This window comes from Janthinobacterium sp. BJB401, from assembly GCF_013372745.1.
Classification (GTDB): Bacteria; Pseudomonadota; Gammaproteobacteria; order Burkholderiales; family Burkholderiaceae_D; genus Janthinobacterium; species Janthinobacterium rivuli.
Window position 1 is genome coordinate 1 of sequence record NZ_JABXFH010000032.1, and the last position, 57,671, is coordinate 57,671.

Sequence of the window (57,671 nt, forward strand, 5' to 3'; positions counted from 1 at the left end):
GGCCATGCCCCTTCTTCGCCGCGTCAAAACTCTGCAGCACGTGTTCGGCCATGCCATTGGCCAGCTCGTGCTCGCCAATGAACACTTTGCCGGCGTTTTCCGCGCGCAGCAATTCCGCCTCTTCCTCGCTGTGCGTGCGCACCACCGTCATGATGCTCGGGTTCAGCGCGCGCGCCGTCTCGATCATGGCGCGTACGTGGAAGGTGTCCGGCGTGGCGATGACGAGCATGGTGGCGTGCGTGATGTGCGCCTGGATCAGCACGGCCGGTTCTCCCGCATTGCCGGCCACGGCCGGAATGCCCTGCTTGCGCAGCTGGTCGACGATTTCGCGGTTTTCCTCGGCCACGACGAAGTGGATGCCCCGTTCCATCAGGGCGGCGGCGATGCGCCGGCCCACGCGGCCGTAGCCGACCAGGACGATCTGGCCCGACAGCTTTTCCTGCGGCACCGTCATCGGCAGCTCGGCCAGCGGATCCGTGGTGCGCTCGAACTTGCGCGCGAAATCGCTGTTGTTCATCACGCGCAGCAGCGGCTTGGCCATGCTGAAGACGAGCGGGTTGAGGGCGATGGACAGGATGGCGCCGGCCAGGATCAGGCTTTGGCCTTCCAGCGGCATCAGGCCCAGGGACAGGCCCAGCGCGGCCAGGATGAACGAGAACTCGCCGATCTGCGCCAGACTGGCCGAGACGATGATGGCCGTTTTCGGCGGATAACGCAGCGCCATCACCAGCAAAAAGGCGGCAATCGACTTGCCGAAGATAATGATGGCGCACACGGCCAGCACTTGCAGGGGCTTGTCGATGAGGATGTTCGGTTCGAACAGCATGCCGACGGAAACAAAGAACAGCACGGCAAACGCGTCGCGCAGAGGCAGCGACTCTTCCGCGGCGCGGTGGCTCAGTTCGGATTCGCGCAGCACCATGCCGGCGAAGAAGGCGCCCAGCGCGAACGACACGCCGAACAGCTTGGTCGAAGCGTAGGCGATGCCGACGGCGGCGGCGATCACGCACAGGGTGAACAGCTCGCGCGAGCCGGTGCGCGCCACTTGCCACAGGATCCATGGGAACAGCTTGCGGCCGACCACCAGCATGAAGACGATAAAGCCGGCTACTTGCCCCAAGGTCACGGCCAGGGTTTGCCACAGGCTGACGGCCTCGGCATCCGGCGCGACCTTGCCGCCCAGCACGCCGGCAAACGCCGGCAGCAGCACGAGGACCAGCACGGTGACGAGGTCTTCCACCACCAGCCAGCCGACGGCGATGCGGCCATTGAGGGAGTCGAGGATGCCCCGTTCTTCCAGCGCGCGCAGCAGCACCACGGTACTGGCCACGGACAGGGCCAGTCCAAAGATCAGTCCGCCACCGAGGGTCCAGCCCCACCAGTGCGCCAGTCCCATGCCCATCGCCGTGGCGACACCGATCTGCAGGATGGCGCCGGGCAGCGCGATCTTGCGCACGTCCCACAAGTCTTCAATGGAAAAGTGCAGGCCGACACCGAACATCATCAGCATCACCCCGATTTCCGCCAATTGTCCCGCTATTTCCGCATCCGCCACGAAACCGGGCGTGGCCGGTCCGATGATGATGCCGGCGGCCAGATAGCCGACCAGTGCCGGCAGTTTCAGGCGCGCGGCGATGAAGCCGAAGATGAGGCCGAACCCGAGGGCGGCGGCGATGGTGGTAATCAGGCTGATGTCATGGGGCATGCGTGTGGGGTTCCTTATGGGGACGTGCGGATAGAAAAAGATGTTGCTCAGCGACCAAGTATAAACGCATCAAAGCCCCTGCCGGAAAATTTCCTGCGGCTTTATTGCAAAAAACCTGTGCTATATCTTCGTCCAGGTGGCCGCGAACGCATGTCATCCACCTCGAACATCGCCTAATTCAGGAGTCAGGCGATGTTACACCCATGCGCTCAGAGCTTGCGCACGACCACGCAGCCGATGGAATAGCCGGCGCCGAACGAGCAGATGACGCCCGTGGCGCCCGCCGCCATGTCATCCTGATATTTATGGAAGGCGATGATGGAACCGGCTGACGAGGTATTGGCGTAGGTGTCGAGGATCACGGGCGCTTCGTTCTCTTGCGCGTCGCGGCCCAGGATCAGGCGCGCGATCAGCAAATTCATGTTCAGGTTGGCCTGGTGCAGCCAGTAGCGCGAGACTTGCGCCACTTCCACGCCGGCCTTGGCCAGGGTCGCCTTGATCATCTCGGCCGCCATCGGGCACACTTCCTTGAAGACCTTGCGGCCTTGCTGGCGGAACAATTTGTCCGCCTGGCCCACGCCGGATTCGTCAAAGCGGTTGAGGAAGCCGAAATTGTTGCGGATGGCATTCGAGAAGCGCGTTTTCAGTTCCGTGCCGATGATCTCGAATTGATGCTGCGACACGGCCGTGTCTTTTGCTTCGACGATGATGGCGGTGCAGGCGTCGCCGAAAATGAAATGGCTGTCGCGGTCGCGCCAGTTCAGGTGGCCGCTGGTGATTTCGGGATTCAACACCAGCACGGCGCGCGCCTGGCCGCTTTGCACGGCGGCCACGGCTTGCTGGATGCCGAAGGTGGCGGACGAGCACGCCACGTTCATATCAAAACCATAACCATCGATGCCCAGCGCATCCTGCACTTCCACGGCCATGGCCGGGTAGGCGCGCTGCATATTGCTGCAAGCGACCAGTACCATGTCGATATCGGCCGGCGTGCGGCCGGCGCGGGCCAGCGCATCGTGCGCGGCGGCGACAGCCATTTCCGCCTGCAGCGACAGTTCGTCATCGCCCCGTTCCGCAATGCGCGAGACCATGCGCGCCGGATCGAGGATGCCTTCCTTTTCCATCACGAAGCGCGACTTGATGCCGGACGCCTTTTCGATGAAGGCCACGCTCGACAGATCCAGCGCCGTCACTGTGCCCGCGGCGATCGCGTCGGCGTTGTCGGCATTGAATTTTTCCGCGTAGGCATTGAAGCAGGTGACCAGCTCTTCGTTGGAGATCGAAAATGGCGGCGTGTACAGTCCGGTACCGCTGATGACGACTTGTTTCATGGTTAAACTTTCAAATTTGGCAATCGACGTGGCGCCGATAAGTGAAGCAAATTTTACACAAACAGGCTCGACTGTAGAGAGTTTCGTGTTGCGGGGCAGGGGAAGTGTGGCGGAAGATTGATTTATGTCGCGTGGACGGCTGACCGGGGGGCATGGCGCCCCCCGTCGGTACTGCTTACTTTTTCTGTTCTTTCTTGACGTCGGCTTGCACCACCACCGGTTCGGCCTTGGCCAGTTGCACCGGCAAACCTTTCAGGTGGTTCAGCGCCTGGTGCAATTGGAAATCGTCCTTGCTGCCAAATTCCAGCGGCTTGCGGGTCTTTTCCAGGGCGATGATGCGCAATTGCTCTTCCATCTCGTCGTTGACGGGGGCCGCCTTGGTGCTTTCCTTGTCGCGGTCGTTGCTCAGGTGCTTGGTCAGGTCCGCTTCGCGGATGCGCAAGCCGTTCAGGCCGTCGCCGTCCGCATTTTCATCAACCAGCAAGTCGGGCACGATGCCCTTGGCCTGGATCGAGCGGCCGTTCGGCGTGTAGTAGCGGGCTGTCGTCAGCTTGACGGCCGTGTCGGCCGTCAATTGACGGATGGTTTGCACGGAACCCTTGCCGAAGGTTTGCGTGCCGATGATGGTGGCGCGCTTGTAATCCTGCAGGGCGCCGGCGACGATTTCCGAGGCCGAGGCCGAACCCGTGTTGACCAGCACTACGAGCGGCACTTTCTTGATGGCGGCCGGCAATTTCGCCAGCGCGTCGCCTTCCGAGCGGAAGGTATAGTATTCGGCGCGGCCGTAGAACACCTGTTTCGAGTCCGGCAGCTGGCCGTTGGTCGAGACGATGGCCGCGTCCTTCGGAAGGAAGGCGGCCGAGACGCCGATGGCGCCCTGCAGCACGCCGCCCGGATCGTTGCGCAGGTCCAGCACCATGCCCTTGATGTTCGGATCTTGTTGATATAGCGCCGTGATCTGCGCGGCCATGTCGTCGACGGTGGGTTCCTGGAATTGCGATACGCGCAGCCAGGCGTAGCCCGGCTCGACCATCTTCGCCTTCACGCTCTTTTGATGAATTTCCTCGCGCGTGATGGTGAAGGCCAGCGGCTGCGGTTCATCCTTGCGGGCAATCGTCAGCGACACCTTGGTGCCCGGTTCGCCGCGCATGCGCTTGACGTTGTCGTCCAGGCTGACGCCCTTCACGGGCTGGCCATCAAGGCGGGTGATCAGGTCGCCAGCCTTGATGCCGGCGCGGTAGGCGGGCGAATCCTCGATGGGCGAGACGATCTTGATGTAGCCGTCTTCGCTGAGGCCAATTTCAATGCCCAGGCCGACGAATTTGCCTTCGGAGCCTTCGCGCAGTTCGGCGTAGGCTTTCTTGTCGAGGTAGGCGGAATGGGGGTCGAGCGAGGCAACCATGCCGGAAATGGCGTCTTCCAGCAGCTTCTTGTCTTCGACGGGTTCCACGTAATCGGACTTGATCAGGCCAAACACATCGGCCAGCTGGCGCAACTCTTCCAGCGGCAGTGGCGGCTCGACGTTTTTTTGCGCCATGGCGGAAAATTGCAGCGACACGGCGACGCCGGCCACCACGCCCAGGCCGATCAAGCCGGTATTTTTGAGTTTGCCCATCATTGCACCTTTGCAGCTAGCGTGTCTTGCACAAGCGCCAGTCCCCGTGGAGCGGCGCTTTGTTGAAAGTATAGACCTGAATCTCTACTGGCGTGGGCCGGCCATGGAAAAAGCGTGCCTGGACCCAGTCTACGCGCGAAAACGGGGCTGCCAGCTTGCCATATGTTGCGGTTTTGTATGCGATGTATAGTTACTCTTGAGGGGAGTAAGCATTTGTAAGAGTCGAAAAAAAGCGTGTGCCGCGGCCCTATAGTGGACTCGCATTCTCGACCCGAAGTGGTTTTGCCTGCGTCCACGGACGCAGGCTTTTTTTTATCCGGAGCCTGCATGACCTCGTTGACCTTTTTCTCCGCCATGCGCCGTTTCAGCCTGGCCTTGCTGCTGGGCACCACCGCCTTGACCGCCTCGGCCGTGCCGATTGCCGACATGCGCCTGGAAGACTTGCTGCCGATGGCGCCCGATTTCAAGGCCGAATTGAAGCTCAATGCGAATCAAAGCACCTTGTGGCAACAGGTGGAAGGGAAATCGCGCCAACTGTTGCGCGAACGCAAGGCGCGCCGCGAACGCCTGCAAGCGGGCGTGACGCAGGGTTTGCAAACGCCCCGGCTGGAGCTGCGCGACTTGCTTGCCGGCCTGGATACGGAAAGCACGCAGAGCCTGGCTGAAGAAAAGCAGCTGCGCGAGTGGTGGCTGAGCGTCAACGATGCCCTCGACGAGCACCAGCGCCAGATGGTGGCCCAGTTCATCGCCGGCCAGATGGCGCGCGTGATGGACGCCGCCGCACCCCGCAGTGAATCGCACGGCGCGCCCGGTGGCGAGCATGGCGGGCGCAAGGGCGGCAAGGGAGGAATGGGCGGCGCGGGTGTGAGCATGGGTAGCGGCGGCGCCGGCATGACGTTGCCCGGCAACTAAGGGACAACCAAGGGGCAACCAAGGGGACAGTCCGGGGGCAAGGATGGTCAAATGGCATGCTCACGTGCTACATTCCTGCAGCGCCTGGCGCGGCAGGCTATCCGCCCGAAGCCATCCGCCCGGTCTTTTTGACATGCCCCATAAGGACAATCCGTGAATCGCTATCTCTTGAGCAGTCTGACCCTGACCCTGTTGGCTGCGTTTGCCCATGCCGCCGAACCCGTATCCGCCGCTGCCGCCCCGACCGTGGCTCCAAGCGCCGCACCTGCCGCCGCTGGCGTCGTTTCCGGCATCGACGTGCAGTACATCGACCCCGCCGTGCGCGTGCAGGACGATTTCTTCACCCATTTGAATGGCAAGTGGCTGGCCACGGCCGAGATTCCTGCCGACAAGTCGAGCTGGGGTTCGTTCGCCAAGTTGCGCGATGACACGACGCCACAATTGCGCGGCATCATCGTCGCTACGCAACAGGACAAAAACAAAAAAGCCGGTTCCGAAGCGCAGAAAATCAGCGACCTCTACGCCAGTTACATGGATGAAGCCAAACTCGATGCGCTGGGTACGAAGCCGCTGGCCGGCGAATTGAACCGCATTCGCTCGCTGCGCGACAAGAAGGGCGTGCCCGCCCTGATCGCCCACCTGAGCCAGGCGCGCGTGTCGACCCCGTACGCCGTGTATGTGGGCCAGGATGCCCGCGCCTCCACCAAATACGCCGTGTATGTGAGCCAAAGCGGCCTGGGCATGCCTGACCGCGATTACTACCTGGAAGCCAAGCAGGCTGGCGTGAAAGAAAAATACCAGGCGCACGTGGAAAAAATGCTGGCCATGGCCGGCGACAAGAATGCCGCCGCCCGCGCCAAGGCTGTTGTTGCGCTGGAAACGGCCCTGGCCGAAGTGCAATGGACCAAGGTTGAGAACCGCGACCCCGTGAAACGCTACAACAAGACCGACATCAACAAGCTCAACGAGCTCACTCCCGGCTACGACCTGAAGTCCAGCCTGGCTGCCTTGGGCATCGCCAACAAGGTCGATTACGTCATCGTCAACCAGCCGAGTTACCTGGCCGGCTACAACAAGGTACTGGCCGCAAGCGACCTGGACACCGTGAAAGCCTACTTCGAATGGCAGTTGCTGAACAGCTATGCCAGCTATCTGTCGAAAAACTTCGTCGACGAGAACTTTGCCTTCTATGGCACGGTACTCAGTGGCGTGACGGAAAACCAGCCGCGCTGGAAGCGTGGCGTGGGCGCCGTCGAAGGCGTGCTGGGCGAAGCCGTCGGCAAACTGTATGTCGCGCAATATTTCCCTGCGGAGCGCAAGGCGCACATGCAGGAACTGGTGAAAAACGTGCTGGCCGCCTACAAGGACAGCATCGACACCCTGGACTGGATGAGCCCGGAAACCAAGAAGGAAGCGCAAGCCAAGCTGGCCAAGTTCACGCCGAAGATCGCGTATCCGAACAAATGGCGCGATTACACGAAGCTGCAAATCGTCCAGGGTGACCTGGTGGGCAACATCATGCGCGCGGCGAATTTCGCTTCGGCGCGCCAGGTGGCCAAGCTGGGCAAGCCGATCGACCGCGAAGAGTGGGGCATGACGCCGCAAACGGTGAACGCCTATTACAGCTCGACGATGAATGAAATCGTCTTCCCGGCCTCGATTCTGCAGCCGCCGTTCTTCGACGCCAACGCGGACGACGCCGTCAACTATGGCGCCATCGGCGCCGTCATCGGCCATGAAATCAGCCATGGCTTCGACGACAAGGGCAGCCAGTCCGATGGCGACGGCAACCTGCGCGACTGGTGGACCCCGGCCGACCGCAAGAATTTCGCCGCCAAGGCCGACGCGCTGACCAAGCAATACGATGGCTACAGTCCATTGCCGGGCTACAACGTCAACGGCGCGCTGACCCTGGGTGAAAACATCGCCGACAACTCGGGCGTCGCGATCGCCTATAAAGCCTACAAGATTTCGCTGGGCGGCAAGCCGGCGCCCGTACTCGATGGCTTGACGGGCGACCAGCGCTTCTACATGGGCTTTGGCCAGGTCTGGCGCAGCAAGATGCGCGAAGCGCAGCAGATCGTGCAAATCAAGACCGATCCGCATTCGCCGGGCCAGTACCGTGCGAACGGCACCATGGTCAACCAGCCTGGTTTCTATGAAGCGTTTGGCGTGAAACCGGGCGACAAGATGTATGTTGCCCCGGAAAACCGCGTGATCATCTGGTAAACGTCATATCCATGTAAACGTTATCTTGTCACAACAAAAAAGACCACTTGCGTGGTCTTTTTTGCATTCTGGTCAAAGTTTTTTCTGTCGTTTCGGCCGGTATGCTACAGTCAAAAACCGGGCCAGAAGCCTTGGGCCTTCTGACCCTTATATTCCACACAATATAATATAGAGGACAATCGTGAATCGTTATTTGTTAAGTGCATTGACCCTGAGTTTGCTGGCCGGCGTGTCCGGCATGGCTGGCGCCGCTGATAGCGCCAAGAAAGCCGCTCCCGCCACGGCCGTCGCCGCCGCGGCGCTGACGTCCGGCATCGCCGTCGAATACGTCGATCCTGCCGTGCGCGCGCAGGACGATCTGTTCCAGCACCTGAATGGCAAATGGCTGGCGGAAACCGTGATTCCTGCCGACAAGTCGAGCTGGGGCAGCTTTGCCAAGCTGGCTGATGATACGCAAACGCAGCTGCGCGGCATCGTCGAAGGCGCCGCCGCTGACAAAGCCCGCGCGGCCGGTTCGAATGCACAGAAAATCGGTGATTTTTATAACAGCTTCATGGATGAAGCCAAGCTGGAAAGCCTGGGCTTGAGCCCATTGAACGCGGAACTGGCGAAGATCGCCGCGCTGCAGGACAAGGCGGAATTGCCAGCCGTGATTGCCCACTTCAGCAAGCTGGGCGTGACTTCGCCTTACGACTTCGGCATCCACCAGGACGCCAAGGATTCCACCAAATACGTGGCCGACATCGTGCAAAGCGGCCTGGGTTTGCCTGACCGCGATTACTACCTGGAAGCGGGCAAGGCCGATACGCGCGCCAAATACCTGGCCCACGTGGAAAAAATGCTCAGCCTGGCTGGCGACGCGAATGCCGCCGCCAATGCCAAGGCCATCCTGGCGCTGGAAACGGAACTGGCCAAGGCGCAATGGAGCAATGTGCAGAACCGCGATCCCGTCAAGACCTACAACAAGGTGGAATTGGCGAAACTGGCCAGCGTGGCGCCAGGCTACGACTGGGCCCGTTACCTGAAGGACACGGGCATTGCCGGCAAGGTCAATTATGTGATCGTCAGCCAGCCCAGCTATCTGAAAGGCTTTGCCGAGATCGCCAACAAGACGCCGCTGGACACGTGGAAAGCATACTTCCAGTGGCACTTGCTGCACGCTAACGCCGGCTATCTGCCAAAAGCGTATGTCGATGAAAACTTCGCTTTCTATGGCACCACCCTGACGGGTGTGACGGAAATGCGTCCGCGCTGGAAACGCGGCGTGGGCGCCGTCGAAGGCGCGCTGGGCGAAGCCGTGGGCCAGCTGTACGTGGAACAATATTTCCCGGCCGAACGCAAGGTGCGCATGGAAGCGCTGGTGAAAAATCTGATGACGGCCTACCAGCAAAGCATCGACAAGCTCGACTGGATGAGCCCGGTCACCAAGAAACAGGCGCAGATCAAGCTGGCCAAGTTCACCACCAAGATCGGCTACCCGAACAAATGGCGCGATTACTCGGGCCTGACGGTGGCGCCGGACGATTTGATCGGCAACATCCAGCGTTCGCACTTGCTGAACTACAACCGCGAATTGAACAAGCTGGGCCAGCCTATCGACCGCGACGAGTGGGGCATGACGCCACAGACCGTGAACGCCTATTACAACCCGGAACTGAACGAAATCGTCTTCCCGGCCGCCATCCTGCAAGCGCCGTTCTTCGACGCCAACGCGGACGACGCCGTCAACTATGGCGCCATCGGCGGCGTGATCGGCCATGAAATCAGCCACGGCTTCGACGACCAGGGCGCCCAGTACGACGGCGACGGCAACCTGCGCGACTGGTGGACCAAGGCTGACCATAAAAACTTCGCCAAGAAAACCAAGCAGTTGGTGGCGCAGTACAACAGCTTCAGCCCGGTGAAAGGCCACTTCGTCAACGGCGAACTGACCCTGGGCGAGAACATCGCCGACAATTCCGGCGTGGCAATCGCGTACAAAGCATACAAATTGTCGCTGAACGGCAAGAAAGCCCCCGTCATCGACGGTTTCACGGGCGAGCAGCGCTTCTACGCGGGCTTTGCCCAGGTATGGCGCATGAAAATGCGTGAAGCGCAGCAACTGGTCTTACTGAAAACGGATCCGCACTCGCCAGGCCAGTTCCGCGCCAACGGCACCATGCGCAACCAGCCCGGCTTCTATCAAGCCTTCGACGTGAAACCGGGCGACAAGATGTATCTGCCGCCGAAAGACCGCGTCATCATGTGGTAACAGCAGTGCTGACGCACTAGCACCGAGCCGCCCCGCTATCAAGCCGGGCGGCTTTTTTACGCCGTGTGATCTGGCACAAACTGCGGACGAAAAAAAACCGCCCATCCGGGCGGTTCCTGGTTCAGCGCGCTGGCTGAATTATTTGGCAGGCTCGGCTGCCGGAGCAGCGCCATCAGCGGCAGCGGCCGGTGCCGGCACTTCCGGTTCCTTGAACTTGCCGCCCGACGCGTTGGCGATGTAGACGACGGCGCGCGCCACTTCCACATCGTCGAGGTCCGGATTGCCGCCCTTGGCCGGCATCGCGCGCAAGCCTTCGATGGCGTGTTTCAGGACCGTATCGTAACCCTGGGCCAGACGGGCCGACCAGCCGCCCGCGTCGCCAAATTTCGGCGCACCGGCCACGCCGGCGCCATGGCAAGCCACGCAGGTCGCTGTGTACACGGCTTCGCCGCTTTGCAGCACTTTCGGACCGCTGGCATCCTTGAAGGTAAAGCCGGCATTGGCCACCGGGCTCAGGCGCTCGGCAATGGCTTCCGGCGACTGGCTGTCCGTACCGGCGCCCGTCAGTTTTTGCGCCGTGACGAACTGCACCAGCAGGATGATGCCGATGACGGTGATGAGGAAGAAGCCAGCTACGGCGGCAAGCAATTGTTTAGGCGTTTTGATCGCTGATTGTTGTTCGTTATGTGCGTCGCTCATGATGTCCTTAGTCCAGATTTGAAACTGATGGCCGTGTAAGGTAGCATTTTTACATGCTTGGATGTAAACCTTTATGAAACCCACAATTATAGGCACAAAAATTGAGCAGTGACATGCAATTGCCAGCGATACGACAGTTTCCGTAGACGTAGGTAAAGAAAAACGGTATCCTTCGCATCACTTCAGAAATTCCCCCTACGCGGCTGTAGCTCAGTGGATAGAGTATTGGCCTCCGAAGCCAAGGGTCGTGGGTTCGATCCCCGCCAGCCGCACCAAGATGTCCCTCGTCGTTTCCTCAATTATTCTTCCCCTCTGTTCGCAGTTGATGGCTTGCCCGTGCTTGTCCCTGCACATATTGTTATACTATTTTGGTTGCGTTTATTGCGTTTGACTCGTAAGCTTGAATGAAAAGCAGGGAGGAATGCCATGTCGAATGTAATCGATCGTCTGGAAAATAAAGAAGATCTGGAACTGGCGAAAGCGGCGCAGCGCTGCCTGGTCAGTGCGCTGGATCATTCGCGTGCCGTGCAGATTGCCGTTCTGGAAGAGGGAGCGCAAGACTTGGGCGATGCCCCCTTGCTGCGCTTGCCGCCGAATGTGTTGCGCCTGTTTGCCGATGTCCTGGGTACCCTGGCGCAAGGTAAGGCCGTGACGGTCATGCCGAAGGAACATGATGTGACGACGCAGGAAGCGGCGATGTATTTGAATATGTCGCGGCCTTATCTGGTGCGCCTGCTGGAAGCTGGGAAGATTCCCCATCATAAGGTGGGTACGCACCGCCGGTTGCGCTTTGAGGATGTGGTGCAATACAAGGATGAGCGCAAACGGCGTTCGCAACAGGCCTTGCAGGCCTTGGCAGATCAGGCGCAGGAGCTTGAACTGGGGTACTGATGGCCGGATACTACCGTTACACTGCCGTCCTCGATGCCTGTGTGTTGTACCCGGCACCCTTGCGCGATTTATTGCTGAGTTTGGCGGCGGACGGTATCTTCAGCGCACGCTGGACTGCGCAGATACAGGAGGAGTGGCAGCGCAACTTGCTGCTCAAGCGGCCTGATCTGGACCCTTCGGCCTTGGCGCGCACCAGCGCGCTGATGGCCGAGGCAGTGGAGGACGGCGTAATCGAGTCATACGAATATCTGATTGATGCCTTGGTCTTGCCCGATGCCGACGACCGGCACGTGTTGGCGGCAGCCATCGTGGGGCATGCAGACGCTATCGTCACATTCAATCTCAAAGACTTTCCAGACGCGATCATGCGAGGGCACAACATTGAAGTCTTGCACCCCGATGATTTTTTGGTAGCGCAGTATGAACTCGCGCCGATACGCATGCTCAGTGTCGTCAAGGAAAACCGGGCACGCTTGCGAAAACCGCCCAGATCCGCCGCCGAACTGATTGCCACCTACGAAGCGCAAGGCTTGCCGCAACTGGGCAAGTTGCTGCGTTCCGCGATTGCCTTGCTCTAGCCTCCGCTCCACCGCTCCGCCACCCTTGAAATACCTGCCTGCGTTTTCCTGAGGCTTGAACTGCTTTTTTCAGGCACCGCCCTGCCTGAAACGTCCCTGACGCCCCTGCCGTTGTCTGTTTACAACCTCCAAAGTCCTTCCAGCCGCCGATATCAAAATTGATATCGAAACAGTGGAAAAATTGATTGGAGAGATTATCGCCCAGCCCCTAAGATAAACGCCGAGCATGCGAACGACATGCAAGCGATACAAAAAATATCAATACAATATCTGGAGATTCATGATGCGCAACGCCACCGGCCCGCTCGCGGCCACTTCCCCTCGTCCATTCACCTTGAAGGCAGCCGTTGCGGCATTGGCCGGTATTGGCTTGCTGAGCACGGCTTCAGTGTGGGCGCAGGATGCGGTGGCTGCCGATGCCGGTGCCGAGCCTGCTGCGGAAGTGTCGGTCGTGACCGTCAGCGGCGTGCGCCGCTCGGCCCAGAATTCCCAGCAGATCAAGATGCGCTCGGACCAGGTCATCGATTCCATCGTGGCCGATGATATCGGCAAATTCCCCGATAACAACGTGGCCGAGACGCTGGCGCGCATTTCCGGCATCCAGATCCGCCGCGATTCGGGCGAAGCGAGCGCCGTCATGATCCGCGGCTTGCGCGATGTCACGACCCTGCTCAACGGCCGCGAACTGTTCACCACCACGGGCCGCTACGTCAACCTGGCCGACATTCCCGCCACCATGCTGCAGCGTGTGGACGTGTACAAGTCGCAGGGCGCGGACCAGGTCGAAGGCGGCGTGGCCGGCATCATCGACGTGCGCACGAATCGCCCCTTCGATTTCAAGGAGTTTACCGCCAGCGTGAATACGCGCGCCGTCTACAGCGATAAATCCAAGGCCACCGACCCGAACATCAGCGGCATGGTGGCTAACCGCTGGAAGACGGGCATCGGCGAAGTGGGCGCGCTGCTGGGCTTGTCGCAACAGCAGCACCGCTACCATGAAGAGCGCGCATTCAATACGGCGCCCGTGGATAAAAGTTTCCTGTTGCCTGGCTTGACGGGGCCGGACCAGGTGGGCTTGCTGCCGATCAAGGGCGACCGCCGCCGCACGACCGCCAATGCCGTGCTGCAATGGCGCCCGAACGCCGACGTCGAACTGTATGCGGAAGGCATGGCCACGCGCTTCCTGCTCGATGCCGAGTCCGATTACTTCGTCGGCTTGCCATGGTGGGGCACGCCCGTGTCGGCAACAAAAATTCCCGGCACCGACCAGCTGCAAACGCTCACGTCCACCAATGTCAACACCATCATGTCGACGCAGGCGAACAAGAACCAGACGAAGACGCATCAGTTTGCCGTGGGTGGCTTGTGGGATATCAACCCGGAATGGCGTTTCACGTCGGAAGTGGCCAGCACCAAAAGCACCTATGCCTGGCGCAACCCGATTCTCGACGCGATTACCGTCGTGCCGAATGCCCGCATCAATACCAACCAGAACGGCACCTTGCACGTCGACTACACGGGTGTCGATTTGCAAGACCCGTCGAACTACTATTTGAAGGGCTTTTTCGACCGCTACGGCCGGGATCAGGGCAGCTCGAACGATGTGCGCGCCGACCTGGCGTACACGCCGAGCGCCGGCGGCATCTTCAAGGAAATCAGCGTCGGCTTGCGCGGCGTGAAGCGCGAAGCCGAATCGATCAAGAGCTTCGAGGGCAATGCGGAAGCACCGGACGTGTCCGGCGCCGCGTTTCCGTTCAGCCGTCAGAGCGTCACGTCGATTCCGGGCCTCAATTGCCTGTCGGAACCGATGTCCAGCGGCGGACCCGACTATGGCTTGAAGCAGTGGTACACGCCGTGCGCCAGCTTCCTGCTCAATAACACGGGCACCATCCGCGAAGCCGTCACGGGCAGCAGTACCGCGCGCGCCATGGATCCGGGCTCCTTCTTCAAGGACACGGAAAAGACGTATTCCATCTATACCAAGGCGAAGGTCGCCTTCAAGCTGGGCGCCTACCCCGTCGATGGCACCCTGGGCGTGCGCGTCGTGCGTACCGAGCAAAGCTTGCAAGGCAACAGTTCGCAAGATGGCGTCTACACGCCCGTCATCAGCGACACGGCCAGCACCGACGTGCTGCCGAGCGTGGCCTTGAAAATCAAGCTGCGCTCGGACCTGGTCGGCCGCTTCGCTGCGGGCCGCACCATCAGCCGTCCGGGCTTTTCCCAGCTGAACCCTGGCGTGGCTCTGGTCAACTCGACGGAAACGGTGAAGGCGACGGGCGCGGGCGGCAATCCGAACTTGAAACCGGTCACGGGCGACAATGTCGATGCCGCGCTGGAATGGTATTTCGCGCCAGCCGGTTCCGTCACGGCCACCGTGTTCCACCACAAGTTCGACGGCTATATCCAGCAACGCATTTCCAGCGAAACCATCGCCGGCAAGACCTATGACGTGGACCGCCCGTACAACACGGCCGCCGGCAAGTTGCAGGGCCTGGAAATTGGCTACCAGCAGTTTTATGACGGCTTGCCGGGCCTGTTGAGCGGCCTGGGCTTGCAGGCGAACGGCACCTACATGAGCGGCACTACCGATGACGAGACGGGCAGCCATGCCATCACGGGCGTCTCGCGCTATGCCTACAACCTGGTCGTGCTGTACGAAAAAGACGCCTGGTCGGGCCGCCTGGCCTACAACTGGCGCTCGAAATTCATCGACAGCTACAACCAGGGCGGCCCTGGCCTGGACTTGAAAGTGGCGGCCACGGCCCAGCTCGACGGTTCGCTGTCGTACAAGATCAACGACCAGTTCACCGTGACCCTCGACGGGAATAACTTGCTCGACACCAAGTTCAAGGATTACTGGAACGAGCCGGGCGTGTATGCGCGCGATACGCGCCGCTATGACCGGACAGTTGGCGTATCACTGCGCTGGAAGATGTAGCTTGATCGCATCGTAAAAAATCAAGGGCGTTGCCATGGTTTCGGCCGGCAACGCCCGTGTCAGTTGGGCAGTCACGCACGATTCATCATAAAAAGAATGGACGGAAAGCATGGAGACGCAAAAATTATCTACCGTTGAAAAGGTCGGCTTCGGCGCCGGCGACATGGCGCTCAATGTCGTCATCTCGTCGATGATGTTGATCATCACCTTTTTCTATACCGATATCTATGGCTTGAAAACCACCGACCTGGCCCTGCTGTTCGTGGCCGTGAAAGTGGTGGGCGCCATCGCCGACCTCGTCATGGGGCAGATCACCGACCGCTACAGCTTCGCCTCGGGCCGCTACCGCCCATACCTGCTGTGGCTGGCCGTGCCCTTCGGCATCAGCGTGTTTTTCGTCTTCACCACGCCGGAATGGGGCTATGACGCCAAGCTGATCTGGGCATATTCCACGTATATCCTGATGACCATCATGACGGCCGGCGTGGGCATTCCCTATATCTCGCTGATCAGCGGCCTGACCAGCGACCCGCATGAGCGCCTGTCGGCCAATGGCTACCGCTTGTTCTTCGCCAAGATCGGCGCCTTCATGGTGACCATCGTCGTGCCGATCCTGTCGCAGCGCTGGGGCGGCGGCAACCCGGCCGTCGGCTACCAGGCCGCCATGGCCGTGATGGCCGTCATGGGCGTGGCCCTGTTCCTGTTCTGCTATTTCACCACCACCGAGCGCGTCGTCCACGTGGTGGAGAAGCAATCGCTGCTGGCGCAATTGAAAGTGCTGCTGCAAAACGACCAGTGGCTGGTGCTGTGCGGCGTGTGCGTCACGGGCACGGTGGGCTACGTGGTGCGCGGCTCCGTCGCCATTTATTATGCGAAATACTATCTGGGTGGCAGCACGGAAACGGTGGCCGCCTTCCTCACGACGGGCGTGGTGGCCGCCATCCTGGCCATGATCGCCTCGACCTGGATCACCAAGTTTTATTGCAAGGTCAAATTGTTCCGCTACACGCAGATCGGCGTCGCGCTGATCAGCCTGGCGATCTATTTCTTCGTCACACCGAGCGACACCGTGCTGGCCTTCGCCCTGTATTTCCTGCTGTCCTTTGTGGTCGACTTGCATGCGCCCGTGTTCTGGTCGGCCATCGCCGAGACCATCGACTATGGCCAAGTGAAAACGGGCAAGCGCGTCTCCGGCTTCGCCTTTGGCGGCATCTCCGTGTGCCAGAAGGCCGGCATGGCCGTGGCCGGCTTTTTGGTCGGCATGCTGCTGTCGTATTTCGACTACCAGCCCAACCATGAGCAAACGCAATTCGCCCTGAACGGCATCGCCCTGATGCTGTCGGTCATCCCCGGCTTCTTCCACTTGCTGATGGGCTTGCTGATGTTCAAATACCGCATCAGCGATACGTACTACAGCGGCGTGAAGTCGGAAATGCACAAGCGCGGCTACGTGGCTGCGTAAGAATAATTGAATGGAGCAAGCAATATGGCAGACGTCTTGAAACCGCTGATCGAACAGCGCGCCGACCCGCATATCTACCGTCACAGCGACGGTTACTATTACTTTACGGCCTCCGTGCCGCAGTACGACCGCATCGAACTGCGCCGCGCCGACAGCATCGCCGGCTTGGCCGGCGCGCCAACGGTCGACGTGTGGCACAAGCCGGAAACGGGGCCGTACAGCGAACTGGTGTGGGCGCCCGAGCTGCACTTCAACCAGGGTGCCTGGTATGTGTATTTCGCCGCCGCGCCGAGCCGCGAGATCAAACATAAACTGTTCCAGCACCGCATGTATGCGATCCGCAATACGCATGCGAATCCACTCGAAGGCGAGTGGGAATTCATGGGCCAGGTCGACACGGGCATCGACACTTTCTGCCTGGACGCCACCACGTTCGAGCACGACGGCGTGCTGTACTACCTGTGGGCGCAGAAAGATGTGGCCATCGAGGGCAACTCGAACCTGTACATCGCGCCGATGGCCACGCCGTGGCAGCTGGCCGGCCCGCCCGTGATGCTGAGCAAACCTGAATTCGACTGGGAAATCCGCGGCTTCTGGGTCAACGAGGGGCCATCCGTGCTGAAGCGCAACGGCAAGATATTCATCAGCTATTCGGCCAGCGCCACCGATGAAAACTACGCGATGGGCTTGCTGTGGGCCGACGAGTCCGCCGACTTGCTCGATCCGGCGGCGTGGACCAAGTCGTCCGAGCCCGTGTTTGCCACCTGCTACGAGCACGGCATCTACGGCCCCGGCCACAACAGCTTTACCACGGCCGGCGACGGCGATGGCGTATTGCTGGTGTACCATGCCCGCACCTACACGGAAATCGTTGGCGACCCTTTGTGGAACCCGGACCGCCATACCTTTGTCAAACCGCTGCGCTGGGATGCGCAAGGCATGCCCGTGTTTGGCCGTTCATCGACCCTGTAAACCCTGGATCCGACGCCATGACCCCAGTTGATTCTGTTTCAGTGACGCAAGCGCCGTTCGGCATCCTGCCCGATGGCCAGCCCGTCAGCGTATTTACCCTGACGAACCGCCAGGGCATGCAAGTCAAAGTGCTCGACTTTGGCGCCATCATCAGCGAAATCCACGTGCCTGACCGCGATGGCAGCTTTGCCGACGTGGTGCTGGGTTTTGATCGCATCGAGCCGTATCTGGCCAACGGCGCTTTCCTGGGCGCCGTCATCGGCCGCTACGGCAACCGCATCGCCGAGGGACGTTTTAGCCTCGACGGCAAGGATTACCAGTTGGCCGTCAATAATGCGCCGAATCACTTGCATGGTGGCAACCAAGGCTTTCACCAGGTCATGTGGCAGGCCGAGCCGTTCACCAGGGACGATGCCGTCGGCGTGACGTTTACGCGCAGCAGCCCGCACGGCGAAGACGGGTATCCGGGCAAGCTCGACGTCACCGTCGTGTACGAACTGGACAACGACAATGCGCTGAGCCTGCGTTACCACGCCGTGACGGACCAGGCCACGCCGATCAACCTGACCAACCACAGCTATTTCAATCTGGCGGGGCAGGGCACTATCCTCGGCCATGAGGTGACGATCAACGCGGACCGCTACCTGCCCGTGGACGCGGGGTCGATACCCACGGGCGAACTGGCGGACGTGTCCGGCACACCGTTCGACTTGCGCCAGAGCACCATTATCGGCGACAGCATAGCCCTGCCGCATGAGCAGCTGCGCATCGGCCGCGGCTACGACCATAACTTTGTGCTCAATAAACAGGCAGATCACGGGCTGAACCTGGCCGCCACCGTGCGCGACCCGCAATCGGGCAGGGTGATGCAGGTGTACACGCAGGAGCCCGGTGTCCAGTTTTATTCGGGCAATTTCCTCGACGGCAGCCAGCCCGGCAAGCTGTGCGCCAACAGTTATCGCAGCGCGCTATGTCTGGAAACCCAGCATTTTCCGGATTCGCCGAACCAGCCGCACTTCCCCAGCACCATTTTGCGCCCGGGTCAGGTGTATCAGACGCAAACCGTGTACCGCTTTTCCGCCGGGTAAGCACCCCAGTCAAAACAGCCCACGCCCTGCCGCCACGCGCTCGCAGGGCGTTTTCATTACGGCATTGTCATATCGTTTTCGATATCGGAACGCATTAAAAATTGATTGGAAAGGCATGGCAGGATTCTTTAGTATTCCAACATCGCTGCCCGGGCCGACGACATTAGATCCGGCATAGCACAACCAGGAGAATGGCATGTCTGAGACAAAAAAGAAGGTAGCCCTGCGCTCGGCCGAGTGGTTCGGCTCGCAGGACAAGAATGGCTTCATGTACCGCAGCTGGATGAAAAACCAGGGCATACCTGACCACGAATTTCATGGCAAGCCCATCATCGGCATCTGCAATACCTGGTCCGAACTGACCCCCTGCAACGCGCATTTCCGCCAACTGGCCGAGCACGTCAAGCGCGGCATCCTGGAAGCGGGCGGTTTCCCCGTGGAATTCCCCGTCTTCTCGAACGGCGAATCGAATTTGCGCCCGACAGCCATGCTGACGCGCAACCTGGCCTCGATGGACGTGGAAGAATCGATCCGCGGCAACCCGATGGACGCCGTCGTGCTGCTGGTCGGCTGCGACAAGACCACGCCAGCGCTGCTGATGGGCGCTGCCAGCGTCGATATCCCGACCATCGTCGTCAGCGGCGGTCCCATGCTGAACGGCAAGCTGAACGGCAAGGACATCGGTTCCGGCACCGCCGTGTGGCAGTTGCACGAGCAGATGAAGGCCGGATCGATCACCTTGCACCAGTTCATGTCGGCCGAATCGGGCATGTCGCGCTCGGCCGGTACCTGCAACACCATGGGTACGGCCTCGACGATGGCCAGCATGGCCGAAGCGCTGGGCACCTCGCTGCCGCACAACGCGGCTATTCCCGCCGTCGATTCGCGCCGCTACGTGCTGGCGCACATGTCGGGCATCCGCATCGTCGAAATGGTGCACGAAGACCTGCGCCTGTCGAAAGTGCTGACGCGCGAGGCATTTGAAAACGCCATCAAGGTCAACGCCGCCATCGGCGGTTCAACCAATGCCGTGATCCACCTGAAAGCGATTGCCGGCCGCATCGGCGTGCCTTTGGAGCTGGAAGACTGGACCAAGGTAGGCCGCGGCACGCCGACCATCGTCGACTTGCTGCCGTCGGGCCGTTTCCTGATGGAAGAGTTTTACTATGCGGGCGGCTTGCCGGCCGTGATACGCCGCCTGGGCGAGGGCGATTTGTTGCCGCACAAGAATGCGCTGACCGTCAACGGCAAGTCGCTGTGGGACAACTGCGTCGAAGCGCCGATCTACAACGACGAGGTGGTGCGCACGCTGGACAACCCATTGCTGGCCGATGGCGGCATTTGCGTGCTGCGCGGCAACCTGGCGCCACGCGGCGCCGTGCTGAAACCGTCGGCCGCTTCGCCGCATTTGATGCAGCACCGCGGCAAGGCCGTCGTGTTCGAAGACTTTGAACATTACAAGGCCCGCATCGTTGATCCTGATCTCGATGTGGACGCGAACTCCGTGCTGGTCATGAAGAACTGCGGCCCGAAAGGCTATCCCGGCATGGCCGAAGTGGGCAACATGGGCTTGCCGCCAAAACTGCTGGCGCAAGGCATCACCGACATGGTGCGCATCTCGGATGCGCGCATGAGCGGCACCGCCTACGGCACCGTCGTGCTGCATGTGGCGCCGGAAGCGATGGCCGGCGGTCCGCTGGGTATCGTGCGCGACGGCGACATGATCGCTCTCGATTGCCACAACGGCAGCCTGAACATCGACATCAGCGACGCGGAAATCGCCGAGCGCCTGGCGAAGCGCGAACTGGGCAGCGCGCCCGGGCCGAAGAGCGGCTACCAGCAGCTGTACATCGAACACGTGTTGCAGGCCGACGAAGGCTGCGATTTCGACTTCCTGGTCGGCAATCGCGGTTCCGCCGTGCCGCGCCACTCACATTAAGCGGAGAATCCCATGCTGTTGCTGCAATTTACGAATGAACATGGCGGGCGCTTGGTCGGCCTGCTGCAAGACGACGTCATCCGCGTCATCGAAGGCTACAACACGACGTATGCGCTGGCGCAAGACGCCATCCGGAAAAAGGTCAGTCTGGCGGACCTGGTGAACGCTACCGTCGGCAACGCCACGCATTCCTATGCCGACGTGGCCGCTGCCGGCCGCGTGCTGCCGCCGCTCGACCACGCCGACGAAGCGCACTGCTACGTGACGGGCACGGGCCTGACCCACCTGGGCAGCGCCGGCGCGCGCGATGCCATGCACAAGAAGATCGGCGGCGACGCGGAATCCTTGAGCGACTCGATGAAAATGTTCCGCCTGGGCGTGGAAGGCGGCAAGCCGGCTGACGGCACGGCCGGCGCCCAGCCAGAATGGTTCTATAAAGGCGACGGCTCCATCGTGCGCGCCGGCGGCCAGCCGCTGCGCATGCCGGACTTTGCTCTCGATGGCGGCGAAGAGCCGGAAATCGCCGGCCTGTACGTGATCGGCGACGACGGCCAGCCCTACCGGGTCGGCTACGCCATCGGCAATGAATTTTCGGACCACATCACGGAGCGCCAGAACTATCTGTACCTGGCCCACTCGAAACTGCGCGCCTGCAGCGTGGGACCGGCCCTGCTGGTGGGCGAATTGCCTGCGCATATCGCCGGTACTTCGCGCGTGCTGGACGCGGCTGGCTATGTGCGCTGGGAAAAGGCATTTGTCAGCGGCGAAGAGAATATGTCGCACACGATCGCCAACCTGGAACACCATCACTTCAAGTATCCGCTGTTCAAGCGCCCTGGCGACGTGCACGTGCACTTCTTCGGCACGGCCACGTTAAGCTTTGCCGATGGCGTGAGCGTGGCGCCGGGTGAAACCTTTGAAATCGAAGCGCCGGCCTTTGGCCCTGCCTTGCGCAACCGCCTCGACGTCTTCCCAACCGAATTTGCGAAAGTGAGCACATTATGAGTTTCAATATCACCGGTGATGCATTGATCGGCGGCGTCGCCGTCAAGGGCAATGGCGGCTTCTTCGAAGCGTGGGACCCGGCCGCGCGCGCGCACATCGCGCCCGCCTTCCACATGGTTGACGTAGCGCAAATCGACGAGGCATGCCGTCTGGCGCAAGCCGCGTTCGACCCGTTCCGCGCCACCACGGATGCGCAGCGCGCCGATTTTCTCGACACCATCGCCGCGCAAATCGGCGAGCTGGGCGACGACCTGATCGTGCGCGCCATGACGGAAAGCGGTTTGCCGCGCGCCCGCCTGGAAGGCGAACGTGGCCGCACGGTGGGTCAATTGAAACTGTTCGCCGGCTTGTTGCGCGAAGGATCGTGGACCGATGCGCGCATCGACAGCCCGCTGCCTGACCGTACGCCGCCGCGTCCTGACTTGCGCTTGCGCATGATCGGCCTGGGCCCCGTCGCCGTGTTTGCGGCCAGCAATTTCCCGCTGGCCTTCTCGGTGGCTGGCGGCGATACGGCTTCGGCCCTGGCGGCCGGCTGCCCTGTCGTCCTGAAAGCCCACTCGGCCCATCCGGGCACGTCGGAGCTGGTGGCGCGCGCCATCGTGAAAGCGATTGCCCTGTGCAAGCTGCCGGCTGGCGTGTTCGCCTTGCTGACGGGCACGGGCAATGGCATCGGCCAGGCGTTGGTTGCCCATCCCGCCATCCAGGCGGTCGGTTTTACGGGTTCGCGTTCGGGCGGCATCGCCCTGATGAAGGTGGCGGCGGAACGTCCACAGCCAATTCCCGTGTATGCGGAAATGAGCAGCATCAACCCCGTGTTCGTGCTGCCGCAAGCGCTGGCCGCCCGTGGCGCGGCGATCGCCAGCGGCTTTGCCGCCTCGCTGACCATGGGCGTGGGCCAGTTCTGCACCAATCCCGGCCTCGTGCTGGGCCTGGAAGGCGCTGACTTTACGGCGTTTGCCGCCGCTGCCGCCGAAGCGCTGGCGCCGGCGCCGGCCGCCACCATGTTGACGGCCGGTATCGCCAGCAGCTATGCCAAGGGCGTCGCCGCCCTGGCGCAGCACGCCGATGTGACGCCGCTGGTGCAAAATACGGGCGATGAAGGCAAGGGCGCCGCCGCCCTGTTCGTCACCTCGGGCGAGGCTTTCCTGGCCAAGCACGATCTGCGCGATGAAGTCTTCGGCCCGGCCTCGCTGCTGGTCGCTTGCCGCGACATCGAGCAATTGCTGGCGATCACGGAAAGCCTGGAAGGCCAGCTGACGGCCACGCTGCAGATGGATGCCGGCGACGTGGCAGATGCGCGCCGCTTGCTGCCCGTGCTGGAGCGCCGCGTGGGCCGCATCCTGGCCAACGGTTTCCCGACGGGCGTGGAAGTGTCGACGGCCATGGTGCACGGCGGCCCGTTCCCGGCCACGTCGGACGGCCGCAGCACCTCGGTCGGCACGGCGGCCATCAACCGTTTCCTGCGTCCTGTGTCCTACCAGAACCTGCCGCAAGACTTGCTGCCAGAGTCGCTGCGCGACGATAATCCGCTGGGGATCTGGCGCCGTCACGATGGCGTGCTCGGTAAAGTTTAATTGTAATTTAATCAAAAAATAAAAATAAACAGGTGGAGACAAGATGAAGCAATTGGCGAAATATGGCAGCTTGCAGGGCAAGCGCGTGTTCATCACGGGTGGCGGCAGCGGCATCGGCGAATCTTTGGTGGCGGAGTTTGCCGCCCAGGGCGCGCTGGTGGCGTTTGTCGATATCGCCGTAGAAGCGAGCGAGGCCCTGTGCCGCCGCCTGGCCGAAGCGGGCCTGGCGGCGCCATTGTTCCGCCATTGCGACATCAGGGATATTCCATCGCTGCAAGCCGTCATGGTCGAACTGGCCGACAAGCTGGGCGACTTCGATATTCTCGTCAATAATGCCGCCAACGACCAGCGCCACCAGGCGCAGGACGTCACCCTGGAATACTGGAATGAGCGCATTGCGATCAATCAACGTCCCATGTTCTTCACCTGCCAGGCCGTTTTCGAGGGCATGAAGCGCAAGGGTGGCGGTTCCATCATCAACGTCAGCTCGATTTCCTGGCACATGAAGTCGGGCGGCTACCCTGTGTATGCCACCACCAAGGCGGCCGTCGTGGGCCTCACGCGGGGCCTGGCGCGCGATTATGGCGCCCACAATATCCGCGTCAACACCGTCACACCGGGCTGGGTCATGACGCAGCGCCAGATCGACCTGTGGGTCGACGACGCGGCCGAAGTGGAAATCAAGAAAAGCCAATGCTTGCCAAGCAAGCTGATGCCACAGGACATCGCCGCCATGGTGCTGTTCCTTGCCTCGGACGATGGTGCTATGTGTTCCTCCCAGGAATTCATTGTGGATGCCGGCTGGATCTAAGCCTTAGCGCATCGTTCAATCCGCGCCGGGACTGACCGGCACCTCCGATCTAGAAATACCCTCTTGCCGCCCCAACCCCGCGGCAGGAGAGGCCTCGCCATTACATCGCCGGGTTGATCCCGGCCCTTGCTTTTCACTAAAAAACAGGAGACAGCATGAAATTCATCCATACCAGCATCGTGGCCCTCAGCCTGGCCATGGCCGGCAGCGCCTTTGCCGCGCCCGTCAGTGTCACCATCGACGTGGCCAAGCCCGGTGCCGTGATCAACAAGAACGTGTACGGCCAGTTCGCCGAGCATCTGGGTACCGGTATCTATGAAGGCATGTGGGTGGGGCCGGAGTCTTCCATTCCGAACACCAAGGGCTGGCGCAATGACGTGCTGGGCGCGCTGAAACAGTTGCACGTGCCCCTGGTGCGCTGGCCGGGCGGCTGTTTTGCCGATGAATACCACTGGAAGGACGGCATCGGCGCGCGCGCCCAGCGTCCGACCAAGGTCAATACCAACTGGGGCGGCGTGGAAGAATCGAACGCCGTCGGCACGCACGAATTCTTCGACCTGGCCGAGCTGCTGGGCGCGCAGACCTACATCAACGGCAATCTGGGCTCCGGCACGCCGCAGGAAATGTCCGAATGGCTCGAATACATGACCTCGGACAGCAAATCGACCTTGGCCGAACTGCGCCGCAAGAATGGCCGCGCCCAGCCGTATAAAGTCGATTACTTTGGCATCGGCAATGAAGCCTGGGGTTGCGGCGGCAATATGCGCCCGCAGTACTATGCCGACCTGTACAAGCACTATCACACCTTCATGAAAACGCCGGAAAGCGCGCGCCCGAAATTCATCGCCAGCGGCGGCAATGACGACGACATCAGCTGGTCCAGCACCCTGAGCCGCGAAATCAAGCCGAACATGATGGACGCCATCAGTTTCCACTACTACACGGTGCCGACCGGCGTGTGGGAAAAGAAGGGCGCCGCCACGGGTTTTGGCGAAAATGAATGGATCTCGACACTGAGCCGCACCTTGCGCATCGATAGCTTGATCAAGAACAATATCGCCGCCATCGACAAGAACGACCCCTCGAAAAAGACGGGCTTGTACGTCGATGAATGGGGCACCTGGTACGACGTCGAGCCGGGCACCAACACGGGCTTTTTGTTCCAGCAAAACAGCTTGCGCGATGCGCTCGTCGCCGCCCTGAACTTCAATATTTTCCACGCCCACGCGGACCGCGTGCGCATGACGAATATCGCGCAAATGGTCAACGTGCTGCAGGCGATGATCATCACGGACAAGGACAAATATTTCCTCACGCCCACGTATCACGCGTTTGAAATGTATGTGCCCTTCCAGGACGCCACCTCGCTGCCGGTCGCCATCCAGGGTAATGGAAAATACAGCCTGGGCAAGGTCAGCATTCCTGAAGTGAGCGCCTCGGCCGCGCGCGCCAAGGATGGCAAGGTGTATCTGTCGCTGGTCAACACGAACCCGCACAAGGCCGTCGACGTGAGCGTGGCGCTGGCCGGCAAGCAGGTGGCCAGCGTGACGGGCCGCGTGTTGACCGCAGGCAAGATGGATGCTGTCAACAGCTTTGCGCAACCGCAAGCCGTGCAGCCGGTGGCGTTCAATGCCAAGGCGCAAGGCGGCAAGCTGACCGTGTCGGTGCCTGCCAAGGCTGTCGTGGTGGTGGCCGTCGAATAAACCTGCCGATTTTGATGTATCCAGCCGGCCCGCATGACGGGCCGGCTGGTCATGTGGAGAACACGATGCGATTTTCGATAACGATGGCCTTGGTGGCCATGCTTGCCTTCAGCTCCGTCCAGGCGGCCCAGGTCAGCGTGCACGACCCCGTGATGGCCAAGGAAGGCGACACGTATTATTTGTACAGCACGGGTCCCGGCATCACCTTTTACAGTTCGAAAAACATGCTCGACTGGCAGCCGGAAGGGCGCGTCTTCGCGGGCCAGCCGACCTGGGCAAAAACAGCTGCCCCCAGCTTTGACGACCATATCTGGGCGCCCGACGTGCAATTTCACGACGGAAAATATTATCTGTATTACTCGGTGTCCGGCTTCGGCAAGAACACCTCCGGCATCGGCGTGACCGTCAACACGACCTTGAATCCCCGCGCGCCCGACTACCGCTGGGTCGACCAGGGCATGCTGCTGCAATCGGTGCCCGAGCGCGACGAGTGGAACGCCATCGACTCGAACATCATCACCGATGCCCAGGGTACGCCATGGATGTCGTTCGGCTCGTTCTGGAATGGCATCAAGCTGGTGAAACTCAATGCGGACTGGAAAACTATTGCGGAACCGCAAGAATGGCACTCGCTGGCCCGCCGCGTACCGCTGCCGCCAAGGGCGGGCAAATTCAAGCCCGCGCCCGAGGAAATCGAGGCGCCGTTCATCTTCCAGCGCGGCAACGATTACTTCCTCTTCGTTTCCTGGGGCTTGTGCTGCCAGAAGGAAAAAAGCACCTATCACCTGGCCGTGGGACGGTCCAAGAGCGTGACGGGTCCGTATCTGGACAAGGATGGCCGCGACATGGCGCAGGGCGGCGGCACGGTGCTGCTGAAAGGCGACAAGGACTGGCAAGGCCTCGGCCACAACAGCGCCTATACGTTTGACGGCAAGGATTACCTGGTGCTGCACGCCTACGAAACGGCGGACAATTATTTGCAGAAGCTCAAGATCCTGCCGATGACGTGGGACAAGGATGGCTGGCCGCAGGTCGATGCGCGCGACTTGAACCGCTATCAAAGCCGCCAATTGCCGGCCGCAAAACCCTAAGGGCGCGCCATGCACAAGACCTTGTTGACGCTGGCGCTGGCCGCCAGCGGCCTTGCCACGCCTGTCCTGCAGGCAGCCGAGCTGTTTCCCCTCTCGTCCGTGCGCTTGAAAGCGGGGCCATTCCTCGACGCGCAAACGACGGACTTGCACTATCTGCTGGCCTTCGAACCGGACAAATTGCTGGCGCCGTTTCGCCGCGAGGCGGGCTTGCCGCAAATCCAGTCCAGCTATGGCAACTGGGAATCGACGGGGCTCGATGGCCACATGGGCGGGCATTATGTGTCCGCGCTGGCGCTGATGGTGGCGTCCACGGGCGACGCGCAGGCGCGCGAACGCCTGAACTATGTAGTGGCGGAACTGAAGAAATGCCAGGACGCCAATGGCAATGGTTATCTGGGCGGCATCCCCGATGGCAATGCGGCCTGGCAAGCTATCGCCAAGGGAGAGTTGCAGGCGGACACCTTCTCCGTCAACGGTAAATGGGTGCCGTGGTACAACCTGCACAAGGTGTTTGCGGGCTTGCGCGACGCCTATCGCTACGCTGGCAATCTTGAAGCGAAAGCCATGCTGATCGCCTTGTCGGACTGGGCCGTGAAACTGTCGGGGTCCTTGAGCGACGCACAGATGCAAGCGATGCTGCGCGCCGAGCACGGCGGCATGAACGAAGTGCTGGCCGACGTCTACGCGATGACGGGTGAGCAGCGCTACATGGACCTGGCCGTGCGCTTCTCGCACCAGGCGGTATTGCAGCCGCTGGTGGAGCAACAGGACAAGCTGACGGGCTTGCATGCGAATACGCAAATTCCAAAGGTGATCGGTTTCGAGCGCATCGGCGCGCTGACGGGCCGGCGCGACTGGCAGCAGGCGGCGCAATTCTTTTGGCAAACCGTGCACGACAAGCGCACGGTGGCCATCGGTGGCAATAGTGTCAAGGAGCATTTCCACGACGAGCACGATTTTTCGTCGATGGTGGAAGAGGTCGAAGGGCCGGAAACCTGCAATACCTACAATATGCTCAAGCTCACCGAGCAACTGTTCAAGCGTGACGAGCAAGTGCGCTACGCGGATTACTACGAGCGCGCCCTGTACAACCATATCCTGTCGTCGCAGCGCCCGGGCACGGGCGGCTTCGTGTATTTCACGCCCATGCGCCCGAACCACTACCGCGTATATTCGCAAGTGGACAAGGGCATGTGGTGCTGCGTGGGTTCCGGCATCGAAAGCCAGGCCAAGTATGGCGAGTTCATCTACGCGCATGATGGCGACGCCCTGTACGTGAACCTGTTCATGGCGTCCACCCTGGACTGGGCAGAGCGGGGCGTCAAGATTGTGCAATCGACCCAGTTTCCCGACCAGGACACGACGCGCATCAAAGTGCAGGGAAATAAAACCTTCAGCATGAAGATACGCTATCCCCAGTGGGTAGCCAAGGGCAAGCTGCGCGTCAAACTCAATGGCAAGGCCCTGCGCGTGAACGGCGCACCGGGCGACTATGTGACGATTACGCGGGCCTGGAAGAACGGCGACACCGTCGATGTCACGCTACCCATGACGACGCGCCTGGAACAGATGCCGGACCAGTCGAATTACTATGCCGTGCTGCATGGCCCCATCGTGCTGGCGGCCAGGACGCAGCCGTTCGCCAATGAAGCCTTGAACTATTTTGCCGACGACTCGCGCATGGGCCATATCGCGCAGGGGCAAGTGTGTCCGCTGGAATCGTCACCGCTGTTCGTCAGCGACACAAAAGAGTTCATGCACAAGATCAAACCCGTGAAGGGCCAGCCGTTGACATTCACGGCGCCCGGGCTGATTCAGGGCAAGGATGCGGCGAAGATCAAACTGATCCCGTTCTTCCGCCTGCATGACTCTCGCTACATGCTGTACTGGCCCGTGTCCACGCCGGCCAGGCTGGCGCAGCTGCAGGAAACCACACGGCAAGCCGAAGCGCAGCGGCTGGCGCTCGATGCGCAAACCATCGACCAAGTGGCGCCGGGACAACAGCAGCCGGAATCCGATCATTTCTTCCAGGCCGAAGGTGGAGAAAACGGTGTCAACAAGGGCAGGCATTGGCGCCACGCCACAGGCTGGTTCAGCTATGAACTGAGCGACCCGCAAGCCGAAGCGAAGATATTGCGCCTGACCCTGTCCACCCTGGATGCGGGCCGCGTCTTCGACGTCTTGCTCAACGGGGTCAAGGTTGAAGCAGTCGCCGTGGCGGCCGATGCGCCGCAAGAGCTGCATACGGTCGATATTGCCGTGCCTGCGGCGCTGGTAGCGGCCGCCAAGGGCAAATTGACCGTGAAATTTGTCGCCGGCAAGGATTCCGTGGCGGGCGGCCTGTACGGCTTGCGCCTGCTGCGCTGAGGGAAGAGGCGACTTTGCTTGTTCTACTGATACGCAAATCGGTATCGCAAGCGAAAAAGAATTGATTGGATGGCTATGTTGCTTTCTCCTACCATGGGTTCATAAAAAACCGCCCATCCGGCATCCGGCTGTGATGGTATTCCAAAAAAACTGGAGACAAGAATGAAATTGACACGCCGCACACTCCTCGCCAGCGCCATGCTGCTCGCACTGTCCGCTACTTCTTCCGCTTTTGCCGCCAAGCCCCTCGTCATGGGCTTTTCGCAGGTGGGCGCCGAAAGCGAATGGCGCACCGCCAATACCGTCTCCATCAAGGATGCGGCCAAGAAAGATGGCGTCACCTTGAAATTTGCCGATGCGCAGCAAAAGCAGGAAAACCAGGTCAAGGCGTTGCGCTCGTTCATCGCGCAAAAGGTCGACGTGATCGCCTTCTCGCCGGTCGTTGAGTCCGGCTGGGATACCGTCTTGCGCGAAGCCAAGGCTGCCAAGATTCCCGTCATCCTGACGGACCGCGCCGTCAACGTGGCCGACAAATCGCTGTACGTGACCTTTATCGGTTCCGATTTCGTGGAAGAGGGCCGCCGCGCCGGCCAATGGCTGCTCGAGCACGCCAAGAAAACCCCGGACGCGCAACTGAACATCGTCGAGCTGCAAGGCACAGTCGGTTCGGCGCCAGCCATCGACCGCAAGGAAGGTTTCCAGGAAGTCATCGGCAAGAACCCGAAGCTGAAGATCATCCGTTCGCAAACGGGCGACTTTACACGCGCCAAGGGCAAGGAAGTGATGGAAGCGTTCCTGAAGGCCGAGGGCAAGAAGATCAACGTGTTGTACGCGCACAATGACGACATGGCCATCGGCGCCATCCAGGCCATCGAAGAAGCGGGCATGAAACCGGGCAAGGACATCATCATCATCTCGATCGATGGCGTCAAAGGCGCGTTCGAAGCCATGATCGCCGGCAAGCTGAACGTCACCGTGGAATGCAGCCCGCTGCTGGGCCCGCAACTGATGTCGATTGCCCGCGACGTCGTGGCCGGTAAACCCGTGCCAGCGCGCATCACGACGGTGGAAGGCGTGTTCCCTGCCGAGGTGGCCGCCAAGGAATTCCCGAACCGTAAGTACTAAGCTTGCCGCATGATGAATACGCAAGCGCAACACAATGCCGCGCCAGCTCCCTTGCTGGAGTTGCGCGGCATCAGCAAATCCTTTCCTGGCGTCAAAGCTCTCAGCGACGTTGCCCTGCGCCTGTATCCGGGCGAAGTGCACACCCTGATGGGACAAAATGGCGCCGGGAAATCGACGCTGATCAAGGTGCTGACGGGTGTCTACACGCCCGACAGCGGCCAGATTCTGCTCGATGGCAAGGCCATCGCCCCCGCATCCACGTCGGATGCGCAGTTGCTCGGCATCAGCACCGTGTACCAGGAAGTCAATCTGTGCCCGAACCTGTCGGTGGCGGAAAACATTTTTATCGGCCGCTATCCGCGCCGCTTCGGGGCGATCGATTGGCGTTCCATGCAGCAGCAGGCGCGTGCCTTGCTGCAGCAGTTGCAGATCGATATCGATGTCACGGCGCAACTGTCCAGCTTTCCGCTGGCCATCCAGCAAATGGTGGCCATTTCGCGCGCGCTGAACATTTCGGCCCGCGTGCTGATCCTCGACGAACCCACGTCCAGCCTGGACGAGGCGGAAGTCAATCTGCTGTTTTCCGTGCTGCGCCGCCTGCGCGAGCAGGGCATGGCGATTCTGTTTGTGACCCACTTCCTTGACCAGACCTACGCCATTTCCGACCGCATCACCGTCATGCGCAATGGCGAGCGCGAGGGAGAGTATGCGTGCAGCGAACTGTCGCGCCTGGCGCTGGTCAATAAAATGATCGGCGTGGCGGCCGACACGCAGGAACAAACGCTGGATCTGGCGCAAGAAGCGGGCGCCGCCAGCTTTGGCCCGACTGTGCTCGAAGCGCAGGGACTGGGCCGCAAGGGCGCCTTGCTGCCCATGGATTTCCACATCCGCCAGGGTGAATTGCTGGGCCTGGCCGGTTTACTCGGTTCGGGCCGCACGGAACTGGCGCGTTTGCTGTTCGGCGCCGACAAGGCCGACTCTGGCAGCATCGTCATGCAAGGCAAGGCACGCCAGTTCAACGTGCCACGCGACGCGATTGCCCAGGACATCGGCTTTTGCTCGGAAGACCGCAAGCACGAGGGCGCGATCCTGTCGCTGTCCGTGCGCGAAAACATTATTTTGGCCTTGCAGGCCCGCACGGGCTTGCTGCGCGCCATCCCGTTCAAACGCCAGCAGGCGCTGGCCGACGAGTACGTCAAAGCGCTCGGCATCAAGACGGCCAGCATCGAAACGCCGATCGGCAGCCTGTCGGGCGGCAATCAACAAAAGGCCCTGCTGGCGCGCTGGCTGGTGACCTCGCCGGCCATGCTGATTCTCGATGAACCGACGCGCGGCATCGACGTGCGCGCCAAGCAGGAAATCATGAGCTATGTGAGCAAACTCTGCCGCAAGGGCATGGCGATATTGTTCATCTCGTCGGAGTTGCCGGAAGTGCTGCGCTGCAGCGACCGTATCCTCGTCATGCGCGACCGCAAGGCCTGCGGCGACTATGCGCGCGGCGAGCTGGACGACAGCTCCGTGCTGCAAGTGATCGCCGGAGACGCCACATGAGTTTATCCACGCCATCGAGCGCGCCACTGGCGCGTGCGGCTTCCCTTACGAATGCTTCCATGTTGCAGAGCGTCTTGCATCACCCTTTGAGCCGGCCCCTGGCCGCGCTGTTCTTGCTGCTGCTGGTCGATTTCTTTGCCATCCCCGGCTTTTTTCACTTGGAAATCCGCGACGGCCATTTGTACGGCAGCGTGATCGACATCGTCAACCGCGCCGCGCCCCTGATGCTGGCGGCCTTGGGCATGACCCTGGTGATCGCCACGCGCGGCATCGATATTTCCGTGGGCGCCGTCGTGGCCCTGTCCGGCACCGTGGCCGCCATGCTGATTGGCGGCACCATGGTGATGGACAACGGCGTGCCGACCTACGTCAGCAATATCCCCATGGGCTGGGCCCTGGCCGCGGCCTTGGGCGCGGCTTTGCTGTGCGGCGCCTGGAATGGCGTGCTGGTGGCGGGCCTGGGTTTGCAGCCCATCGTCGCGACCCTGATCCTGATGGTGGCCGGGCGTGGCCTGGCGCAATTGCTGACGGATGGCCAGATCGTCACCGTCTATTATCAGCCGTACTTTTTCATCGGCAGCGGCTACCTGTTCGGCTTGCCATTTTCCCTGTTTCTCGTCGCTGCCGTGTTCATCATCACGGCCGTGCTGATGCGCAAGACGGCCCTGGGCCTGTTCATCCAGGCCGTCGGCATCAACCCCGTCGCCGCGCGCCTGGCCGGCATCAAGACTGCCACCCTGATCTTTTTCGTCTACGTCTTTTGCGCCGCCTGCGCGGGCCTGTCGGGCCTGATGATCAGCTCGAACATCAAGAGCGCCGACGCGAACAATGCGGGCCTGATGCTGGAATTGGACGCCATCCTGGCAGTCACCCTGGGCGGTACGTCCTTGGCCGGCGGCAAGTTCAGCCTCGTGGGCAGCATGATCGGCGCCCTCATCATCCAGACCCTGACCTACACGATCTATTCGCTGGGCGTGCCGCCGGAAGTCAACATGGTCGTCAAGTCGGTCGTCGTCTTCCTCGTCTGCCTGTCGCAATCGTCGGAATTCAAGCAATTGCTGCATCGGAGAAAAGCATGAAGGGTTTGCTGCACACCCCGTATTTCACCTCGCTCGTCACGGTCTTGCTGCTGGTGGTGATGCTGGGCCTGGGCGGCGCCGCCTATCCGGGCCTGCTGTCGACGCAAGTGATCTTTAACCTGTTGATCGATAACGCCTTTTTGCTGGTGATCGCCGTCGGCATGACCTTCGTGATCGTTTCCGGCGGCATCGATTTATCGGTCGGTTCCGTGCTGGCCCTGTCGACCATGATCGCCGCCTGGCTGCTCAACGTGGCGCACTGGCCGCCGCTGCTGGTGATCGTCACCGTGCTGGCGCTGGGCACCGTCTTTGGCGCCAGCATGGGTGCGCTGATCCATTATTTCAAATTGCAGCCCTTCATCGTCACCCTGGCCGGCATGTTTCTGGCGCGCGGACTGTGCTATTTGATCAGCATCAATTCCATCACCATCGATGACCCGTTGTTCGTGGCCATGTCGCAGACGCAATTGGGCTTCCTGGGCGGTTTCGTTTCACCGGGCGTGCTGATCGCCGTGATCACGTTGCTGCTGGCCATCTGGCTGGCGCATGCCACGCCGTTCGGCCGCGCCGTGTATGCGATTGGCGGCAATGAACAGTCGGCCCTGATGATGGGGCTGCCCGTGGGCCGCACCAAGGTGTTCATTTACGCCTTCAGCGGTTTTTGCGCCGCGCTGGGCGGCGTGCTGTTTTCGTTTTACATGCTGTCCGGCTATGGCTTGCATGCGCAGGGCACGGAACTGGACGCGATTGCCGCCGTCGTCATCGGCGGCACCCTGCTCAGCGGCGGCTACGGCTATGTGGCGGGCGCGCTGTCGGGCGTGCTGGTGCTGGGCACCATCCAGACCCTGATCGCCTTCGACGGCACGCTCAGCTCGTGGTGGACCAAGATCGTCATCGGCGGCTTGCTGTTCGTCTTTTGCGTCGTGCAAAGACTGATGGCCATGGGCCAGAAGAATACCAATCGGAGTTAATACCATGTTTCAAAAGAATAAACTTGCCGCAGCCATCGGCATGGCGGCGGCGCTCGCCTGTATTGCAGTCAACGCGCCGGCGGCCAACCCCATCGTGAAAAACATCTACACGGGCGACCCGGCCGCGCTGGTCGACAATGGCAGGGTGTATCTGTACGTGGGCCACGATGAAGCGAGCGCCACGGATACGGATTACCGCATGCACGAGTGGCGTGTGTATTCCTCATGCGACATGGCGAACTGGACGGATCACGGCTCGCCCGTGCGCTTTTCCACCTTCGCGTGGGCCGGCAAGGATGCGTGGGCCGGCGACATCGTCAAGCGCGGCAGTAAATATTATTTCTATTCGACCGTCGACCATAAAACCATTGCCGGCAAAGCCATCGGCGTGGCCGTCTCCGACAGCCCGACGGGCCCGTTCGTCGACGCGCGCGGCAGCGCCCTGATCACGAACGACATGACGAAGCAGACGGCCATTCCCTGGGACGATATCGATCCGGCCGTCTTCATCGACACGGATGGCCAGGCCTACATTTATTGGGGCAATACGGTCTTGAAATACGCCAAGCTGAAAGCCAATATGACGGAGCTGGACGGCCCGATTCTGACCTTCGGCATGGATGCGTTCACGGAAGCGGCCTATATGCACAAGCATGCGGGTACGTATTATTTGTCGTACTCGCGCAATTTCCCGGAAGAGACGGCGTATTCGACGGGACCGACGCCCACCGGTCCCTGGCATTTCCGCGGCACCATCATGGACAAGAACGCCGTCGTGAAAACCATCCACCAGGCCATCATCGAATTCAACGGCAAGTCCTACATCTTCTATCACAACGACAAGTTACCCGGCGGCGGAGAATACCGGCGTTCCGTGGCCGTGGAAGAGCTGAAATACAAGCCGGACGGCACTATCGCATTCATCGATCAAACGGCTGGCCCGGCACCCAACCCCAGCGCCGCCTGCAAGGCAGGTTAGTACCGGGGTCAGACCCGCCGGGTCTGACCCCAGCCTTTGCTCTTGGGTTTTTGAATTGTAAAAAAGGAGACACACCGATATCAACAATATCGATATCCATCAGTATCTGATATCGATCATGATATGATTTATTCATGGATACCCTCAACCCCAACTGGTTCTTGCGAGCCCGCCTGAAGACGCGGCAATTGCTGCTGTTGATCGCCCTTGACGAGCAGCGCAACATCCACCGCGCGGCGGAAGAATTGCACATGACGCAGCCGGCCGCGTCCAAGCAAATCAAGGACCTGGAAGAGATGCTGGACGTGCGCCTGTTCGACAGGCTGCCGCGCGGCATGGAGCCGACGATCTACGGCGAGACGATGATACGCCACGCGCGCATGGCCCTGACGAGCTTGTCCCTGGCGCATGACGACATCGTCGCGCTCAAATCAGGCCTGACGGGCCAGGTGGAAGTGGGCGTCATCATGACGCCGGCCATGGCCTTGCTGCCGCGAGCCATTGCCCGCATCAAGCAGCAGGCACCCTTGATGCGCATCGGCGTGCATCTGGAGCACAGCAATACCTTGATGGACATGCTGCAGCACGGCACGCTCGACTTCATGATCGGGCGCATCCTGGAAAAGGAAAGCAGCGCGGGCCTGATCTACGAGGAATTGACGGAAGAGCCGGCCAGCGCCGTGGCGCGCAATGGCCATCCGCTGCTGTCGCGCAAGAATCTGCAATTGAAGGACCTGGCGGGCCAGCCGTGGATATTGCCGCCGCAAGGCAGCATCCTGCGCCACCGTTTCGACATGATGTTCCGCCGCGCCAGCCTGGAGCCGCCCGTCGACGTGGTCGACACCACCGCCTTGCTGCTGATCACATCCTTGCTGCAGCAGACGGATTCCCTGCACGTGATGCCGACGGAAGTGGCGCATTACTACGAATCGTTGAACGTGCTGAGCATCTTGCCCATCGAGCTGCCGTGCAAGATGGATGCGTTCGGCATCATCCGCCAGCAGGATCATTTGCTGTCGCCGGGGGCGGATATGTTGCTCAAGGCCGTCCGGGCGACGGCGGCGGATATGTATTGAGTGCTGTGTTGGTGGTGTCGGATTACGCGTTCCGCTAATCCGACCTACACATGGCACGGTGACAGGTAGGTCGGATTAGCCCGCAGGGCGTAATCCGACAATATCCGTGCAACATGCTCAATCGGGCACCTCAAAGAAAAACAGCTGCACCAATCGCCCATTCTCCGGCGTGTCGCCAAACACATTGCTGATCGAGTGAAAGTAGTGGCCCTTGTACACGATCAACCGGTTGTGACGCATCGGTACTTCCAGCAGCGCTTGCCAACTGTCGCGCTGTTCTTGCAAGTCGTTGAATTTCTGCACTTTGCTGTTCGGCAGCCAGCGTTTCTGGAAATCCTTGAAGCTGGCGTAGCCGCCCGCTTTCACGTCCGCCTCGGGTAGTCTCCGGTACCAGCCGCTGGGCTGGTGGCGCCAGAAGGTGGTGCCGCCCTGGCACTGCTCGGGCGGGTTCAGATACAGCACGCCCGCATAGAAATTGAAATTGTTGCCCGTCTCATTGTCCACGTGGATATCCGTGCGCGCCATCGCGTCCGCATAGCTGAGGCGATACGAGCCGTTGTCGGGAGAGATAAAACGGATGGGGCGGCCCAGCGCCGTGGCGATGCGCTCCATGATGGCCTGGCTGGGCTGGCCCGCCGTCTGGCTGCCCGGATAATTCTGTCCCGCATAGCGCTGCTGCTCGAACGGCAAGTTGAGCGCCTGCGCGCGCCAGGCGGTGGGGTCGGGCAGGAAATCGTCGAGGATGTGCAAGTCCGTTTCGCGCAAAAAATCCTGTAGCACTGGCGCGACGTTGATCGGCGTCAGCGTTTCTACTTGTTCCGCTTGCGGACTGGCAAAGCCGATGCGGCACGTGTGCGCCAGCGCCGGATGCAGCGCCAGGGCTAGCGCGTAGCGGGCCAAGGCCAGTTCCTGCTGTCCCGTGCGGTAATACAGCTCGGCCAGTCCTTGCAGGGTTTGCCAGCGCTGCGGACGCAGGGCGTGCGCCCGTTCCAGTTCGGCGATGGTCTCCATCAGCCGCTGTTTCCCCAGCAGCAATTCGGCATGAAGAATCGCGAAATCATGTTCGTGCGGCGCCAGCCGCGCCGCCGTGGCGTAGCTGGCCAGCGCCGCCTCGCTGTCCGTACCGCGCAGCACATTGCCGAGGTTGTAGTGGAACAGGGCATTGTCGGGCTGCTGCTTGAGCGACAGTTTGATGAGGCCCAGGCCGATGGCGCCCTGGCCCAGTTCCAGCATCGCCAGGCCCTGGAAATGCTGCGCTTCGGCCAGGGCCGGGTTCAGTTTATACGCGGCCTGGTAGGCGTTGATCGCCTCGATCAGCTTGCCTTGCTGCTGCAGCCCTTGCCCGTTTGCCAGATGTTGTTCCGCCAGTGTCTGTTCGCCCATGTCACTATCCCGATGCAATGTGGCGAACAGTGTAACCGAGCCCGTTCTACCGTGCCTGGCTGACGGGAATTTCTTCCCCGTTCAGCTTGATCGCCACCTTGACGATCTGCGCCTTGACCTGGTTGCTGGCCATGTCCGCTTCCTGGGCATAGGCATACACGATGATGGCGAAATCCTTGTAGCCGCTGCGCGCCGCCTCGATCTTGCGCGCCGCCTCCTGGTCCACTTTCAGCAAGGAATAACCGTCGCCATTCGTGAACGCCAGCTTGTAGTCGCCGTTGTCGTACATGTAGTAATACGTGCCCGCGTCGGCGAACTTGGCGGGGAAGGCGGCCTTGTCCATCGCGTACGGCGACAGCGCGCCCTGGCCATTGATCTGGTAGCGCAGGTAGCGCTTCGTCTTGGCCTCATTGACCTTGGCGTCGATCTGCGGTTTCAGGGCGTCGAGCAGTTCCTGCTTGCGGAAGGCGTCGTTGCTGCCCGCATATTCGCGCGAGATGCGTTGCGCCACGGCCGCATAGTCGGGCGGCACGCCGGACAGGGCGAGGTAGCTGTACATCAACTGGTGGCCGCTGGTGATGTCAACATAGCTGGACGCTGGCGTGGCAGCGTCCGCTTGCGGCAGGCTGGCGGCAGCCGCTTTGACTTGCGCCTTGGCGGCCATATCGGCCACGCTGGTGGCGGGCGCCGAGGCGGCCGGCGTTGCAGTGTCGGAGGGCTTGCCGCAGGCGGACAGCAGGGCGGCGATGGCGAGCAGGGCAGGGAGGGTACGGTTCATGATATTTCCTTCAATGAATATGTAAGAGGTGAATTAGCCGATGGTTTTACGTTTGTATTCGCCGACGCCGTAAGCGGCCAGGACGATGGCAGACGCCAGCACCAGGTAAAAACCGATGCCAAAAGAGAGTCCTTGCCACACTTGTCCCAGCATTTCGCTGGCCATCTGCTCGGCCATGCGGGCCGCGCGGCTGCCCATGATGCCGCCCATGGCGTTGCCCGCGTCGCTGACGGCGCCCTTGATCTTGATGAACAGCAAGCTGCTGTGGATGACGATGAACAACAGGGGCGCGCACTTGCCCAGCGCCGCTTTCGGGTGCTTGCTAACCATGGTGGCGCAGCAGGCGCCGATGGCCAGCAGGAAGAAAAATTGTGCGGACGTAAAACCGCCGCCGCCATCGCGGGCAAAGCTTTCCAGGCTGTCGGCGGACAAGCCCAGCAACTGCCAGTAGGTGCGCGAGACGGAGGCGAACAAACGGATGCCGATGGTGTTGAAGACAAAGGCGCCGGCGATCAGGACGCCGAGGCTGGCCAGCACCTTGATGCCCAGGGCGGAGACGGCCTGGCCCCACAGCTGCTGGCTTTTTTCGCGCGCCAATTTCGCCGCGCCGGCCATTTCTTCCTGCGCCAGTTGCTGCGTCGCCACGGCGCTGACGGTGGCGAGGCTGCCGGCGTCATCGAAGCGCACGTCGACGACGGCGTTGATGGCGGGCGCCACGTCCGAGCGCCAGTGCGTGGCCACGTCGAACGCATGTTGAATGCCGGCCACGCTGACGGAACCCTGTCCGCTTGGCTGGTAGGCGAGGATGCGGCCACGCTGGCCGGTGGTGAATGTTGCTGGGCTGGATGTTTGCATGAGATTTCCCTGGTCACTGTCATGCTCTATTGCATGTACCCACGGATAACGGGGGCAGTTCAGGGAAATCTAAAATTATTTTGAATTATTTTTTTGGCGGCTGCATCATGTCCTTGGCGGCGCCCTGGTAATCCTTCATCAAGCCCATGAAGGCATCCTGCAAATGCCGGGCCGCATCCTGCGGCGGCGCGCCCGTGCGCCGGGCCAGGTCGAATTTATACGCATGGGCGGGGCTGTAGCCGGCCTGCGATGCCGCGTCCAGCAGCACGCCGGCCCGTTTCAACGAAGCGGGATCGCCCTTGACCATCAGCAATTCCGCCAGATAGGTCTGGGCAATCGGAAAGTCCTTGGCGGCCGCCTTTTCCAGCCACTGCATGCCGGCCTTCGGCTGTTTTATTCCAGCATCGCCACCGCCGATGCCATAGCCGAGGGCAGTCAGCGCCACCAGATCGCCGCCGCGCGCGCGCTTTTCCAGCTGCTGGCGGGGAAACGGGCGGGCCGCGATCTGCATGCGGATTTCATAGTTGATGTCTTGCAGCACATTGCCTGGCCACACCTTGGCGCCCGGTGCGGCCGGCTTTTCCACCGTTGGCGCAGGCGCGCGCATGCCGCCCTGGCCTTGCGTACTGGCCAGCACACCCGGCGTTGCCTGGCTGACACCCTTGCCGCTGCCCATGTTCAGCACCAGGCGCGCCGACGTTTCGCCGAACGACACGCGGGGCTTTTGCACGTCGTGCGTCATGGCGGCAACCCTGGCCGCCACTTGCGAAAACACGTCGCTCATGGGCAAGCCCGGTGCGTCCAGCGCGTCGAGCAGGGCGCTCGTGTAGGGGCTGTTGCGCGAATCGGGCGACCAGAAATCGCGCGCCAGGGCGCCGGGACCGGCCGAATAGGCGATCACCACGCCGCGTGGCGCTTGCGTGTCGGCAAAGCCGTGGCTGGCCGCATTGCCGCCGGGGACCACCACGGCGCCGCCGCGCGTATATTCCTGGCGGCAAGCGTCGAGGATCAGCACGGCGCCGCGCGCGCCCGTGCGCTGCAAGTCGCCCGCCAGGCTGGAAACGGACACGCCCTGGGCGGCGATGGCGGCCGCACTGAGCGCATTCATGTTGGCGCCCAGCGGCAGCACATAATTGGCTTCGCCCGACTGCGCGCCGTGGCCCGCGTAAAACACGAGGGCGATATCGGCACCGCGCGCCTGCGTGGAAAACTCGGCCGACGCCTTTTGCAGCTGTTGCGCATTGATGTCCGTGCGCAACAGCACTTCAAAGCCCAGGCGGCGCAGGCGCTCGGCCATGGCGCGCGCATCGTTCACGGGATTCAATAGAGGTTGCGGATAGGCCGCGTTGCCGATCACCAGGGCGATGCGCTTGCCGGGACCGCTGGCGGCGTTGCCCACGGCCGCTTGCACGACGTTACCGCAGAGTAAAAAGATGAGGCTCAAGAACAGGGGAATCAGGCGATGCATCGGCGTCTCGGGAATTGTCGTGAAAGTAACTAAAGTTAGCGATTTTTACTGTGATATGAGAAAATTGCTCAAATGCATTTTACCTTACTGACAAGTTTCTCTTGTCTGGCCAGCGCACGCTGCACGTCGCCGCCGGCCAGTGGCGCGTGCCGCCCAACACACGATCGGACCGGCTTTGCAATCGGAACAATTTGAACGGATTCATGCTTTCTGGACCCGCCGCCAGCAGCTGACACAAGGCGAACTGGGCGAGTTTTACCAGCGCGTCATCGCCGCGCTGACGCCGTGCCGTCCGCGCGAGGCGGCGTCGCTGGGCGACTCGCTGGCCGACTTGCGCCACCAGTTCTTCATCGAAAAAGTCCTGCACGGCTACAGCGACGCGGCGCCCCACCACGTCGGTGCCCTGTTTTTGTACTTCAAGCGCTTCATCATCGACCAGTTGCGCAAGCAGCGCGATGACGAAGATGCCGATGCCCAAGAAGGCTGCGAGCTGCGCGCGCCCGACGCGTATGCGGAACCGCTGCGCGACTATCAGCTGACGCCACAGCAGGTGCGCGACGCGGCCGACAGTTTTATTACGACCTTGCCGCACGACTTGATCTTGCTGCTGCGCCATTGTGGCTGCGGCGGCATGCCCGTCAAGGAGTTGGCCGAACAGATCGCTTCCGCGCATTACCACGGCGGCAAGTTGGGCCTGGTGCACAGGCAGAAGGGCGAGGCCAATAGCGCGGGGCGCCAGATCGTCGAGCCGGCCCACCGCGCCACCTTGCTGGGCAGCTGGGTCTTGAACCTGCTCAAGCTGCGCGTGGGCGACGCCCTGGCTGCGCGCGATATGCAGGCGGCGCAAATAGTTTTGGATATCTTGTGCGTGGCCGCGTTATCCCTGCACATGGACCCCGCGTCCACCCAACCGAACACTGATGAAAGGCCATCGGCATGACTGCATTGACGCCCTCGCTGGCCATCGTTGCCGCGCGCCTGCCGTCGCCCCCGTCTTCCATCGAATTGCTGGATGAGGACGTGGCTGGCGATACCCCCGACTGGCGCGGCATTGCCGTGCCGGAACACCTCATGGAACGCTTTGCGCGCCGCAGCGATGCGGCGCCGCTGGCCGGGCGGCCCATCGCCGGTGGGCAGATTCATTTGCTGGCGCGCCGTCCCGGCTTTGGCGCCGTGCTGCTCGACGCCTGGGACAGCTCGCGGCAGCGCTGGCGCGGCTGGCTCGTCACGCCCGACGCATCGTATGCGGACGCCTGCGGCCTCGTGGTCGAGGAGCGCGACGCGCCCGCCGACCCGCGCGCCGGCCTGGTGCTGTGCGACATGCCCGTGACCCTGGCCGTGACGGACCTGGGCGCCTGCCTGGGCGTGTTCAGCCAGGAGCGCCTGCAGGCGGCGCGCTGGCTGGAGCGGCATGGCCGCGCGAATGCCGCCACGGCGGCGCCCGGCGTGATCGCCCGCGTGGCCCTGCCCGGCGACGATTACGCCTTGACGGGCACGCCGCTGTCGAGCGAGCTGGGCAAGGATGGCCGCGTGGCGTACCGGCAATTGCTGCGTCAGGGCTTGCAGCAATTGCAGATCGCTCCGGCCGATGCCGCCGCGCCAGCAGCGAAGGTGCCGATGCAGGCGGCCAATGCGAACCGCTGGCTGAAGCTCGTCACGGCCGTGGCCGCCAGCGTGATGGTGGTGCAATCGGCGTGGCTGTTCCTGCCGAAAGAGGGCGCCGTCGTCGGCAATGCGGAGTTCCGCAACGGCGGCAGCGGCGTCGAGACGGGCGTGCGCACGCGCGTGCTGTTCCGCGCCGAGGCTACCGAGGCGGAAATCCGCATCTGGCTGCAGCGCGAGCAGCTGGAAATCGTCGCCGGGCCGGACACCCTGGGCGCCTTCACCGTGCTGTCGCGCAACCGCCAGAAAGTCTTGCCGCCACCGGGACCGGGCAATCCGCTGGCCGTCATCAATCCCTGACCCCGAAATAAGAGAAAGTTATAGAGCATGACAACGTATAAGAATTTTGCATCCGCGCACTGGCGCAAATTGATCGCCGGCGTGGCTGCCGGCGTCCTGTTGACGGGCTGCGCCATGACGCCGAACGGCCGTGGCGGCGTGTTGATGGGCCTCGATACGGCCGAGCTGTTCGGCACGCCGATTTCCACCTTCCGCCTGCGCGACGGCACGGAAGGGACCTTGCGCAAGGATCCGCAGGGCAAGTACTCGATCAAGCTGTCGCAGGCGTTTCGCGTCGTGCCGCTGGCTAACGCCATCACGGCGCGCGTGGCGAGGGTGGAAAACGTGGGCGAGCGCACGGTGGTGATCGTGGAAACGCAGGAGCGCGGCTGCGCCTACCGCTATGAAGTGCTGGCTTTCCAGGGCACGGACGTGCTGCAGTGGACGGTCGGCAATTGCAAGGACCGCCCCCGCGTGGACGTGGCGGCCGATGGAAAATCGCTGAATATCGACTTCCCCAACTACAACCGCCTGTCGCGCATGATCTACACGGACAACCGCCTGCTCAACGCCAGCGTGGCCGTGCCACCCGGCGTCGATACGCGCGCCCAGCCGTTTGCCGACGATGCCTTGCGCGGCACGGGGCCTGCCATCGCCACTATGCCGGCTGGCAACGACAGCGGCCGCGTGATTCCGGCGCCGCCGGCGGCCGCTCCGGCGCCTGCCGCCGCGCCGAAAACGGGCAGCCGCGCCAGCGCCAGGGCGCGCCGCCAGGAACCGGCAGCCAGGGCGGCAACGCCCGCCGCCATCAGCCTGCCCGCGCCGCGTGCCGCAGCGGCTGCCCCGGCGGCGCCGATGATCTTCCAGGCCGAAGAGATCAAGCCCGTCGTCATCGATTTGAGGAAATAAGATGGCCGCGAGTTTGCGCAGTCTGCAGATCCGGCAGACCTTGATCCTGATCGTCCTGACGATCATGTATTTGTGCTTCGAGCTGGGCTTCAATGCCCGTTTGCTCGACGTGGTGGGCGGCGACGTCAAGCCGCAGGACGTGGAAGGCGTGGAATTCTATGGCCGCAGCCTGTCGGGCATCGCCGCCGCGCTGGTGGTGCTGCAGCTGATGTGGCGCCGCCGCCTGAAGAACAATGGCAGCGGCCCCAGCTGGAAAAAGATCCTCTTTTGCTGCGTCGCCACGGCGGCGGTCGTGTTCGGCATTTTGAAGACCACGGTCACGGTGCTGGTTGAAACGCGCGATGCGCAATTTCGCCGCCTGGCCTTCAACACGACATTGATGCAGCGCTCGCTGGTGGGCGGCAGCCTGCAATTGCAGGGCCTGGTCGATGACGCTACTCTGTTTGCCAAGCCCGAGGGCAAGGCTTTCCTCGCGCTGTTTCCCTTCCTGGCCGTCTCGGTGGGCCACCTTGATGAGCGCATGGAGCCGGCCAAGGAACAGTTGATCAATTTTAATGTCCGCAAGATCGCCGGCGGCGCGGCTGGTTACTATGACAAGTATCAAAAGGCGATTGGCGAAGTGCACGACAAGTGGAAATTGTATTCGGGCATGATTCCCGACGACGATGCAGGCTTGCGCCAGCAGCAGGAAACGGCGTGGAACGATTACCGGCAAAGCCTGTCGCGCCACGGCTGGCAGCCGCATTCCGTGCCGGCGCGACGCAAGGCGGCCGTCGTCAACAATGTGCGCAAAAAGGTGCCCGTATCGGCCAACTGGCATCCGGCCGACCAATTGAGCTTCCGCGCCGCCGTCAAGCGCCGCTATGCGTCGGAAGCGGCCAGCAAGGGCTTGCATATCAAGGGCGACCGCATTCCGCCTGGCTTGTCCTTCGCCGCCTTCGTCGCGCGCCCCGGCATCCAGGCCGTGCTGCGCGACGGGCCGGACGGCGGCGATGGCAGCGAAGCGAGCAAGGGCTTGCGTTTGCCCAAGGGCGCCGTGGTGCAGGACGCGTATGCGAGTCCGGCCGAGTTCAGCCGTCTGTTCGACCAGTTCGCCGCGCGCCAGACGGCGGAAAAGCTGGTGGAGTACCGCGCCAGCCGCAACGACTTCGAGGTGGGCGGCAAGTATTTTGAAGAGGGCAAGGAAGCGGCGCGCGCGGCCATCGTGCCGCCCGTCGCCCTGTTCTTCTCGCTCTTGGGCGCCATCGGCCACTTTTCGAAACTGCTGTACCTGATCGCCACGGTGGGCTTGCTGGTGCTGGCGGCGCGCCGCGGTGAGCAGGCGGGCGCCGATGGCCAGCTGAGCCGCCGTTCCGCCTGGATCGCCACGGGCGTGCTGGCCGGCGCCTTCCTGGGAACCTGGGGTATCTTTACCCTCTCGGACAATAATGTCACGAAGAGCGAGCTGTTCCGCCAGATGCTGGACTGGAACCGTCAGGCCGCCGACGACAGCACGCGCTGGCAAATCGCCGGCAAGGGCTTGCTGGCCAATATCACGCACGTCGTGGCGGTGGGGCAGGGCTACAGCTACCCCGTCAACGAAGCGATCCGCATCCACGTTTTGCAGGGAATTCACTATGGCTATCATCCGGGACAAAAATAAGGCGGCCGCACTGGCCTTGCTGCTTTCCATGGCCAGCACGGCTGTCCAGGCCGACTGCCTGGGCATGAAGGTGCACGCCCACCGCGGCGCCGGCAATGCGCCGGAAAACTCGCTGAGCGCGCTGCGCAACACGTATTTTGGCACCTGGGACGGCGTCGAGACGGATTTGCAGCTGCTCGGCGACGGCAGCTGGGTGGTGCACCACGACTTGCTGACGGGCAGAGTCGTCGACACGGGATCGCCCCGCACCGTGAAACAACTGACGGCCGACGACTGGCGCGCCGCCAGCATGAAGAACCGCGGCGTGGCCACGCCGGAAACGCCGCCCTTCGTCAGCGACGTCGCCGATCTGGCCACGGCTTTCCCGAGTAAAACCCTGAACGCGGAAATCAAGGATGTCGTGTCCTCGTGCGCACCGATCGCCACCCTGGTGGGGCAGTTGCGCGCGAACATCAAGCACGGCAACTGGTTCCTGACGTCGGGCGTGCCGAACAACCTCGCGTGCGCGCGCCGCGCCGATCCGCAGGGTTACCTGGGCCTGCTCGTGTTTGACGCGCGCAATGCGCAGGCGGCTGGCGCCAACCGGGTCAGCCGCTATATCGCAAAAAATGCCCGTCCGCCCAAGCTGGACAAGCCGTGGCTGCAGCGCGTGCAGCAGCAGATCGGCATGCCCACGGGCGTGCACGTCGACGCCCGCAGCCTGGATGCCAATCCGAATTTGCTGATGGACGCCGCCAGCCTGAACATGCCCGTTTTCGTGTATGCCGTCGATGGCGACTCGGCCCTGGCCGCCTCGCTGTTGCGCGCGCAGCAGCGCAGCCACCGCCTGCCCAGCGGCGTCATCCTTGACGGCAATCCCGAGACGTTTTGCGCGATGATGAAGTAAGCGCTTTCACCGAGAGACCACGCCATGACCATGCCACCATCGACCCCCGCCAACCTTGCCGGCAGCGCCATTGGCGCCATGTTCTTTTCCCTGTTTGGCGGCCTGTGGGTGGCCGCCTGGTGCGTGCAGACGTATGGCGCGCATCCCTTGAGGTTGCTGCCGGTTGCCGCAATCACCGTCTTGCTGTTCATGCTGGCGTGGCGCCAGTTTCGCCGCCACCGGGCCGCGCATGCGGCGGCGGAACAATCGCCACAGGCCAAACGCGTGGGCCGGCTGTTCAATATCGTGAACGCCGGGCAATGGATCGCCATCTTCATCGTCGGCAACGTCCTGAAAAACCTGGGGCTGCAGGCGTGGTTCATTCCTGCCGTCATCTTGATCGTGGGCCTGCATTTCTTTCCGCTGGCCTGGCTGTTCAAGGCGCGCCGCCACCTGGCCATCGGCATGGCGCTGTGCGTGTGGGCCATCGGCTATCCGCTGACCTTGCGCCATGGCCCCATCCATCCCGTCGGCTGCCTCGGTGCCGGCCTGATCCTGTGGGTGGCGGCCCTGTCCGCCGTGCGCGCCGGTTTTGCCGTGCAGCAGAGCGCCTTGCAGCCCCAGAAATAGCTTACCGACGGTCCGCGCAGGGCCGCTTTTTGCCCATTTTTTGCGCACCGCAGCATCGATAATGTTTGCATCGGGCGTGCGACTGGCTTATAAATGTAATCGATTACATTTATATGAAAAGCACCATGCCAGCAGCCGTCCCATCCCCTTTGCCGACAGAAACCGTCTCCATCAGCGCCGTCGCCGCGCATGCGGGCGTGTCGGTGGCCACCGTCTCGCGCGTGATGAACGAGCAGGCGGGAGTGCGGGCGCCCACGCGCGACAAGGTGCTGGCGTCTGTCGCCGCGCTCGGCTACCGCATGAACCATCTGGCGCGCAGCCTGCGCACGGCCGAGAGCCGCATGCTGCTCACCATGGTGCCCGACGTGGGCAACCCGTTCTATGCGCAGATCGTGCGCGGCATCGATACGGTGGCGCGCGAACATGGCTACTTCGTGCTGCTGTGCGACACGGGCGCCGACGCGGGCCGTGAGCGCTCCTATTTCGACCTGCTGCGCATGCATCGCGCCGATGGCGCCATCTGCCTCGATCCGGACACGGTGCAACATGCCTTGTCGCATGAATCCGTCAGCCTGCCGTGGGTGGCGTGCTGCGAATTCGACCCCGCCGTGGCCGTGCCCTATGTCGGCATCGACAACCACCGCGCCGCCTCCGACGCCGTTGCGCATCTGCTGTCGCGCGGCCATACGCGCATCGGACTGATCAACTCCGACGAGCGCTATCTGTATGCGCGGCAACGCCAGCAAGGCTATCTGGACACCCTGGCGGCGGCCGGCCTGCCCGTGCAGCCGCAGTGGGTGCACACGGTGCAAAGCCTCGATTACGAAGCGGGCACGGCCGCCACGTTGCGGATGATGGCGCAGCCCGACGCTCCGACGGCCATCTTTGCCGTCTCCGACACCCTGGCCATCGGCGTCTTGAGCGCGCTGCGCCAGCTGAACAAGCGCGTGCCCGAGGACGTGGCCGTGATCGGCTTCGATGATATCGCCATCGCCGCGCAGATCGATCCGGGCCTCACCACGATTGCGCAACCGATGCGCGAGCTGGGCGAGACGGCGGCGCGCCTGCTGCTGCAACGGCTGGCGGACCCGGCGGCCCAGGTGCCCGGTGTGCTGCTGCAACACCAATTAATTCTGCGAGGGAGTGCATAGTGAGCGTTGCCGTCGGTTTCGAGGGGGTGTGCAAGGATTTCGGCCCCGTGCGCGTCTTGCATGGCGTCAGCTTTACCCTGTCGCCGGGGCGCGTGTATGGCTTGCTGGGCGAAAATGGCGCCGGCAAGTCGACCTTGATGAAAATCCTCGCCGGCTATGAAGGCGTGAGCGAAGGCCAGTTGCTGATCGATGGCCAGCCCCAGCGCTTTGCCAGTTCGCGCGCGGCGGAATCGGCCGGCATCGTGCTGATCCACCAGGAATTCAACCTGGCCGAGCACCTGACGGTGGCGCAAAACATGTTCCTTGGCCACGAAAAGACGCGCGGCTGGCTGCTCGACGAGAGCGCCATGAAGGAAGAAGCGTCGCGCTACCTGAAACAGGTGGGCCTGGACGTGTCGCCCGACACGAAAATCCGCGACCTGATCGTGGCTGAAAAGCAACTTGTGGAAATCGCCAAGGCCCTGTCGCGCCGCGCCCGCTTTTTGATCATGGACGAGCCGACCGCCACCCTGACGTCGTCGGAAACCCAGCGTTTGTTTGCCGTGATGGCGCAGTTGAAAGCGGACGGCGTCACCATTCTCTACATTTCCCACAAGCTCGATGAAGTCGAGCGCAACACGGACGAGGTCATCGTCATGCGCGACGGGCGTTTCGTCACGCGCGAACCGACGGCCAGCCTCACGCGCCAGCAGATGGCGAACCTGATGGTGGGGCGCGAATTGTCGGACATGTTTCCGGTCAAGGTGGCGCTGGCGCCGGACGCACCCGTACTCCTGAAAGTCGATGGCTTGTGCGTGCCGGGCTGGTCCAGGGACCTGTCGTTCGAGGTGCGCGCTGGCGAAGTGCTGGGCTTTGCGGGCCTGGTGGGCGCGGGGCGCACGGAATCGTTCGAGGCGCTGCTGGGCTTGCGTCCGCGCAGCGCGGGTGTGATCCAGCTCAATGGCCAGCCCGTGGATATTCGTACCCCCAAGCAAGCCATGCAGCACGGCATGACCTATCTGAGCGAAGACCGCAAGGGCAAGGGCTTGCACGTGAACCTGGGCTTGCGTGAAAACCTCACGATGATGACGATGGAGCGCTATGCGCGGCCCTGGCTGGATGTTGATGGAGAGAAACAGGCGCTGGCCAAGGCCGTCGCGGATTTCAATATCCGCACAGGCGACCTCGACAGCCGCGCGCGCATGCTGTCCGGCGGCAACCAGCAAAAGCTGGCGCTGGCGAAATACCTGCATTCGGACCCGCGCGTCGTCGTGCTCGACGAGCCGAGCCGTGGCGTGGACGTGGGCGCCAAGCGCGACATATATTTCCTGATACACCGCCTGGCCGCCGAAGGGCGCGCCGTGATCGTGATTTCATCCGAACTGATCGAATTGATTGGCCTGTGCCACCGGGTCGCCGTGATGCGCGCCGGCACCTTGCAAGCCACCCTGTCTGCTGACCACCTGACTGAAGAGGAGTTGATTGCCCATGCAACCGGCACGCACTGATACGAGCGTATCCCCCCTGGCCCAATTTGGCGCGCGCATCAAGGGCTTTGGCCCCGTGCTGGGCCTTTTATCTCTGTGCATCGCGGGCACCTTGCTCAATGGCGACTTCGCCACCTTGGATAACCTGATGAACGTGCTCACGCGCACGGCTTTTATTGGCATCATCGCCGTTGGCATGACCTTCGTGATCATCTCCGGCGGTATCGACTTGTCCGTTGGCTCGATGGCGGCCCTGATCGCCGGCTGCATGATTTATTTCATGAATGCGCTGGCGCAAGGCGCGGGCGGCGATCTGGCGCCGATCACCATGCTGGTGCTGGGCATCGCCATGGCGCTGGTATTGGGTGCCGGATTCGGCCTGATGCATGGCTTGTTGATCAGCAAGGGCAATATCGAGCCGTTCATCGTGACCCTGGGCACCTTGGGCATCTTCCGCGCCGTCTTGACCTACCTGGCTGATGGCGGTGCCCTGACGCTGGACGCCACCCTGTCCGAGCTGTACAGCCCCGTCTACTACACGAGCGTGCTGGGCGCGCCGATCCCGATCTGGATCTTTTTATTCGTCGCTGCGGCCGGCGCCATCATCCTCAACCGCACGACCTTTGGCCGCCACGTGCAGGCGATTGGTTCCAACGAGCAAGTGGCGCGCTATGCGGCCATCAATGTCGACAAGGTGAAAATTGCCACCTACATGCTGCTGGGCGTCTGCGTGGGCATCGCCACGGTGCTGTACGTGCCGCGCCTGGGCTCGGCCACGCCGACCACGGGCTTGCTGTGGGAACTCGAAGCCATCGCCGCCGTCGTCGTTGGCGGCACGGCGCTGAAGGGGGGAGAGGGGCGCATCGTCGGCACTGTGATCGGCGCCATCCTCTTGTCCGTGATCAGCAATATCCTGAATTTGACCAGCATCATCAGTGTCTACCTGAATGCCGCAGTGCAAGGCGTGGTGATCATCGCCGTCGCCTTCCTGCAGCGAGGCCGCAAATAAAAACACAGCGGCGTTCTGAAAGGGCAGCCAACGGGCGCCCACAACCTTGGAGGAGAGCAGCATGAAGAGCTTTAGACGGGTAGCAGGGGTAGCAGGGATGGCAGTGCTGGTGATGCAGGCGTGGGCGCTGCCGAGTGCACAGGCGGCGGAGAAGCTGGTGGTGGGCGTGGCGATTCCCACGGCCACGCACAGCTTTACCTCGGGCATCGTCTGGTGGGCGAACCAGGCCAAGGCGGAACTGGAAAAAGCCCATCCGGGCCTGAAAATCATCGTCAAGACGGCCGCCACGGCGCCCGAGCAGGCGAACCAGTTGCAGGACATGTTGACGGTGAACAAGATCAACACCCTGGTGATCTTCCCCATCGAATCGGCCTCGCTGACGCAGCCCGTCGCGCAAGTGAAAAACAAGGGCGTCTACGTGACCGTGGTCGACCGTGGCTTGACGAACACGCAGTCGCAGGATGCCTACATCGCCGGCGACAACACGGCCTTCGGCAAGCTGCCGGCCGAGTATCTGGCGAAAAGCCTGAATGGCAAGGGCAATATCGTCGTACTGCGCGGCATGCCGACCACCCTCGACAACGAGCGCTACGACGCGTTTTCCGCCGTGATGAAGGGCCATCCCGAGATCAAGGTGCTCGACGCCAAATATGGCAACTGGAACCGCGACGATGCCTTCAAGGTCATGCAGGATTACCTGACCCGCTTCAAGCACATCGACGCCGTCTGGGCCGCCGATGACGACATGGCCATCGGCGTACAAAAAGCCATCGCGCAAGCCAAGCGCACGGACATCAAGCAAGTGTTCGGCGGCGCGGGCGCGAAGGGCGCCGTGAAAAAGATCATGGATGGCTCCGACCCGCTGATCGTGGCCGACGTATCGTACTCGCCGAAATTCATGTACGACGCCATCAAACTGACGACGGAAGCGCGCCTGAAAGGTGATAAATTGCCGGCCAACACGATCATCCCTTCGGTGCTGATCACGCGCGAGAACGCCAAGCAGTTTTACTTTCCGAACTCGCCTTTTTAACGACACCCCAAAACCAGGGCTGGGGTCGTACCCTCAGGGTACGACCCCGGGTTTCGGTTTGGGTTAACAGGACATTGATATGAAAACCATCCAGGGCCCGGCTATTTTCCTGGCCCAGTTTCTCGGCGACGAGCCGCCGTTCGACTCGCTCGAGCACCTGGCGCAATGGGCGGCCGGCCTGGGTTACAAGGGCTTGCAGCTGCCGACGGCGCCGCGTCTGTTCGACCTGGAGCAGGCGGCCGGCAGCCAGCAGTATTGCGACGACGTGACAGCCCTGCTGGCGCGCCACGGCTTGCAGGTGACGGAATTGTCGACGCATTTGCAGGGCCAGCTGATCGCCGTGCATCCGGCCTACGACGCGCTGTTCGACGGCTTTGCGCCCGAACACGTGCGTGGCGACAGCGCGGCCCGCACGGCCTGGGCCACGCAGCAACTGCTGTGGGCGGCCACCGCTTCGCAGCGCCTGGGCCTGACGGCGCACGTGACGTTTTCCGGCGCGCTGGCCTGGCCGTATCTGTATCCATGGCCGCAGCGCCCGGCCGGCCTGGTGGAAACGGCATTTGCCGAACTGGCCAAACGCTGGCTGCCCATCCTCGACGCGTTCGACGCGGCCGGTGTGGACGTCTGCTATGAGTTGCATCCTGGCGAGGATTTGCATGACGGCGTGACCTTCGAGCGCTTCCTGGCCGCCGTCAACGACCACCCGCGCGCGTCCATCTTGTACGACCCCAGCCACTTCGTGCTGCAGCAGCTCGACTATCTGGCCTTCATCGACATTTATCATGCGCGCATCAAGGCCTTTCATGTGAAAGATGCGGAATTCCGGCCGAACGGGCGCCAGGGCGTGTATGGCGGCTATGGCGACTGGCAGGACCGCGCCGGGCGCTTCCGCTCGCTGGGCGATGGGCAGATCGATTTCAAGGCGATTTTCTCGAAGATGGCGCAGTACGACTTTCCCGGCTGGGCCGTGCTGGAATGGGAATGCTGTTTGAAACATCCCGAGGACGGGGCGGCCGAAGGGGCGCGCTTCATCCGCGAGCACATCATCCATGTGGCCGAACACGCATTTGACGATTTCGCGGGCAGTGCCGTTGACCAGGATCAAATCCATCACTTGCTTGGCTTGAAATAAGGAGACGACATGCAGCGACGCTTACGGCTGGGCATGGTAGGGGGCGGGCAGGGCGCATTCATCGGCGCCGTGCACCGCATCGCGGCGCGCATCGACGACCAGTACGAGCTGGTGGCGGGCGCCCTGTCGTCCGATCCGCAGCGCGCGCGCGACAGCGGCGCCGCGCTGCACCTGGCGCCCGAGCGCAGCTATTGCGATTATCGCGCCATGGCGCAGGCGGAGGCCGCGCGCGCTGACGGCATCGAAGCCGTGGCCATCGTCACGCCGAACCATTTACATGCGCCCGTCGCCACGGCGTTCCTGGAAGCGGGCATCCACGTGATCTGCGACAAGCCGCTGGGAATTTCCCTGGCGGAAGGGCAAAAGCTGGCGGCGCTGGCCCAGCAGAAAAACCTGCTTTTCGCACTCACGCATACCTACAGCGGCTACCCGCTGCTGCGCCACGCCCGGGCCATGGTCGAGGCGGGCGAGATCGGCGAGCTGCGCCTCGTACAAGTGGAATATTCGCAGGATTGGCTGGCCGATGCGATCGCGGCGGGCGGCATGAACGAGGGCAACTGGCATAACGACCCGCACAAGGCCGGTCCCGGCGGCACCCTGCTCGACGTGGGACTGCACGCCTACCACCTGGCGCAATTCGTCAGCGGCTTGACGCCACAATCCGTGCTGGCGGAACTGTCGACCTTTGTTCCGAATCGCACCCTGGACGACCACGTGCAGGTGATGCTGCGCTACGCCAATGGGGCGAAAGGCACCCTGTGGGCCAGCCAGGTGGCCACCGGTTGCGAAAACACGGTGCGCCTGCGCCTGTTCGGCAGCAAGGCGCAGCTCGATTTTGACCAGGAACAACCAAATGAGCTGTGGTGTACGCCGCAGGGTGGCAACCGCCAGCTGCTGCGTCCGGGCCGGGTCGACAGCGCCGCTGCGCGCCACGCCACGCGCGTGCCGGCCGGCCATCCGGAGGGGTATCTGGAAGCGTTCGCGCAGCTGTACCTGGACGCGGCCCTGGCCATCCGCGCCTTGCAATCGGGCTTGCCCATGCCCAAGGAAGCCAGCTGGCTGCCCACCGTCACCGACGGCGTGGCCGGTCTGGCCTTTGCGGAAGCCGTGCTGCGCAGTCATGCCAATGGCGCGAGCTGGACGACCCTGGCAAGCTGACTGTTACACTGGAGCCATGCGCTCCTTTACCATCACCATCCTTCCGCAAGGCTGGCAATTCCCGGCCGACGCGGGCACGACCATCTTAGCCGCCGCTGAGCTGGCCGGTATCCGCCTGCTCAGTTCCTGCCGCAATGGCACTTGCCGCACCTGCCTCTGCCACATGCCTGCAGGCCAGGTGCGCTACATGGTGGACTGGCCCGGCATCAGCCCCGATGAACGGCTCGACGGCTACATCCTGCCCTGCGTGGCCGTGGCCGAAAGCGACCTCACCATGCAGGCGCGCGCCGTGCGCACGGGCGCCTGAATCAGGAGGACTTGCCGCCCTTGAGGCGCTGCAGCAGCGCGTCCACGCTGTCGCTGACTGGCAAGCCGTGGCGGCGCAGCAACTGCACGTGTAGCACGAGGTTTTCCAGCACCAGCTTGGCCGCCACGGCCAGCAGGGCCAGGTTGCGGTCTTCCGGGCTGAAACTTTCCATCGCGTCGGCCATCTCGCACAGGTGGTTGGCGATCAGCCCGCGCAATTCCTGCTCGTCGAAGGGCAAGTCGGCAAAATCGATGGGATCGGCCACTTCCACCTCCTGCATCAGCACCGCTAGTTCTTCCGGGGTAATCGTCATGCCTGGCCTCCTTGTGTGCTTGCCGCTATTTTAATTGTATTGGCCGCAAAGCGGACTAGAATGAGTCGAGGCCGACGACGTCGAAGGGCAGCATGGCGCATCTGCATTTTACGCAACAACTGGCACGCTACCTCGACGTCCCCACGCTCGAGGTGGCCGCGCCACGCCTGCGCGCGGCCTTGGATAGCGCGTTTGCGCAGCAGCCGCGCCTGCGCGGTTATGTGCTCGACGAGCAGGGGGCTTTGCGTCCCAATGTGGTGATTTTCATCGACGGCGCCCGCTGCCGCGAGCGGCGCGTGCTCGACGATGCCTTGCGGCCCGACAGCCAGGTGTATATCTTGCAAGCACTTTCCGGAGGTTAAGTATGGCTCAACGCGCGTATCTCGGCACCCGCAAGGGCTTGTTCCAGTTCGATGTCGATGCGGCCGGCGCCTGGCAGCTGGCGCTGGTGCAGTTTGCCGGCGATCCCGTTTCCATGCTGCTGCACGATGGCCGCGACGGCGCCTTATATGTCGCCCTGAACCTGGGGCACTTCGGCGCCAAGCTGCACCGCCTCGACGCGGGCGCCAGCGCGTGGCAGGAAGTCGCTGTGCCCGCCTACCCCGCCAAGCCGGAAGACAGCACCGATACCGTGGACTGGACTCTGCGGCAGATCTGGTCGCTGGCCGCCGGCGGCGCGGACCAGCCCGGCGTGCTGTGGGCGGGCACCCTGCCTGGCGGCCTGTTCCGTTCAATCGACCGCGGCGACAGCTGGCAGCTGGTGGAATCCTTGTGGAACGTGCCGCAGCGGGCGCAGTGGTTTGGCGGCGGCTACGACGTGCCCGGCATCCACAGCATCTGCGTCGACCCGCGCGACAGCAGCAAGGTGCTGGTCGGCGTGTCCTGCGGCGGCGTGTGGCAAACGCGCGATGGCGGCGCCAGCTGGGCCTTGAGCGCGACGGGCATGCGCGCCGATTACATGCCACCCGAGCTCGATGAAAACGAAGCCGTGCAAGACCCGCACCGCATCGTGCGCAGCGCCGGCACGCCGGACGCGCTGTGGTGCCAGCACCATAACGGCATCTGGCGTTCGGACGATGCCGGCTGGCACTGGCAGGAAGTCACCACGGCGCCGCTGTCGCATTTCGGCTTTGCCGTGGCCGTCCATCCGCGCGATGGCGACACGGCCTGGTTCGTGCCGGCGCAGGCGGACGTGCTGCGCATTCCCATCGATGGCGCGCTGGCCGTCACGCGCACGCGCGATGGCGGAAAAACCTTCGAGGTGTTGCGCGCGGGCTTGCCGCAGCAGCATTGCTACGACCTCATCTACCGCCACGGGCTGGCGCTGGCCGACGACGGCCGAAGTTTATTGATGGCCTCAACGACAGGGGGCGCCTGGTATTCGGGCGACGAGGGCGAGCATTGGCAGACCATCTCTGCTCACTTGCCGCCCGTTTATGCCGTCTGTTTTGCCACGCCGTAGTAGCACAGGAAGATATCGACGGCCAGTTCCGTCACTTCGCGCCGGCGTGCCGGGCCCAGCAGAGGCTCGCCCAGGGTGATCTGCGGCCAGAAGGCAAAGGTTTTTAAAGGCGACATCAAGAGGTGCGCCACTTCCACCGTCTCGCCCGCCTTGATGCGCCCGTCTTGCTGCGCCGCGCGGATCCAGATATTCAGGCCCGTTTCCTTTTCATTCAGGCGCGCCACCATGGCTTGCGCCCGCTCGGGCGAGTGGATGGTTTCGCCAAAGATCACGCGCGCCAGGTCGATGAAGGCCGCGTCGCATAACAACACCATTTTCTGCTCGACCAGGGCCAGCACTTGCGGGCGCAGCGGCTGGTCGGCAACATAGGGCACGGCGGGCTGGGCCACGCTGCTTTCCCACATGCGCTGCAGGATTTCCGCGAACAACTCGTCCTTGCTGGGGAAATGGTTGTACACGGTGCGCTTGGAAACGGCGGCCGTGGCAGCGATCCTGTCCATGCTGGTCGCATCAAAACCGTGGTCGCGGAACTCGGCGATGGCGGCATCGACGATGGCGACGCGCTTGCGGTCGGTGAGGCGTTGCGGTGCTGCCATGGCTGAAAATCTCCTTTGAAAACAATATTTTACACCTCCTGGTTTACTTTGCCAGAAATAGGAACTACACTGTGTAGTGTAATTTAATCCTTGTACATTCCTTGCCGGGCCACATATGCACTTGCACCGAGCCGCACGTCGTCTCTTCTTTCTGGGAGTCCTGATCATCATGAGTTCTTGCACCCTGCGCGCTGCGCCTGCCGCGCCCGCTGAATCCCCACAACGCCACGAAGGCAAGTTCCGCAATCCCGTGGAAATGTACAAACTGGGCACGGCAGCGACGCTCAAGCTGCTGTGGACTTTTGTCTTTGATAAACCGGACAGCACGGTGCCGGCCGCTACCGTGCCCGTGCAAGTCTTGACTCGGGCGCAGCTGCTGGCCGCACCCGATAACAGCCTGTTTCGCCTCGGCCACTCGACCCTGCTGTTGAAACTGAACAATGAATTCTTCCTCACCGACCCCGTGTTTTCCGAGCGCGCCTCGCCGGTGCAGTGGGCAGGACCGAAGCGTTTCCATCAGCCGCCCATCAGCATCGCCGACTTGCCGCCGATCAAAGCCGTGATCCTGTCGCATAACCATTACGACCACCTCGACTATGCTGCCGTGCTGCAGCTGGCCGCCAAGACGGAACACTTTGTCGCGCCGCTGGGCGTGGGCGATACCCTGGTCGAATGGGGCGTGCCGAAGGACAAGGTGCAGCAATTCGACTGGTGGCAAGGCACGACGATTGCCGGCGTGAAACTCGTCGCCACGCCATCGCAGCATTTCTCGGGACGCGGCTTGTTTGACAGCAATCAAACCCTGTGGGCGTCGTGGGTCATCGACGCACCGGACGTGCGCGTGTTTTTCAGCGGCGACTCCGGCTATTTCGATGGCTTCAAGCAGATCGGCGACAAGTACGGCCCGTTCGACGTGACCATGATCGAGACGGGTGCCTACGACAAGCTGTGGCCGGACGTGCACATGCAGCCGGAACAGACCTTGCAAGCCCACCTGGACTTGCGCGGCAAATGGCTGATGCCCGTACACAATGGCACCTTTGACCTGGGCCTGCACGCCTGGCATGAACCGTTTGACCGCATCACGGGGCTGGCGGCCAAGCAGGGCGTGAACCTGGCCACGCCGCAGATGGGCGAGGTGGTCGACCTGGCGCAGCCGAAAAAAGGTGAAAAATGGTGGCTGGCGATGCTGGAAGAAGAGATGGTGCGGTAATTTACGCCGTCACGTCGATCAGGCGTCCCAGTGTCTGGCCATAGCCGTTCAGCTGGGGCGTGCTTTTCGGCGCGGCGGGGATGGCTTGTTGCGGCACTGCCACCTTGATCGCCTGGTCCAGCTGCGGCGCCTTGATGGCGGTGGGGGCATCGGCCTGGGCTTGCTGGCTGCTGCGTTGCGTCTGGCTCAGCGATTCCTGTTCCCGCGCCAGCAACTGGCGGCTTTGCGCCAGCTGTTCACTGTCGCGCTGTACCTGGTTCTGGCCTTGCTCGACCCGGCGTTGCGCCGTGGCCAGCGAGGCTTGCAAGTTGTTGACAGACGTTAGCGTGACCACATTGTTCACCTTTGAAAGTATGTCCAGGCGTGTACAGAAAAGAGGGGAGTCCAGGAAGATGTGCTGCACCAGACGCAACATGTC

49 protein-coding genes and 1 tRNA gene are annotated in these 57,671 nt (G+C 62.2%); 39 read left to right on the forward strand and 11 right to left on the reverse strand.

All coding sequences use genetic code 11. The features are described 5' to 3' along the window. The 3 genes from ybaL to HWE17_RS19240 form a co-directional block, all read right to left on the reverse strand. A partial coding sequence (gene ybaL, locus HWE17_RS19230) for a YbaL family putative K(+) efflux transporter (protein WP_176389837.1) occupies positions 1–1,705 on the reverse strand: 1,705 nt, incomplete at its 3' end. Positions 1,706–1,914: 209 nt separating this feature from the next. Beyond that, positions 1,915–3,036 (reverse strand): beta-ketoacyl-ACP synthase III, encoded by a 1,122-nt coding sequence (locus tag HWE17_RS19235; protein WP_176389838.1) that lies wholly within the window; start codon positions 3,034–3,036, stop codon positions 1,915–1,917. A gap of 175 nt (positions 3,037–3,211) precedes the next feature. Next, positions 3,212–4,654 (reverse strand): S41 family peptidase, encoded by a 1,443-nt coding sequence (locus HWE17_RS19240; protein WP_176389839.1) that lies wholly within the window; start codon positions 4,652–4,654, stop codon positions 3,212–3,214. A 324-nt stretch (positions 4,655–4,978) separates the two neighbouring features. On the opposite strand from HWE17_RS19240, the gene HWE17_RS19245 reads away from it, so the two are divergent. From HWE17_RS19245 to HWE17_RS19255, 3 genes are all read left to right on the forward strand, one after another. Next, on the forward strand, positions 4,979–5,563 hold the full coding sequence (locus HWE17_RS19245) for a hypothetical protein (RefSeq protein WP_176389840.1): 585 nt from the start codon (positions 4,979–4,981) through the stop codon (positions 5,561–5,563). A gap of 153 nt (positions 5,564–5,716) precedes the next feature. Further along, complete coding sequence (locus HWE17_RS19250) at positions 5,717–7,792, forward strand: M13-type metalloendopeptidase (RefSeq protein WP_176389841.1); 2,076 nt, start codon at positions 5,717–5,719, stop codon at positions 7,790–7,792. 181 nt (positions 7,793–7,973) lie between these two features. Then, positions 7,974–10,043: a M13 family metallopeptidase gene (locus HWE17_RS19255; protein ID WP_369681752.1), complete on the forward strand. Its 2,070-nt coding sequence runs from the start codon at positions 7,974–7,976 to the stop codon at positions 10,041–10,043. A gap of 138 nt (positions 10,044–10,181) precedes the next feature. Here the strand turns inward: HWE17_RS19255 and HWE17_RS19260 are convergent, their stop codons facing one another. Continuing rightward, a complete protein-coding gene (locus HWE17_RS19260; protein ID WP_035823637.1) occupies positions 10,182–10,742 on the reverse strand; it encodes a cytochrome c5 family protein in 561 nt (186 codons plus the stop codon). Between the two features lie 199 nt (positions 10,743–10,941). Between HWE17_RS19260 and HWE17_RS19265 the strand changes: the two genes are divergently transcribed. The 20 genes from HWE17_RS19265 (at position 10,942) to HWE17_RS19360 (ending at position 35,942) form a co-directional block, all read left to right on the forward strand. Continuing rightward, a tRNA-Arg gene (locus HWE17_RS19265) sits at positions 10,942–11,017 on the forward strand. A gap of 151 nt (positions 11,018–11,168) precedes the next feature. Beyond that, positions 11,169–11,633 (forward strand): helix-turn-helix domain-containing protein, encoded by a 465-nt coding sequence (locus tag HWE17_RS19270; protein ID WP_035823639.1) that lies wholly within the window; start codon positions 11,169–11,171, stop codon positions 11,631–11,633. After that, complete coding sequence (locus tag HWE17_RS19275; protein WP_176389842.1) at positions 11,633–12,211, forward strand: putative toxin-antitoxin system toxin component, PIN family; 579 nt, start codon at positions 11,633–11,635, stop codon at positions 12,209–12,211. Before HWE17_RS19270 ends, HWE17_RS19275 begins: the two co-directional genes overlap by 1 nt. A gap of 280 nt (positions 12,212–12,491) precedes the next feature. Then, positions 12,492–15,149, forward strand: a complete 2,658-nt coding sequence (locus HWE17_RS19280; RefSeq protein WP_176389843.1) for a TonB-dependent receptor — start codon at positions 12,492–12,494, stop codon at positions 15,147–15,149. Positions 15,150–15,258: 109 nt separating this feature from the next. Then, on the forward strand, positions 15,259–16,611 hold the full coding sequence (locus tag HWE17_RS19285) for an MFS transporter (RefSeq protein WP_099401175.1): 1,353 nt from the start codon (positions 15,259–15,261) through the stop codon (positions 16,609–16,611). 24 nt (positions 16,612–16,635) lie between these two features. Next, entirely contained in the window at positions 16,636–17,583 is a 948-nt protein-coding gene (locus HWE17_RS19290) for a family 43 glycosylhydrolase (protein ID WP_176389844.1), read from the forward strand. A gap of 17 nt (positions 17,584–17,600) precedes the next feature. After that, positions 17,601–18,671: an aldose epimerase family protein gene (locus tag HWE17_RS19295; protein ID WP_176389845.1), complete on the forward strand. Its 1,071-nt coding sequence runs from the start codon at positions 17,601–17,603 to the stop codon at positions 18,669–18,671. A gap of 196 nt (positions 18,672–18,867) precedes the next feature. Next, on the forward strand, positions 18,868–20,610 hold the full coding sequence (locus HWE17_RS19300) for an IlvD/Edd family dehydratase (protein WP_035823649.1): 1,743 nt from the start codon (positions 18,868–18,870) through the stop codon (positions 20,608–20,610). A gap of 12 nt (positions 20,611–20,622) precedes the next feature. Continuing rightward, complete coding sequence (gene araD1 / locus HWE17_RS19305; RefSeq protein ID WP_176389846.1) at positions 20,623–21,615, forward strand: AraD1 family protein; 993 nt, start codon at positions 20,623–20,625, stop codon at positions 21,613–21,615. Beyond that, positions 21,612–23,189: an aldehyde dehydrogenase (NADP(+)) gene (locus tag HWE17_RS19310; RefSeq protein WP_176389847.1), complete on the forward strand. Its 1,578-nt coding sequence runs from the start codon at positions 21,612–21,614 to the stop codon at positions 23,187–23,189. The genes araD1 and HWE17_RS19310 overlap by 4 nt, the downstream gene beginning before the upstream one ends. Before the next feature lie 43 nt (positions 23,190–23,232). Continuing rightward, a complete protein-coding gene (locus tag HWE17_RS19315) occupies positions 23,233–24,000 on the forward strand; it encodes an SDR family NAD(P)-dependent oxidoreductase (protein WP_176389848.1) in 768 nt (255 codons plus the stop codon). 155 nt (positions 24,001–24,155) lie between these two features. Further along, positions 24,156–25,703 carry an alpha-N-arabinofuranosidase gene (locus HWE17_RS19320; RefSeq protein ID WP_176389849.1) on the forward strand — a complete coding sequence of 516 codons (1,548 nt, stop codon included), beginning with the start codon at positions 24,156–24,158 and terminating at the stop codon, positions 25,701–25,703. A gap of 65 nt (positions 25,704–25,768) precedes the next feature. Further along, positions 25,769–26,794: an arabinan endo-1,5-alpha-L-arabinosidase gene (locus tag HWE17_RS19325; RefSeq protein WP_176389850.1), complete on the forward strand. Its 1,026-nt coding sequence runs from the start codon at positions 25,769–25,771 to the stop codon at positions 26,792–26,794. 9 nt (positions 26,795–26,803) lie between these two features. Continuing rightward, entirely contained in the window at positions 26,804–29,161 is a 2,358-nt protein-coding gene (locus HWE17_RS19330) for a glycoside hydrolase family 127 protein (RefSeq protein ID WP_176389851.1), read from the forward strand. Between the two features lie 162 nt (positions 29,162–29,323). After that, a complete protein-coding gene (locus HWE17_RS19335; protein WP_035823666.1) occupies positions 29,324–30,286 on the forward strand; it encodes an ABC transporter substrate-binding protein in 963 nt (320 codons plus the stop codon). Between the two features lie 9 nt (positions 30,287–30,295). Continuing rightward, on the forward strand, positions 30,296–31,837 hold the full coding sequence (locus tag HWE17_RS19340) for a sugar ABC transporter ATP-binding protein (protein WP_176389852.1): 1,542 nt from the start codon (positions 30,296–30,298) through the stop codon (positions 31,835–31,837). Between the two features lie 59 nt (positions 31,838–31,896). Continuing rightward, positions 31,897–32,916, forward strand: a complete 1,020-nt coding sequence (locus tag HWE17_RS19345) for an ABC transporter permease (protein WP_255206316.1) — start codon at positions 31,897–31,899, stop codon at positions 32,914–32,916. Next, positions 32,913–33,887, forward strand: a complete 975-nt coding sequence (yjfF, locus tag HWE17_RS19350) for a galactofuranose ABC transporter, permease protein YjfF (protein WP_176389853.1) — start codon at positions 32,913–32,915, stop codon at positions 33,885–33,887. Before HWE17_RS19345 ends, yjfF begins: the two co-directional genes overlap by 4 nt. Before the next feature lie 4 nt (positions 33,888–33,891). Further along, positions 33,892–34,866 (forward strand): glycoside hydrolase family 43 protein, encoded by a 975-nt coding sequence (locus HWE17_RS19355; RefSeq protein ID WP_176389854.1) that lies wholly within the window; start codon positions 33,892–33,894, stop codon positions 34,864–34,866. Positions 34,867–35,000: 134 nt separating this feature from the next. Further along, on the forward strand, positions 35,001–35,942 hold the full coding sequence (locus HWE17_RS19360) for a LysR family transcriptional regulator (protein WP_035823672.1): 942 nt from the start codon (positions 35,001–35,003) through the stop codon (positions 35,940–35,942). Positions 35,943–36,059: 117 nt separating this feature from the next. Here the strand turns inward: HWE17_RS19360 and HWE17_RS19365 are convergent, their stop codons facing one another. From HWE17_RS19365 to HWE17_RS19380, 4 genes are all read right to left on the reverse strand, one after another. Continuing rightward, complete coding sequence (locus HWE17_RS19365; RefSeq protein WP_176389855.1) at positions 36,060–37,325, reverse strand: DUF6445 family protein; 1,266 nt, start codon at positions 37,323–37,325, stop codon at positions 36,060–36,062. A gap of 46 nt (positions 37,326–37,371) precedes the next feature. Beyond that, positions 37,372–38,103: a hypothetical protein gene (locus tag HWE17_RS19370; RefSeq protein WP_176389856.1), complete on the reverse strand. Its 732-nt coding sequence runs from the start codon at positions 38,101–38,103 to the stop codon at positions 37,372–37,374. Positions 38,104–38,136: 33 nt separating this feature from the next. Beyond that, positions 38,137–38,958 carry a hypothetical protein gene (locus HWE17_RS19375; RefSeq protein ID WP_035823679.1) on the reverse strand — a complete coding sequence of 274 codons (822 nt, stop codon included), beginning with the start codon at positions 38,956–38,958 and terminating at the stop codon, positions 38,137–38,139. 85 nt (positions 38,959–39,043) lie between these two features. Continuing rightward, positions 39,044–40,426 (reverse strand): caspase family protein, encoded by a 1,383-nt coding sequence (locus HWE17_RS19380; protein ID WP_176389857.1) that lies wholly within the window; start codon positions 40,424–40,426, stop codon positions 39,044–39,046. A gap of 175 nt (positions 40,427–40,601) precedes the next feature. On the opposite strand from HWE17_RS19380, the gene HWE17_RS19385 reads away from it, so the two are divergent. From HWE17_RS19385 to HWE17_RS19445, 13 genes are all read left to right on the forward strand, one after another. Further along, positions 40,602–41,366, forward strand: a complete 765-nt coding sequence (locus HWE17_RS19385; RefSeq protein ID WP_176389858.1) for a hypothetical protein — start codon at positions 40,602–40,604, stop codon at positions 41,364–41,366. Beyond that, a complete protein-coding gene (locus HWE17_RS19390) occupies positions 41,363–42,388 on the forward strand; it encodes a hypothetical protein (RefSeq protein ID WP_176389859.1) in 1,026 nt (341 codons plus the stop codon). The genes HWE17_RS19385 and HWE17_RS19390 overlap by 4 nt, the downstream gene beginning before the upstream one ends. Positions 42,389–42,415: 27 nt before the next feature. Further along, entirely contained in the window at positions 42,416–43,276 is an 861-nt protein-coding gene (locus tag HWE17_RS19395; protein WP_176389860.1) for a hypothetical protein, read from the forward strand. Position 43,277: 1 nt separating this feature from the next. Beyond that, a complete protein-coding gene (locus tag HWE17_RS19400) occupies positions 43,278–44,918 on the forward strand; it encodes a hypothetical protein (protein ID WP_255206314.1) in 1,641 nt (546 codons plus the stop codon). Then, positions 44,893–45,804, forward strand: coding sequence for a glycerophosphodiester phosphodiesterase (locus HWE17_RS19405; RefSeq protein ID WP_176389861.1), 912 nt, complete (start codon positions 44,893–44,895; stop codon positions 45,802–45,804). Before HWE17_RS19400 ends, HWE17_RS19405 begins: the two co-directional genes overlap by 26 nt. Before the next feature lie 24 nt (positions 45,805–45,828). Further along, entirely contained in the window at positions 45,829–46,413 is a 585-nt protein-coding gene (locus HWE17_RS19410) for a hypothetical protein (protein WP_099401196.1), read from the forward strand. A gap of 125 nt (positions 46,414–46,538) precedes the next feature. Continuing rightward, on the forward strand, positions 46,539–47,564 hold the full coding sequence (locus tag HWE17_RS19415; protein WP_255206315.1) for a LacI family DNA-binding transcriptional regulator: 1,026 nt from the start codon (positions 46,539–46,541) through the stop codon (positions 47,562–47,564). Continuing rightward, complete coding sequence (locus tag HWE17_RS19420; protein WP_176389863.1) at positions 47,564–49,051, forward strand: sugar ABC transporter ATP-binding protein; 1,488 nt, start codon at positions 47,564–47,566, stop codon at positions 49,049–49,051. The genes HWE17_RS19415 and HWE17_RS19420 overlap by 1 nt, the downstream gene beginning before the upstream one ends. Beyond that, entirely contained in the window at positions 49,032–50,039 is a 1,008-nt protein-coding gene (locus HWE17_RS19425; RefSeq protein ID WP_176389864.1) for an ABC transporter permease, read from the forward strand. The genes HWE17_RS19420 and HWE17_RS19425 overlap by 20 nt, the downstream gene beginning before the upstream one ends. A gap of 97 nt (positions 50,040–50,136) precedes the next feature. Then, the gene (locus HWE17_RS19430; RefSeq protein WP_225243231.1) at positions 50,137–51,072 is read left to right on the forward strand and encodes a substrate-binding domain-containing protein; all 936 of its coding nucleotides are present in this window, start codon (positions 50,137–50,139) and stop codon (positions 51,070–51,072) included. A 79-nt stretch (positions 51,073–51,151) separates the two neighbouring features. Then, complete coding sequence (locus HWE17_RS19435) at positions 51,152–52,204, forward strand: sugar phosphate isomerase/epimerase (RefSeq protein ID WP_176389865.1); 1,053 nt, start codon at positions 51,152–51,154, stop codon at positions 52,202–52,204. Positions 52,205–52,213: 9 nt separating this feature from the next. Continuing rightward, positions 52,214–53,362 carry a Gfo/Idh/MocA family protein gene (locus tag HWE17_RS19440; RefSeq protein WP_176389866.1) on the forward strand — a complete coding sequence of 383 codons (1,149 nt, stop codon included), beginning with the start codon at positions 52,214–52,216 and terminating at the stop codon, positions 53,360–53,362. 16 nt (positions 53,363–53,378) lie between these two features. After that, positions 53,379–53,669: a 2Fe-2S iron-sulfur cluster-binding protein gene (locus HWE17_RS19445; RefSeq protein WP_176389867.1), complete on the forward strand. Its 291-nt coding sequence runs from the start codon at positions 53,379–53,381 to the stop codon at positions 53,667–53,669. A 1-nt stretch (position 53,670) separates the two neighbouring features. On the opposite strand, the gene HWE17_RS19450 is transcribed toward HWE17_RS19445, so the two are convergent. Further along, positions 53,671–53,982: a hypothetical protein gene (locus tag HWE17_RS19450; RefSeq protein WP_035823702.1), complete on the reverse strand. Its 312-nt coding sequence runs from the start codon at positions 53,980–53,982 to the stop codon at positions 53,671–53,673. Positions 53,983–54,074: 92 nt separating this feature from the next. On the opposite strand from HWE17_RS19450, the gene HWE17_RS19455 reads away from it, so the two are divergent. Both HWE17_RS19455 and HWE17_RS19460 read left to right on the forward strand, forming a co-directional pair. After that, complete coding sequence (locus tag HWE17_RS19455) at positions 54,075–54,344, forward strand: MoaD/ThiS family protein (RefSeq protein WP_176389868.1); 270 nt, start codon at positions 54,075–54,077, stop codon at positions 54,342–54,344. 2 nt (positions 54,345–54,346) lie between these two features. Further along, positions 54,347–55,444 (forward strand): exo-alpha-sialidase, encoded by a 1,098-nt coding sequence (locus HWE17_RS19460; RefSeq protein WP_176389869.1) that lies wholly within the window; start codon positions 54,347–54,349, stop codon positions 55,442–55,444. On the opposite strand, the gene HWE17_RS19465 is transcribed toward HWE17_RS19460, so the two are convergent. Further along, entirely contained in the window at positions 55,417–56,040 is a 624-nt protein-coding gene (locus HWE17_RS19465) for a TetR/AcrR family transcriptional regulator (protein ID WP_099401203.1), read from the reverse strand. The genes HWE17_RS19460 and HWE17_RS19465 overlap by 28 nt on opposite strands. 169 nt (positions 56,041–56,209) lie before the next feature. Here HWE17_RS19465 and HWE17_RS19470 point away from each other — a divergent pair, with 169 nt between their 5' ends. Continuing rightward, positions 56,210–57,253, forward strand: coding sequence for an MBL fold metallo-hydrolase (locus HWE17_RS19470; protein WP_099401204.1), 1,044 nt, complete (start codon positions 56,210–56,212; stop codon positions 57,251–57,253). 1 nt (position 57,254) lies between these two features. Here the strand turns inward: HWE17_RS19470 and HWE17_RS19475 are convergent, their stop codons facing one another. Continuing rightward, on the reverse strand, positions 57,255–57,587 hold the full coding sequence (locus tag HWE17_RS19475) for a hypothetical protein (RefSeq protein WP_035828508.1): 333 nt from the start codon (positions 57,585–57,587) through the stop codon (positions 57,255–57,257). Positions 57,588–57,671: the final 84 nt, after the last annotated feature.

Bases quoted from the DNA above. Each gene is read 5' to 3' on its own strand.
- HWE17_RS19270 (WP_035823639.1), top strand. From the start codon at position 11,169: ATGTCGAATGTAATCGATCGTCTGGAAAATAAAGAAGATCTGGAACTG.
- yjfF (WP_176389853.1), top strand. From the start codon at position 32,913: ATGAAGGGTTTGCTGCACACCCCGTATTTCACCTCGCTCGTCACGGTC.
- HWE17_RS19320 (WP_176389849.1), top strand. From the start codon at position 24,156: ATGAAATTCATCCATACCAGCATCGTGGCCCTCAGCCTGGCCATGGCC.
- HWE17_RS19285 (WP_099401175.1), top strand. From the start codon at position 15,259: ATGGAGACGCAAAAATTATCTACCGTTGAAAAGGTCGGCTTCGGCGCC.
- HWE17_RS19425 (WP_176389864.1), top strand. From the start codon at position 49,032: ATGCAACCGGCACGCACTGATACGAGCGTATCCCCCCTGGCCCAATTT.
- HWE17_RS19275 (WP_176389842.1), top strand. From the start codon at position 11,633: ATGGCCGGATACTACCGTTACACTGCCGTCCTCGATGCCTGTGTGTTG.
- HWE17_RS19235 (WP_176389838.1), bottom strand. From the start codon at position 3,036: ATGAAACAAGTCGTCATCAGCGGTACCGGACTGTACACGCCGCCATTT.
- HWE17_RS19415 (WP_255206315.1), top strand. From the start codon at position 46,539: ATGCCAGCAGCCGTCCCATCCCCTTTGCCGACAGAAACCGTCTCCATC.
- HWE17_RS19435 (WP_176389865.1), top strand. From the start codon at position 51,152: ATGAAAACCATCCAGGGCCCGGCTATTTTCCTGGCCCAGTTTCTCGGC.
- HWE17_RS19330 (WP_176389851.1), top strand. From the start codon at position 26,804: ATGCACAAGACCTTGTTGACGCTGGCGCTGGCCGCCAGCGGCCTTGCC.
- HWE17_RS19390 (WP_176389859.1), top strand. From the start codon at position 41,363: ATGACTGCATTGACGCCCTCGCTGGCCATCGTTGCCGCGCGCCTGCCG.
- HWE17_RS19370 (WP_176389856.1), bottom strand. From the start codon at position 38,103: ATGAACCGTACCCTCCCTGCCCTGCTCGCCATCGCCGCCCTGCTGTCC.
- araD1 (WP_176389846.1), top strand. From the start codon at position 20,623: ATGCTGTTGCTGCAATTTACGAATGAACATGGCGGGCGCTTGGTCGGC.
- HWE17_RS19375 (WP_035823679.1), bottom strand. From the start codon at position 38,958: ATGCAAACATCCAGCCCAGCAACATTCACCACCGGCCAGCGTGGCCGC.
- HWE17_RS19365 (WP_176389855.1), bottom strand. From the start codon at position 37,325: ATGGGCGAACAGACACTGGCGGAACAACATCTGGCAAACGGGCAAGGG.
- HWE17_RS19310 (WP_176389847.1), top strand. From the start codon at position 21,612: ATGAGTTTCAATATCACCGGTGATGCATTGATCGGCGGCGTCGCCGTC.
- HWE17_RS19460 (WP_176389869.1), top strand. From the start codon at position 54,347: ATGGCTCAACGCGCGTATCTCGGCACCCGCAAGGGCTTGTTCCAGTTC.
- HWE17_RS19450 (WP_035823702.1), bottom strand. From the start codon at position 53,982: ATGACGATTACCCCGGAAGAACTAGCGGTGCTGATGCAGGAGGTGGAA.
- HWE17_RS19440 (WP_176389866.1), top strand. From the start codon at position 52,214: ATGCAGCGACGCTTACGGCTGGGCATGGTAGGGGGCGGGCAGGGCGCA.
- HWE17_RS19295 (WP_176389845.1), top strand. From the start codon at position 17,601: ATGACCCCAGTTGATTCTGTTTCAGTGACGCAAGCGCCGTTCGGCATC.
- HWE17_RS19290 (WP_176389844.1), top strand. From the start codon at position 16,636: ATGGCAGACGTCTTGAAACCGCTGATCGAACAGCGCGCCGACCCGCAT.
- HWE17_RS19340 (WP_176389852.1), top strand. From the start codon at position 30,296: ATGATGAATACGCAAGCGCAACACAATGCCGCGCCAGCTCCCTTGCTG.
- HWE17_RS19280 (WP_176389843.1), top strand. From the start codon at position 12,492: ATGATGCGCAACGCCACCGGCCCGCTCGCGGCCACTTCCCCTCGTCCA.
- HWE17_RS19260 (WP_035823637.1), bottom strand. From the start codon at position 10,742: ATGAGCGACGCACATAACGAACAACAATCAGCGATCAAAACGCCTAAA.
- HWE17_RS19410 (WP_099401196.1), top strand. From the start codon at position 45,829: ATGACCATGCCACCATCGACCCCCGCCAACCTTGCCGGCAGCGCCATT.
- HWE17_RS19465 (WP_099401203.1), bottom strand. From the start codon at position 56,040: ATGGCAGCACCGCAACGCCTCACCGACCGCAAGCGCGTCGCCATCGTC.
- HWE17_RS19470 (WP_099401204.1), top strand. From the start codon at position 56,210: ATGAGTTCTTGCACCCTGCGCGCTGCGCCTGCCGCGCCCGCTGAATCC.
- HWE17_RS19335 (WP_035823666.1), top strand. From the start codon at position 29,324: ATGAAATTGACACGCCGCACACTCCTCGCCAGCGCCATGCTGCTCGCA.
- HWE17_RS19240 (WP_176389839.1), bottom strand. From the start codon at position 4,654: ATGATGGGCAAACTCAAAAATACCGGCTTGATCGGCCTGGGCGTGGTG.
- HWE17_RS19360 (WP_035823672.1), top strand. From the start codon at position 35,001: ATGGATACCCTCAACCCCAACTGGTTCTTGCGAGCCCGCCTGAAGACG.
- HWE17_RS19455 (WP_176389868.1), top strand. From the start codon at position 54,075: ATGGCGCATCTGCATTTTACGCAACAACTGGCACGCTACCTCGACGTC.
- HWE17_RS19300 (WP_035823649.1), top strand. From the start codon at position 18,868: ATGTCTGAGACAAAAAAGAAGGTAGCCCTGCGCTCGGCCGAGTGGTTC.
- HWE17_RS19345 (WP_255206316.1), top strand. From the start codon at position 31,897: ATGTTGCAGAGCGTCTTGCATCACCCTTTGAGCCGGCCCCTGGCCGCG.
- HWE17_RS19355 (WP_176389854.1), top strand. From the start codon at position 33,892: ATGTTTCAAAAGAATAAACTTGCCGCAGCCATCGGCATGGCGGCGGCG.
- HWE17_RS19430 (WP_225243231.1), top strand. From the start codon at position 50,137: ATGGCAGTGCTGGTGATGCAGGCGTGGGCGCTGCCGAGTGCACAGGCG.
- HWE17_RS19325 (WP_176389850.1), top strand. From the start codon at position 25,769: ATGCGATTTTCGATAACGATGGCCTTGGTGGCCATGCTTGCCTTCAGC.
- HWE17_RS19405 (WP_176389861.1), top strand. From the start codon at position 44,893: ATGGCTATCATCCGGGACAAAAATAAGGCGGCCGCACTGGCCTTGCTG.
- HWE17_RS19315 (WP_176389848.1), top strand. From the start codon at position 23,233: ATGAAGCAATTGGCGAAATATGGCAGCTTGCAGGGCAAGCGCGTGTTC.
- HWE17_RS19400 (WP_255206314.1), top strand. From the start codon at position 43,278: ATGGCCGCGAGTTTGCGCAGTCTGCAGATCCGGCAGACCTTGATCCTG.
- HWE17_RS19395 (WP_176389860.1), top strand. From the start codon at position 42,416: ATGACAACGTATAAGAATTTTGCATCCGCGCACTGGCGCAAATTGATC.
- HWE17_RS19445 (WP_176389867.1), top strand. From the start codon at position 53,379: ATGCGCTCCTTTACCATCACCATCCTTCCGCAAGGCTGGCAATTCCCG.
- HWE17_RS19245 (WP_176389840.1), top strand. From the start codon at position 4,979: ATGACCTCGTTGACCTTTTTCTCCGCCATGCGCCGTTTCAGCCTGGCC.
- HWE17_RS19380 (WP_176389857.1), bottom strand. From the start codon at position 40,426: ATGCATCGCCTGATTCCCCTGTTCTTGAGCCTCATCTTTTTACTCTGC.